Below are 57053 nucleotides of genomic sequence, written 5' to 3'. Positions count from 1 at the left end.
CCAATAATAATAAAGGCGGCGCTCTCCAAAATTGGGAGTGCCGCTTTCCTTTATCCAAAGCCGACATATAATAGACCCTATGTCGCTCTTCGATCACATCGGCTTTCAAAGCAGAAATCTCCACCGCAGCCTTTCTTTCTATGAAAGCTGTATGCCCAAGCTTGGGTTGGCCGTTATTGCCCATTCGGACAGCGGTTTCTTTGTCAGTGGTGGAGAGAGGGCACCTGTACCGTTTCTATGGATACATAGCGGCTCAAAACCGGGTGCTGACGAGCCTGGCGGCAAGCCGGGCAATCATCTGCATCTGATGTTCAATGCGAGCAGCCGTGACGATGTGGAAGCATTCCACCGTGCGGCTCTTCAGGGCGGCGGCAGTGAAAGCGGAGCGCCAGCTTATCAGGGGCCGGAAGAGATGGGCTATTATGCAGCCCTTGTCTTTGATCCAGACGGTAATACGTTGGAAGCGGGCTTTCGTCAGCGGGTAAGATAAGAGCGGCATTTGAGCCGCTCTGATTATTTGTTTTTAGGTATTATCCCGCTTTTCGGGATGCGCTTTAGGCTCTCGAACGCAGATTACGCTTGTCGAGACGGTTGACTAAACGATCACCGATCCACTGAACACCACAAACCATAATGATCAGAATGATCACAACTGCGATCATGATGGTGGTTTCGAAGCGCTGATACCCGTAGCGGATTGCAAGATCGCCGAGGCCGCCTGCACCAATTGCGCCAGCCATTGCGGAAGCGCCAACAAGTGTGATGATGGTGACGGTGAAGCCTGCAACGATTCCCGGCAGCGCTTCCGGCACCAGCACTTCGCGAACGATTGTCCAGCGGTTTGCGCCCATGGAGCGTGCAGCTTCAATAAGACCGTTATCCACTTCGCGCAGCGAAACTTCCGCAATACGCGCATAATAAGGAATAGCGGCAATCGACAGCGGCACGATGGATGCCCATGTGCCGATGGACGTGCCAACGATAAAGCGTGTGACCGGAATAAGCGCCACCAGCAGGATGATGAATGGTACTGAACGGAAACCGTTGATGATTGCACCCAGAATGGTGTTGAGCGTCAGGTTCTGCGCCAGTCCGCCACGTTCAGTCAGGATCATGATGAGCGCGAGCGGCAAGCCAACCACCAGAGAGATCAGGCTCGAAAAGCCTGTCATGATGATGGTTTCCCAGAAGGAGCGCCAAAGAAGATCAAGCATCGCCTGAGACATAACCAAGTACCTCCGTGGCGTCTGCGTGGGTTTTGATGTAGCTGATGGCGGCGTCGAGTTTTGCCTTGTCCAGTGCGGGCAGGGCAACGAAAAGTGTGCCAACCGGCTCACCCTGAATGGTATCCATACCACCGTGAATAAGGCGAGTCTCAAGACCCGTTGCGGCCGTGATCTCGTTGAAGAAGGCGCTTTTTGCCGCCTGGCCGGAAAGTCTGATTTTAATGACTGCCTGATCGCCTTTTTCACTGACCAGTTGTTCGCGCCAGGAGGCAGGCAGTTCCGGCGTCAGTACATGCAGCAGACTCTGTGTGACCGGTGCCTGCGGCCTTGCAAAAACCTGCCAGACCGGACCTTCCTCAGCAATTGCGCCGTGATCGAGGACGATCACGCGATCGGCGATACGGCGGATTACGTCCATTTCGTGGGTAATCAGCAGGATCGTGAGGCCGAGCTTTGTATTGATGTCTTTGAGCAAAGCCAGAATGGATTGTGTCGTTTCCGGATCAAGCGCAGACGTCGCTTCATCGGAAAGGAGTACTGCCGGTTCTGCCGCCAATGCGCGCGCGATACCGACGCGCTGCTTTTGGCCGCCTGAAAGCTGGGCCGGATAATGGTTGGCCTTGTCGGACAGGCCGACCAGTTCCAACAGTTCTGCAACACGTTTCACGCGTTGGGCTTTCGGCTGGCCTGCGATTTTCAACGGCAAAGCAATGTTCTGTGCAACGGTCTTTGCCGACAACAGATTGAAGTGCTGGAAAACCATGCCGATGCGGCGACGCACCGGCTGCAGGCTGTTTTCCGTGAGCGCAGTAATTTCGCGGCCTTCGATTTTGATTGAACCGACATCGGGCTTTTCAAGACCATTAATGCAGCGGATCAGCGTGGATTTACCAGCGCCGCTGCGACCGATGATGCCGAGGATCTCGCCGCGCGCAACCGAAAGAGAAACGCCGTTAATAGCTGGCGTTTCACCGAACATTCGGCGCACGTCTTTCATTTCGACGATGGGCGCTAAAGCGGCGGTTTGCGGTTGAGTGGTCACGATCGTATCTTCTGCTTCTTGTGCCGCGGAGAACCGCGACTTTCTAATCGGTAAGGCTTCAATGAAAATGATGCCAGAGGGGCTCATATGGGCAATGCCGCATTGTATGTGAGCCATCGCCGATGCTTTTGGGCAATTTTTTCACACACGTCAATAAAAGCCGCGCCGGAAATGCTTCCCGGCGCGGTCTTTCAAGCGTTAAAAGTGCGTTAGAGCATTTTAAGTTTCAACTGAATCATTAGAAATGCTCTTCTCTTTTTTACGCGCATCTTATTCTGAAAACCGTTTCACACTTTTCAGGATGCGCTTTAACGCCTTATTTCTATGCATGTATTAATTCCAAGCTGGAATGCCTGTGCCTTTGTAAACGCGGTCGAGTTCGGCCTTCACAGCGTCGTTCTGGAACGAAGCTACGAGATTCTTGACCCACTCAGCATTTTCATCTTCGGTACGGACCGCGATGAAGTTGTTGTATGGGTTGTTTTCCTTCGATTCCCAACCGATCGCTTCTTCCTTTTTGAGGCCGGCTTTGCCTGCCCAATCGTTGTTAACGATTGCCACATCAAGGTCATCAATCGAACGACCGACAACACCGGCGTCGAGTTCCTTGATTTCGATCTTCTTAGGATTTTCAATGACATCGATTGGCGTTGCAAGGATGCCTGCTTCCGGCTTCAGCTTGATGAGGCCACTTGCTTCGAGAACGCGGAGCGCACGGCCTTCGTTCGATGGATCGTTCGGAACGCCAACAACTGCGCCTTCTTTCAGTTCATCAAGGCTCTTGATCTTGCGTGAATAGATGCCGATTGGCCAGACTGCGGTGTAACCGGCAACGCCGATCTTGTAGCCGTGCTGCTTGATCTGTTCGTCGAGATAAGGCTTGTGCTGGAAAGCGTTCGCGTCGATTTCCTTGCGTTCCAGCGCTTCATTCGGCTGGTTATAATCATTGAAGGTCACGCGCTCGATATTAAGGCCATGCTTCTTGCCTTCTTCGGCAACAACCTTCCAGACGTCTTCGTCTTCGCCGCCCATGATGCCGACCTTGATGGTCTTATCTTCGGCGTGGCTTGGTGCGCTCGCAAAACCCACGGTGAGGGCTGCTGCGGTGAAGAGGGCAGCTTTCAGACCGGCACGGCGGGTCAATGAATAGCGGGAAAGGACTGACGACATTCTTATTTTCCTTGTCTAAAGTTTTTTGGAGAGCCGGTCCCGGAAAGCGATCATGTTAGATGATCTTTCTCCCCCTGCCCACCTTGATGCCGATAATTCCCGTTTGCACGGCAATAAACAAGGAAAATTATTTCAGTTTAATAAGATTCGACGATTGCGAAATTGCGTTCACAGAAGGGTGAGCGGATTGCCATTTCCGCTCATGGGGTTGATCAAAATCTGGTTCTAACGATTGTCCGAAATTATCATCTGGGCCGCCTTCTCTGCGATCATCAAAGTCGGTGAATTGGTATTGCCGGAAGTGATTCCCGGCATGATAGACGCATCTGCCACCCGCAGCCCCTGAATGCCGTTTACCCGCAAACGTGGATCAACCACAGCATCGGTATCCGATCCCATGCGACAGGTGCCGACAGGGTGGAAAATTGTTGTGCCGATATCGCCAGCCGCCTTTTCCAGCTGCTCCTGCGTTTCATAGCTCGGGCCTGGCTTGAATTCCTCAGGGCGATACTTTTGCAGAGGTGCCTGCGCCACGATATTGCGGGTCAGACGAATGGCATCAGCAGCAACGCGACGGTCGCTCTCAGTTGCCAGATAATTGGGTCTGATTGCGGGTTGCGAACGATGATCTGGTGATTTCAGATGTATCGATCCGCGACTGTCAGGGCGGAGATTGCAGACACTGGCAGTGAATGCCGGGAAGGGATGAACCGCATCGCCGAATTTTTCCAGACTCAGTGGCTGCACATGATATTGCAGATTGGCGGTTTCGTAGGACGGATCAGAACGCGTAAATACCCCAAGCTGGCTTGGCGCCATCGACATGGGCCCTGACCGGCGCAACAGATATTCCAGCCCGATCATCGCCTTGCCGGTAAGTTTGCTGGCTTTTTCGTTGAGCGTCGGAATACCTGTAACCTTATAAGCGCAACGCAATTGCAGATGATCCTGCAGGTTCTCGCCAACTTGCTTGCGTTCCAGAACAACCGGAATGTCTGCCTGCTGCAGGACGTCACCGCGTCCGATGCCCGACAATTCGAGGATTTGCGGTGATCCGACTGCGCCTGCAGCAAGGATGACTTCGCGTTTCGCTTTTACTGTCCGGGTGGTGCCGTTCTGATCAAAGGTGACACCGGTGGCGCGCAGCTCTTCGATCTCGACACGGCGCACATGCGCGCCAGTTTGGACGGTCAGGTTCTTGCGATCGAGTGCCGGGCGCAGAAAGGCCTTGGCCGTGTTCCAGCGGATGCCGCGCTTCTGGTTGACCTTGAAATAAGACACGCCTTCATTGTCGCCGCGATTAAAATCATCGGTCGCGGGGATGCCCGCAGCGACGGCGGCATCACGAAACGCATCGAGAATGTCCCAGTGCAGGCGAGCGGTCTCCACGCGCCATTCACCGCCTGCGCCATGCAGATCATCTGCGCCTGCATAATTATCCTCGGATTTTTTGAAGAGGGGCAGGACATCGTCCCAGCCCCAGCCGTAGCAACCCGCCTGCCGCCACAGATCGTAATCGCGCGCCTGTCCGCGCATGTAGATCATACCATTGATTGACGAGCAGCCGCCGAGCACCTTGCCGCGTGGATAGCCGAGCGAACGACCGTTCAGACCGGGCTCTGCTTCGGTTGTGAAACACCAGTCGGTGCGCGGATTGCCGATGCAATAGAGATAGCCGACGGGGATATGAATCCACGCGTAGTTGTCTTTGCCGCCTGCTTCGAGGAGGAGCACGGAGTGGTCCGGATCAGCCGAAAGGCGGTTCGCAAGGGCGCAGCCAGCCGTGCCCGCGCCAACCACGATGTAATCGTAGGTGTCGGTCATGATTTCATATCCAGTAAAAAGGTGGAGCCGCTATCGTATGAACATGCGGCTCCGTCGGTTATCCGAACAGTTTCTTTCCAAGCCGCGATGCATAGAACTCACCTACGATGCCTTTACGGAAGAGCAGAACGCAGGCCATGAAGATGACGCCAGTGACAATTGTCACGGGAAAGTCTGAGGTTGCAAGGTAGTTCTGCAGAGCTACCACAAAGGCTGCACCGACGATGGGGCCGATCAGTGTCCCGATGCCGCCGAGCAGAGTCATGAGGATCACTTCGCCCGACATCTGCCAGCCCACATCGGTCAAGGTTGCGAACTGGAAGACGAGCGCCTTCATGCCGCCCGCAAGCCCTGCAAGCGCCGCCGACATGACGAAGGCGGCAAGCTTGTAGTGATTGACGGAATAGCCCAGTGAAACGGCGCGGCTTTCATTTTCACGCACGGATTTGAGGATCATGCCGAAGGGCGAGTTGATAATGCGCCAGATCGCAAAGACCCCGATTACAAACACTGCCAGCACAAAATAATACATATTCATCGGCTGGTTGAGATCGATGATGCCAAAGAGATAGCCGCGCGGCACACCCTGAAGACCGTCTTCGCCATGGGTGAAAGCCGCTTGCAGACAGAAGAAGAAGAACATCTGTGCCAGCGCCAGCGTAATCATCGTCGAATAAATGCCCTGACGGCGAATGGCGAGATAGCCGATCACAAGGCCGAGTGCTGCAGCGGTTAACATGCCAAGCAGAATGCCAATTTCAGGCGTCACGCCCCATACCTTGACGGCATGGGCCGTCACATAGGCCGCACCGCCAAAGAAGGCTGCATGGCCAAAGGACAGAATGCCGGTATAGCCGAGCAGCAGGTTGAAGGCGGAGGCAAACAGCGCAAAGCACAGCATCTTCATCAGAAAGATCGGGTAGACCATGAAGGGCGCTGTGATTAATCCGATAACGGCGATGACGAGGATGACAGCAGAAAGGCTGTTGAGAGCAGGTGCCCTAGCTTCGTGCGGCACTGCGGTTGCTTTAAGAGCGGTATCAGACATATCAGGCCTCCTTCCCGAACAGTCCGGCGGGTCGCACCAGAAGGACGATAGCCATGATGACGAAGATGACGATGCTGGAAGCTTCCGGGTAGAAGACCTTGGTCAGACCTTCGGCCAGCCCCAGCACATAGCCGGTGATGATGGCGCCCAGGATTGACCCCATGCCGCCGACGACCACCACGGCAAAGACCACAATGATGATGTTGGACCCCATCAGCGGGCTGACCTGATAGATGGGCGCTGCCAGAATACCGGCAAAACCTGCAAGAGCTGCGCCCAGAGCATAGGTGAAGGTGAGGAGCAGTGGCACATTGATGCCGAAGGCTTTCACAAGGGTTGGGTTTTCCGTGGCAGCACGCAAGTAAGCGCCAAGCTTGGTCTTCTCGATCAGTAACCATGTGCCGATGCAGACGATGAGTGAGGCGACGACCACCCAGGCGCGATAGTTGGGCAGGAACATGAAACCGAGATTGCTGCCACCTGCAAGCGATGGCGGGACGGCATAAGGCTGACCGGCAGCGCCATAATAATAGCGGAACGTGCCTTCGATCACGAGTGCTAAGCCAAAGGTGAAGAGCAGGCCATAGAGCGGGTCGAGATTATAGAGCCTCGAAAGCGCTACGCGTTCGATGATCGCGCCGCCGAGGCCCACGATCAGCGGAGCGAGAATAAGGGCTGGCCAATAGCCGATGCCGAGCGTGCTCAACAACAGATAGCCGACAAAAGCGCCGAGCATATATTGTGCACCATGGGCAAAGTTGATGATGCGCAGAAGGCCGAAAATGATGGCAAGGCCAAGGCTCAACATGGCATAGAAAGAACCATTGATCAGGCCGACGAGCAATTGCCCGAGAAGCGCCTGCAAAGGGATGCCGAAAATCATTGTCATTGTTTCAGACCCCCAATGCTTCGTTCAGCTCTGCCATGCGGGCAGGCAGTTCAGTGGTTGGGAAGTTTTCCGTTACCACGCCATGATCCATCAGATAGAAGCGATCAGCGACCTTGGCGGCAAAGCGGAAATTCTGTTCGACAAGAAGCACGGTCATGCCGCGTTTTTTCAGCTCTACCAGCACATCACCGATACGCTGGATGATAACGGGCGCTAGGCCCTCAGTCGGTTCGTCAAGCAGTAGCACCTTGACCCCGGTGCGCAGGATACGGGCAATGGCCAGCATCTGCTGTTCGCCACCCGAAAGTTTGGTGCCGGGGCTGTTACGGCGCTCGTAGAGATTGGGGAAGAGTTCGTAAATCTCATTGAGCGACATTGCCCCACCACCTTTGGCAACAACCGGTGGAAGCAGCAGATTTTCATGCACATTGAGCGTCGCGAAGATACCGCGCTCTTCTGGCACAAAGCCAAGCCCTGTCCGGGCAATGCGATGTAGCGGCACGCGCAGAAGGTCTTTGCCGTCAAGCGTGATGGAACCGGTACGCTTGCGAATGATACCCATAATGGCGCGCAGAGTTGTGGTCTTGCCGACGCCATTGCGGCCAATCAGCGTGATTGTCTCGCCGGGCCAGATGTCGAGGTCGACGCCATGCAGGGCATGGCTTTCGCCATACCAGGCATTGAGCCCGCGCACGGATAGCAAGGGTTGGCCTCTATTCATGTTCGGTTCCCATATAAGCGGTGCGCACGCGCTCGTCTTTGGAGACGGTGGCATAATTGCCCGACGCGAGGATCTCGCCGCGTTGCAGCACCGTGACGTGATGGGCGATATCGGCCACCACTTTGAGATTGTGTTCGACCATCAGCACCGCACGATCCCTGGCCACATCGGTGATGAGGGCTGCAATGATGTGCACGTCTTCGTGCCCCATACCGGCCATCGGCTCATCAAGCAGCAGCACTTTTGGGTCGAGTGCCAGTGTGGTGGCAATTTCGAGCGCACGCTTGCGGCCATAAGACAGGTCAGCCGCCAGAGCATGACGGGCATCAGCCAGACCGACGCGCTCCAGAAGCTCAATCGCTTTTACGTCAAGCTGATCGAGTGCGGACAACGAACGCCAGAACTGCGTTGCAAGACCGCTGGGGCGTTGCAGGGCGACTTTCACATTTTCCAGCACCGTCAGATGGGGGAAGGTGGCCGAAATCTGAAATGAGCGCACCAGCCCCATGCGTGCAACCTTGGCCGGATCAGTTTTGGTGATGTTCTCACCAAGCAGTGTGATCTCGCCGCTTGTCGGCTGGAGAAATTTTGTAAGCAGGTTGAAGACGGTCGTCTTGCCCGCGCCATTGGGGCCAATCAGCGCATGAACCCGCGCATGATCCACATCAAGATCGACATTCTTTACCGCATGAAAGCCGCCAAATGATTTGCCGAGCCCACGTGCCGACAGAACCGTCTGCGTGCTTGTTTGCGCCACATCTGGCCCTGCTTCACGCAGGGCCGTAACGGTTTGAGTGTTATTCGCCATTAAATTACACCCTTACTGCGTGACCAGAGGGCAGCCGCTTTCTTCGGGCTTCATGTAAGCCTGATCGCCGGGGATGGTGGCCAGCACTTTGTAGTAATCCCAAGGCGCCTTGCTCTCGTCAGGCTTCTTCACTTCCATCAGATACATGTCATAGATCATGCGTCCGTTGGCGCCGACCTTACCGTGACGGGCAAAGACATCTTCGACAGGCATTTCATGCAGCTTCTTGGCAACCGCTTCTGTTTCGTCGGTTCCAGCTTCCTTGATCGCCTTCAGATACTGAAGAACCGCAGAGTAAGTGCCTGCCTGAACCATGTTCGGCATGCGGCCCGTCCGGTCGAAGAAACGCTTGCCGAATTCACGCGATTCATCGTCGCGATCCCAGTAGAAGCCTTCCGTCAGCGTCAGGCCCTGTGCGGCATCAAGGCCAAGGCCATGAACTTCTGCAAGCGTGAAGAGCAATGCTGCAAGACGCTGACCACCAGCCACGATACCGAATTCAGCGGCCTGTTTGATGGCGTTGGACGTATCAAGACCGGCATTGGCAAGGCCGACAACTTTGGCACCTGAAGACTGCGCCTGCAGCAAGAAGGATGAATAATCGGTCGTGCTCAAAGGATGACGAACGGAGCCGAGAACTTTACCGCCTTTTGATTCGACGAATTTCGAAGTCTGTTCTTCCAGCGAATAGCCGAAAGCATAGTCGGCGGTCAGGAAGTACCATGTGTCGCCGCCCTGTTCGACGAGCGAACCGCCGGTGCCGACAGCAAGGGCATGGGTATCATAAGCCCAATGGAAGCCGTAAGGCGTGCATTGCTTGCCCGTCAGTTCAGATGTTGCGGCACCAGTATTGATGGTGATTTTCTTCTTGTCTTTGGAGAGAGCCTGCACTGCCAAGCCGACAGAAGAACTGGTCAGTTCCATGATGGCATCGACCTGCTCTGTATCATACCACTGGCGTGCAATGTTCGAAGCCACGTCAGGCTTGTTCTGATGGTCGGCAGTGATAATCTCGATGGGTGCATCAAGCACCTTGCCGCCGAAATCTTCTGCAGCCATTTTTGCAGCTTCGAACGACCACTTGCCACCGAAGTCGGCATAGACGCCGGATTGGTCGTTCAGGATGCCGATCTTGACCTTACCGTCCGATATTTCTGCTGCAGATGAAATTGCGGTTGCAGCAAAAAGTGCAGCCGTTGCAAGTGCGAAAAGTTTCATTCAGTGCTCCTCCCAATAAGCCCATAAACCACCACGAAAAATCGGGCGGCAACCTCCAGTAAATATGCCTTTCGGATCGGGTCGATGGCTTTCCTCTAAGCCATTTCCCCCTCTGCTTCTGCCCGATCTGTTCCTCCACTCGGGCAATTAATTAGGACGGTAGCATTGACAAATGCGTACACGAACAACAATTTTTGAACACAGTCTGTACAAAAATGCACAGACAGAGGCAGGGAGGAACAGTTGCGCCAATTTACCTGGGATGACCTGCAATATTTTTTGGCTGTCGCACGGACAGGCCAGCTTTCGACCGCGGCGAGACAATTGCGGACAAGCCATGTCACGGTTCTGCGCCGGATTGATCGGCTGGAGCAATCGCTGGCGACCAAGCTCTTTGAGAGAAACCCGCGCGGCTATCTTTTGACGCCAGTCGGGGAGCGGCTTGTCGAGTCGGCGGAGGTCATGGAGCGCGAGGCCATGAAATTCCGAACAGAGGCGACCGGCAATCTTTCCGCGCTTTCGGGTGTGGTGCGGCTTTCCACACTTGAGGGGTTCGGCAACTTCTTTTTAGCCGACCGCCTGCCGGTGCTGGCGCAATCTTATCCCAGTCTGTCAGTCGAAGTGGTTACAATCCAGCAGATCATGTCGCTCTCGCGCCGCGAAGCGGAGTTATCCATTACATTGCATATGCCGCGTACCGGTCCCTATCACAGCGAACGGCTCACGCCTTATCGACTGTTCATCTATGGGCACCGTGATTATCTGAACGCCCATCCGCCGATCAAGTCGCGTGAAGATCTGACGGGGCATCCATTCATTGGCTATATCGATGATATGGTGTTCACACCCGGTCTCGATTACATGCGCGAAATATTGCCGGGGCAGCGCTGCAGTTATCAGAGTTCCAGTATTCATGCACAGCTGACAGCCACGCTGACTGGTTATGGGCTTTGTGTTCTGCCGTATTACATTGCCAGCCTGCACTCAGAACTGGCGCCAGTACTACCTAAAGAAATGCATCTTGAACGCGAATATTGGATGAATTGCCATGTTGATGTCATGGCCGCGCCGCGTATCAGAGTGATTAGCGATTTTATGCTTGGTGCGGTGCGCGAGGCCTCAGCAAGCTTTTTGGGTGAGGAGCTTCTTCGATCCTGATTATGAGTTCAGATCAATCCGCCGCCAATGGCGTAGATGCACGTTATGACAAGTGCGCTGAAGCCAAAACCAATGATGAATAGATTAAGTGTTCGCAATTTACCCTCCCATTTGCAACCCGGGCGGGTTATCTGCGACTTGCACGGGAATGTCTACCCTAAATTGTATTCGACTCAACTAAAGTTGTATTGGTCGGATTTGAGGCCATTTCACGCACGACATCGCGGTGAAACTCCATGATTTTAGGGAGATTCTCTAAATTTAAATGGATTGAAATCACCTCAAACGAGGAGCGCCGGGTTCTCACGAGGGTGAAAACCCGGCCTGAAGCAGAAAGTAAACAGAACCGTTAAACCGGCCCCCACTTTGGGAGACACGCTTTAGCGCTGCTTCGCCAGTCCCTGTTCGCGCATCTGGCTCAACGTCATTTTGGGTGAAAGCGCTTCCGGATCGATACGGATTTCAATGAGACCCGGTTTGCCAGATTGCTCGCACCGCTTGAAAGCTTCCGCAAAATCTGCGGTTTTTTCCACCGTTTCCCCATGCAGGCCATAGGCGCGGGCAAGTGCTGCAAAGTCAGGGTTTGCAAGGCCTGTGCCTGAAACACGGCCCGGATAAGTACGCTCCTGATGCATACGGATCGTGCCATACATACCGTTATTGACGACAATGAAAATCGCGTCGGCACCATATTGGGCAGCCGTTGCGAGTTCCTGACCGTTCATCAGGAAACAGCCGTCACCAGCGAAACAGACGACGGTTCGCTCCGGTGCCGTCAGCTTGGCAGAAACCGCTGCAGGCACACCATAGCCCATGGAGCCATTGGTTGGCGCTAACTGGCTGCGATAGGTGCGGTACTGATAGAAGCGGTGCGGCCATGCCGAATAATTGCCGGCACCATTGGTGATGATGGCATCATCAGGCAGATGTGCACGCAACCATTCCATGATCTCGCCCATCTGAACATTGCCGGGAATGGTGGGCGTTTTCAGATTGTCGCGATAGTCGGCATTGGCGCTTTCCGCCCATGTTTTCCAGCTTGGGTTGCTGATGGGAGAAAGTTCTGCCGCTGCTTTTGTGAAAGCGGGCATGCTGGCATTGATCGGAATATCTGCATGATAGACGCGACCAAGCTCTTCGGCTCCCGAATGGACGTGGATGAGCTTCTGCTTGGGGACCGGAATGTTGACCAGCTCATAGCCTTGTGTGGTCATTTCGCCAAGGCGTGCACCGACGACCAGCAAAAGGTCCGAGTCTTTGACACGGGCTGCAAGTTTCGGGCTGATCGATGTTCCCATTTCACCGGCATAGAGCGGGTGGGTATTGTCGAACATATCCTGACAGCGGAACGAGGCTGCAACAGGCAAGGACATGTTTTCCGCAAATCTTTGCAGGTCGCGAACCGCTTGCGCATTCCAGCCGCCGCCACCGACGATCATCAGTGGCCGCTCGGCCTTGTCGAGAAGCGACTTCATGTCTTGTAACTGCTCGCTTCCCGGATGCATCTCGACATGCTTGTATGCCGGTGTATCACTGACCGTTGCGTGTGATGTCAGCATATCTTCCGGCAGGGCGATGACCACAGGGCCGGGGCGTCCATTGACTGCGCGGTGGAAAGCCTGACTGACCAGTTCCGGGATACGGGCGGCATCATCGATCTGCACTACCCATTTAGCCATCTGGCCGAACATGCGACGGTAATCAACTTCCTGAAATGCCTCGCGTTCCACCTGATCGCTCGCGACCTGCCCGATGAACAGAAGCATCGGCGTGGAATCCTGAAAGGCTGTATGAACGCCTACGGAGGCGTTGGTTGCGCCGGGACCGCGCGTGACAAAGCAGATGCCGGGTTTTCCGGTCAGCTTGCCGTAGGCATCAGCCATGTAAGCTGCTCCACCTTCCTGACGGCAGACGATGAGGTCAATCTCGTCGCTGACATCGTGAAAGGCATCAAGTGCTGCAAGATAGCTTTCGCCAGGCACGCAGAAAACGCGGTCGACGCCGTGAATGCCAAGTGCATCCACCAATATCTGACCACCCGTCCGCATGTTGCTGTTGGTTGTGGATTTATGCATTTCCCTACTCTCAAAATGTCTGAAAGACTTTGGCGCATATGCGCTCTATTTCGGAGGCATACGCAGCGCACCATCGAGCCTTATGGTTTCGCCATTGAGCATGCTGTTTTCGATAATATGCAGTGCGAGCGCCGCATATTCGTCTGGCCGACCCAGACGTGGGGGGAAAGGAACCATTTTCCCAAGCGCATCCTGTGCCGGTTGCGGCAGGCCTTTGAGCATTGGGGTTTCAAAAATACCGGGTGCGATGGCGCACACGCGAATGCCGAGTGGCGCAAGTTCACGCGCAGCAGGCAGTGTCAGGCCGACAACCCCGCCTTTAGAAGCTGCATAGGCCGTCTGGCCAATCTGACCGTCAAAAGCCGCAACAGAGGCGGTATTGATCACAACGCCGCGCTCGCCGGTTGGCAGAGCTTCGCTTTTGGATGCGACATCTGCAAACAGCCGCAACAGATTAAATGAGCCGATGAGGTTGATTTCAACAGCACGGCGGAAATCATCGAGCGGCATAACGCTGCCATCGCGAGCGAGCATTTTCTTTGCCGGGGCAACGCCTGCGCAATTCACCAGAATATATGGTGTTCCAAGCTTTTCGCTGATGATCTGAAATGCCGCTTCAGCACTTGCCGCATCCGAGACGTCGCATTGAACGGCGATGCCACCAATCTCAGAAGCGACAGTATTGGCACCATCGATGTTGAAGTCGAGGAGCGCAATTTTTGCGCCTTTGGCAGCCAATGCCCGCGCTGTCGCAGCACCCAGACCCGATGCACCACCGCTGACGATGGCGATTTTTCCTTCAATATCCATAATGCCCCCTCAGATTGTCTCAACTGCAATGGCAGTTGCTTCGCCGCCACCGATACAGACTGAAGCCATGCCGCGTTTGAGATCGTTCTGCTTCATGGCATGAAGCAGCGTGACGATGATGCGCGCGCCAGAGCAGCCAATCGGATGGCCCATAGCGCAGGCACCACCATGGATATTCACCTTGTCGGCGGGAAGGTCGAGTTCCTGCATTGCAGCCATAACAACAACGGCGAAAGCTTCATTGATTTCAAACAAATCAACGTCGCGTGCATTCCAGCCGGTTTTCTCGAAGAGTTTCTTCATCGCAAAAATCGGTGCCGTGGTGAATAAAGCAGGCTGTTGCGCATGGCTTGCATGACCGCAAATAATGGCAAGCGGTTCTATGCCAAGCTTTTCAGCTTTGGACAGGCGCATCAGGGTGAGGGATGCGGCACCATCCGAAATCGAGGAAGAATTGGCAGCGGTGATAGTGCCGCCTTCACGGAAGGCAGGCTTGAGATTCGGTATCTTTTCAGGCTTGGCGCGGGTTGGCTGCTCATCGCGGTCAAGCTCTGCAACACTGACCAGCTCATTCGCGAAATAGCCTGCCTCGGTAGCTTTGAGTGCGCGCGACAGCGAGCGCAGAGCAAACTCGTCCTGCTGCTGACGCGTGAACTGGTAGTGGTCTGCGGTTTCTTCCGCGAATGTTCCCATGGCGCGGCCTTTGTCATAAGCGTCTTCAAGGCCGTCGAGGAACATGTGATCGTAGATTTTGCCGTGGCCCATGCGATAGCCACCGCGTGCTTTTTCAAGCAGATAAGGTGCATTGGTCATGCTTTCCATGCCACCAGCAACCACGATTTCCGCACTTCCTGCGGAAATGAGATCGGTGCCCAGCATGGCGGTCTTCATACCTGAACCGCAAACCTTGTTGATGGTCGAGCAGGGCACGTCCTGCGGGAGGCCAGCATGAATTGAGGCCTGACGTCCGGGTGCCTGTCCCAGCCCTGCGGGCAAGACACAGCCCATAAGCACTTCGTCAATTTGATCCGGGTTGAGCTTGGCGCGGCTGACTGCTTCCCTGATCGTAACAGCGCCCAGTGCTGTTGCAGCCTCTCCCTTGAGCGCCCCCTGAAAACTTCCGATCGGTGTTCGTACCGCACTGGCGATAACGATCGGATCTTTTGTTTCTGACATTTGTTTCCTCCTCACAAACGCATTAGAGATAACAGCATAGTGGACGATATGAATACAGCGTAAACATGATGAGCAACGCTCATGAACTCATGTCGGGGAGGTATGGAGAAAATGAGCCAGACAAATTCAGGCAAAATTCGTGTGGGTATTGGCGGCTGGGCTTTTGAGGAATGGGACAAGAGTTTCTATCCGGAAAAGCTCTCCAAAAAGCGCCAGCTCGAATACGCTTCAAGCAAGCTGACTTCTATCGAAATCAACAGCACCTATTATGGCCCGCAGAAACCTACGACTTTTGCCAAGTGGCATGACGAAACGCCGGATAATTTCGTTTTTTCGCTGAAAGCACCTCGCTTTTCGACCAATCGACGGGTGCTGGCCGAAGCAGGCGAGGGTATCGAGAAATTCGTGACCGGCGGTCTTCTTGAGCTGAAAGACAAGCTCGGCGTCATCAACTGGCAGTTCATGGGCACGAAGAAATTCGATCCGGTGGACTTTGAGGCTTTCCTCAAACTTTTGCCAAAACGTGTCGATGGGCGCGATCTGCGCCATGCTGTCGAAGTGCGTCACGACAGTTTCAACTCGCCAGATTTCATTGCACTGCTGTGGGAATATGGCGTTGCGGTGGTGATTGCGGGTGACAGCAAATTTGTCGAAATTGCCGACATGACAGCGCCTTTTGCCTATCTGCGCATCATGGGTACGCAGGAAGACAAGAAGCTCGGTTACAGTGAAGCTGAACTTGATCATTGGGCAGAGCGAGCCAGAGCGATTGCGGTAGGACACGTACCCGACAGTCTTAAAACAATTAAGCCGCCAATGCCTGATAATGTGGCCCGCGATGTCTATCTCTATGTTATCAGCGGCCATAAGGCGCAGAATCCGCACGCGGCTATGGCCTTGATAGATCGGGTAAAATGATGCGTGTTTAGGCATCATTTTTATCTGAGTCGCCTCGTGAATCTTGAGTAAATCATGTCCAAGCTTGATACGTCTGCCCTTGAAGCCTTCGTTCGCCAAATTCCGCAAAACTACAAAGGACCGGGCGGTGTCGTTGCCGTCGTCAAGGATGGCGAGGTTGTTCTGCGACACGCTTGGGGCTTTGCCGATCTTGCAACGCGGCAGGTGATGACCGCAGAAACGCGGATGCCGATTTGCTCGATCAGCAAGCAGTTCACTTGTGGCGTGTTGCTTGACGCTGTTGGTGAACCGGAATTGCTGGACGATGCTCTGGTAGCTTATCTCGACAAGTTCGAAGAAGAGCGCCCGAGCACTCGTGATCTTTGCAACAACCAGTCAGGTTTGCGCGATTATTGGGCGTTGACGGTTTTGTGCGGCGCGGATCCTGAAGCCGTGTTTTTGCCAGAACATGCGCAGAGTCTGCTGCGACGATTGAAAACCACGCATTTTGAACCGGGCTCGCACTATTCCTACTGCAATGGCAATTTCCGTATTCTGGCGGACCTCATCGAAGCCCATACCGGACGCACGCTGGTCGATCTTCTGTCCGAGCGTATTTTCAAGCCGGCGGGCATGAAGACAGCCGAGTTGATCCCGGATACAGCGCTTTTCAATGAATGCACCGGATATGAGGGCGATACTGTTCGCGGCTTTCTGCCCGCGATCAATCGTCTTCACTGGATGGGGGACGCAGGCATCTGTGCGTCCCTTGATGACATGATCGCCTGGGAGCAATTTATCGATGCAACGCGGGGCGATGAGACCGGCTTGTATCGCCGTTTGAGTGGGCCGCAAACATTCATCGATGGTGCGAATGCGCCTTATGGCTTCGGCCTCAAGTTTGAGGAAACAGGTGGTAAGAGGCTGACTGGCCATGGCGGCGCTCTTCGCGGTTGGCGTTGTCAGCGCTGGCATTGTGCTGATGAGCGGTTATCGACGATTGCCATGTTCAACTTCGAGGGCGGAGCTTCGGACGTTGCCTTCAAATTGATGAATATCGCGTTGGGCGTATCGACTTCTGAACCACAGCGCGCGGAAGCGGATACAGCCTGGTTCGGTTCATGGTTGTGTCAGGACACTGGTCTTGTTCTGAGCCTTGAAGATGCCGGTTGTGGCCGCTTGAAGGCACGTTTTGGCACAGGACCGGAAATGATGGATGTGGAGAGCGCGAATGAAGCGCGTTCGTCCATGACAACGATCCGGCGCGATGGCGATGTGATTGAGCTTTTGCGCGACGACGAGAACCTACGCCTCATGATGAACCGCATCAAGGGCGAGGCCAGGCAGGACATCATAGGCCGCTATCACAGTGACGAGCTCAATGCTGATCTTTTGCTCGTTTCTGAAGGCGGCGCGATCTATGGTGCTTTCGAAGGTTTCCTTGGCAAGAGCGATATGTATCCACTTTATAGTGCTGGCGCGGATGTCTGGCTGTTGCCGGTGCAACGCTCACTGGATGCGCCGTCGCCCGGTGAATGGAAACTTGTTTTCCGTCGCGACGACAGGGGGGTGATAACAGATGTGAGCGTTGGCTGCTGGCTTGCGCGCTGTGTCGAATACAGGAGAGTTCTGGCATGAGTGAGTTGAAGGTTAGAACCCGTGAAACCGGTGCAGTTGCGGACATGCCGCACGGCAAGCTTCCAACGATCACCACGCCGACAGGCGGCACGGTGGAGCTCGTGACGAGCGTCAGTCAGGCGGGCTTTAATCCGCTTGACCTGATCTATGCATCCGTTGCTGCCTGCATGGCGCTGAGTGCGCGCATTGCTGCCACCAAACTCGAATTGCGTGAAAAGCTCACCGATGTTCGGGTGGAAGTAAAAGGCGATAAGGCACATGAAGGCCCGTCACGCATCGAACGGTTCGATATAACGTTCCATTTTGATGGTGATCTCACAGCAGATGAAAAGCATCGTCTTGCGGAGATGGCCGAGGAAATCTGCACTGTCAGCAATACGTTACGCGGCGATCCGAAGTTTGATCTGAAGGTTTCGTAACAAGCTGATTATATCGCAACGCGGATGCGTTCGACGCCAAGAGTGATGACACTTTCCATGGCTGCGCGCGCTTTCTGGCGATCGCGTGACGCGATTGCGTGAGCAATGCGCAGGTGGTTGGCGGCGCACTCCGCAATGCCTTCAGGGGACGTTGCTGGTGAGGATAGCTGAAACGAGATGGCGAGAGCTGCCTCGATCAAGCTGCTGACTGAGCGCATGAATGGATTACCAGACATGCGCGCAATGGCGAGATGAAATTCGAGATCGACCTTGGCAATCGATTCCGGTGTATGTGTTGGGTCATCGAATTTTGCGGCCAAGGCATAGAGCTCAATGAGTTCATCGCTCGTTGCATGCACTGCGGCTGCGGCTGCGGCTGCAGGTTCGAGCGCCATACGCATTTCTGCAAGGTGATCGACAAAGACTTCATCAAAACCCGCCTCAAAGCGCCATGTCAGCACATCGGGATCAAAGAAGTTCCAGCTTGCGCGACCCAGAACGCGGGTGCCAACCTTGGCTTTAGCTTCAATTAGACGCTTTGCGGCAAGGGTCTTCATCGCTTCACGCAGAACAGTGCGGGAAACGCCAAAACGCAACGATAATTCGTTGTCGCCTGGCAGGATCGAACCTTCGGGGATGGTACCTGCGACGATGCCACGACCAAGCTCACCCACGACAACCGAGTGGCTGTTATGGCGTTTACGCCCCGTTATAGCCGTTTCCAGCAATCCCAATTCAGGCCTCCTTCATACGTTGGCGAGCTAGCCTCAAATCCGCAAACCAGACAAGTCCCCGCTGTAGCGCAATGAACAGGAACAGCAATATACCGATTGCGATTTTCGTCCACCAGGAAGACAGCGTGCCGTCGAAAACAATATAGGTCTGTATCAGACCCTGTATCAGAATGCCCACAAAAGTGCCTGCCACAAGTCCTGCGCCGCCGGTCAGAAGTGTTCCACCGATAACCACAGAAGCAATGGCATCAAGTTCTACGCCAACGGTTGCCAGCGAATAGCCAGAAGAAGTGTAGAGCGTATAGACAATGCCAGCGAGACCCGAAAGCACACCGGACATCGTATAGATGCCGATTGTTGTGCGACCGACGGGTACGCCCATCAGTTCTGCTGATTGCTGATTGCCGCCAAGTGCATAAATATTAGCACCAAAGCGAGTGCGATGCGCGATAATACCGCCGATGATAAAGATGACCAGCATCACCATTGCGATAAACGTCAGTCTGCCGCCGCCTGGAAGTCGGAAATAAAGCCCCTGAAGCGTATCGAGGAATGGGTGTGAGATCGGCACGGATTGTGTCGAGATGAGGAAGGCCGCGCCACGTGCTAAAAACATGCCTGCCAGCGTTGCCACGAATGGCGGGATTCCGAGGTAATGGATCATCATGCCCATCCACGCGCCAAAAAGTGCGGCAAGCACCAGAACAAGGCCGAAGGCCACAAGAGGATGTACGCCTAGCTGACCGACAAGGACCGCCACAAAAACGCTGGTGAAAGCGATAACTGATCCAACGGACAGGTCGATCCCACCCGAGATGATAACAAAAGTCATCCCAACCGCAGCAATGCCGAGAAAGGCGTTATCTGTCAGCAGATTTCCAATGACCCGCGTTGAAAGCATGTTTGGAAACTGGATGACACAGATCGCATAGGCGAGCAGAAAAATGCCGACTGTGGTCAGAAATGGAAGATTGCGAAGCACTCTCATTATTGTGCTCCCTGCTGGTTGTGATGTGTCGCTTTGGCGGTATTGCCTTTGCGTTCAGAACGCAGGAAAGCGATCAGGTTGACAATCGCCGGTGACTGGAATGTTAGCACGACAATGATGATGCCCGCCTTGATGATCAGGTTGAATTCCGGTGGGAAACCCGCCATCAGAATGCCGGTATTGATCGACTGGATGATGAGCGCGCCAAGCAGCGAGGCCATGATCGAGAAACGCCCGCCATTCAACGATGTGCCGCCGATGACGACAGCCAGAATGGCGTCGAGTTCAAGCCAGAGGCCTGCATTGTTGGCATCTGCGCCCCGAATATCGGCAGTTGCGATCAGACCTGCGAGTGCTGCACCGACGCCTGAAACAGCATAGACACTGAATAGAAGAAAACGCGCTTTTACTCCGGCGAGCATCGCTGCGCGGCGATTGATGCCGGTTGCCTCGATGAGAAATCCGAGGGCGCTCGAACGCACTGCTATACCGACGACGATGCCAGCAAGTAACCAGATCAGCACTGGAATAGGGACACCAAGCAGCGAGCCTGAACCGAGCGCCGCGAATGAATCATTATTGAAGGTGAGGATCGCACCTTCAGTGATGAGCTGCGCGATGCCGCGCCCTGCAACCATCAGAATGAGTGTCGCGATGATGGGTTGGATGTCGAAGACCGCTACCAGAAAACCGTTCCACAACCCGCATAGAAGGCCAACGCCGAGTGCTACGGGAATGACAATTGCGAGCGGATAGCCAGAGACGACGAGTGAAGCGGCACAGGCGCCGCTTATCGCCATCACTGCGCCCACGGATAGATCAATGCCACGCGTGGCGATCACCAGTGTCATGCCGATGGCGAGAATGGCAACAGGCGCTGCGCGTACCAGAATATCGATCAGGCTTCCATAGAGGCGCCCATTTTGAAATGAAATATCCAGAAATCCCGGCGAAATGATTGTGTTTATGGCAAGGATCACAGCAAGGGCCGCAAGCTGGGGCGCTAGTCTTTTGAGTTTTTTGAGCAGGCGAGCGATCATGCTGCAGCTTCCTTTTCGCTCACATGACCGGTCTCGGCAATCGCGCGAACGATATTGTCGGCGGTGATTTCTTCGCCTTTAAGTTCTGCGACATGGCGCCGGTCGGAAAGCACGATGACACGATTGGCGACGGCAGCCAGTTCTTCGAACTCCGAAGAGATGATGACAAGTGACATGCCTTCAATACAGAGTTCGCCAATCAGTTTCAGAATTTCCGCATGTGCGCCGATGTCGATGCCGCGCGTCGGCTCATCGAGGATCAACAGGCGTGGATCGGTTGCGAGCCAGCGCGCCAGAATGGCTTTCTGCTGGTTGCCGCCGGACAAAAATTTGATCGGCTTGTTGGGGTCAGGCGGTCGGATATCGAGCGCCTTGATATAGCGCTGGGCGAGGGCATCTTTTTCACGGGAGGAGATTGGCTTTGACCAGCCACGCTTTGCTTGTATGGCGAGCGCGATATTCTCCGCCACAGAAAAATCGCCGATGATGCCATCCGTTTTGCGCTCTTCAGGGCAAAATGCAAAGCGTTCAGCGATGGCTGCCACGGGTGTCGGCAGTTTTGTGTCTTGGCCGTCCACCGTCAGTCCGCCGCTGTCGGCTTGATCGACGCCGAACATCAGAAGTGCGGTTTCGGTGCGTCCAGAGCCGAGCAATCCGGCAATTCCGACGGCTTCGCCCGGTTTGATCGCAAGATCGAAAGGCGCAACGCTACCCTTTTTGCCAAAATCCGAAAAGCGAATGGGCGCAGTTGTGTCATCGTTTATTTCTTCAGTGAGCTGTCGGCGCACGGTCTCTTGCAGCTGATGGCCGAGCATCATCGAAATGAGATCGGTGCGCGGCAATTCCGACAAGTTGCGGCTGCCAACAAGCCGTCCGTTGCGCAATACGGTGGCGCAATCGGCAATAGCATAGACCTGATCCAGAAAGTGGGTGATGACGATAATGCCGAGGCCTTCGGCTTTCAATTGCCGCAACACTCCGAACAGCATTTCGACTTCCCGCGCGTCAAGGCTGGCGGTGGGTTCATCGAGTACCAGAACCTTGCCGGAAAGATCGACTGCGCGGGCGATCGCGATGATCTGGCGTATGGCGACAGAATAGGCTGAAAGCGGCGCGCTGACATCAATCGTCAGGCCGTAGCGTGCGAGAAGCGCACTTGAATCACGTTCCATCTGGCGGCGATCGACAAAGCCGAACCGGCTTTGCTGGCGACCGAGGAAAAGGTTTTCGGCGACCGTCAGGTTTTCGAGAAGATTGACTTCCTGATAGACCGTGCCAATGCCAAGTTTTTGCGCATCCGTAACGGAGGCTGGGGCAATCGACTGCCCTTCGAGCAGGATCGTACCGTCAAAATTATGATAAGCGCCGGTCAATATCTTGATCAGTGTCGATTTGCCTGCGCCGTTCTCGCCAAGCAAAGCGTGGATTTCACCATTCGCGAGGGCAAAGTCGACATGATCAAGCGCTGTGACGCCGAAAAATGATTTTGTTATTCCACGAGCTTCAAGCAGCGGTGTCGCCAGTGCCGACGCCGCGTTGGTATCAGAGCGAGCCATATTGTTTTCCGCCTGCTGATTTGCGAATTCTATCCGGGCTACGCCTCTGCGTAGCCCGGATCAGATGATGCGATCAGTAGCCGAGACCCTTCTTGGCCTCATACACAGCCTTCGGATCGTCAGCCTGCGTGTAAAGCTTGGATTCGGTCTGGATCCATTTTGGTGGAACGGTGCCCTTCTCCTTGAAAGCTTCGATGGCATCGAATGCCGGGCCTGCCATGTTTGGCGTCAGTTCGACGGTTGCGTTGGCTTCACCACTGGCCATTGCCTGGAAAATATCCGGCACTGAATCGATGGAGACAATCTTGATGTCGGTGCCTGGCTTGAGACCAGCTTCCTTGATTGCCTGAATTGCGCCTACAGCCATGTCGTCATTATGGGCGTAGACGGCGCAAATATCCTTGCCGCCGCCTTCGGCCTTGATAAAGCTTTCCATGACTTCCTTACCCTTGGTACGGGTGAAGTCACCGGTCTGCGACCGGGAAATCTTGATATTGTCGTGACCTGCAAGTGCTTCTTCGAAGCCCTTCTTGCGGTTGATTGCAGGGGACGAACCCGTGGTGCCCTGAAGCTCGACCACGTTGCACGGCTTGTCGCCCACATCTTTCACCAGCCACTCGCCAGCGACTTTGCCTTCATGGACCTGATCCGAGGTAACGGCGGTAAGATAAAGGTCTTCCGGCGCATCAATCTGACGATCGAGAAGCACGACAGGAATTTCAGCTTCCTTTGCTTCTTTCAGAACCGCATCCCAGCCGGTTGCGACAACGGGCGCGATCAGGATGGCGTCAACGCCCTGCGCGATGAAGCCACGAACGGCCTTGATCTGATTTTCCTGCTTCTGCTGTGCGTCGGCAAACTTGAGGGTGTGGCCACGCTTTTCAGCTTCCTGCTTTGTTACGCTTGTTTCGGCGGCGCGCCAGCCCGATTCCGAACCGATCTGCGAAAAGCCGACAGTCAATGAGGCTGCAGATACGCTTGAAATCAGGGCAAAAGAAAATGCGGCCGTCAGGGCCGTCAAACTGCGTTTCATAATAGTTCCTCCCAATAAAAGGCCCTCCCGGCCTTGGCGATTATGAAGCATATAATATTACTTTATGGCAAGCGCATTTCGGTTGTTCGCTGAAAATTGGGGGTGCGACAAACGTGCATATCCGTCAATTCCATATGTAAATCATAGGTTTAACTGTCCAGTGGGGGTAGCGTCTCTTGGAGGGTGATCTGAGCTGTGTTTCGCTTGCTTGACAAGTGGGTGTTTGACAAAATAGTCATATTAATAAGAAGGAACCGTTGATTGACACATCAGTGCTTTTCAACGGTTGGGAAGAATGTTCCGCGTGAGTTTCGCGGAAAATGGGAGGTTCAATGTTACGTCTGATACAGTTCCGCGATCTGCGCGGAGAAACACGTGTGGCTGCTTGCGATGATGAGGGTGCTGCACATGTCGTCAATGGCGTGACTACGACTTACGAACTGGCATGGGCTGCAATTTCGGCAGGCATCAGTCTCACCGAACAGGTAGAGCGCAATGGCAAGGGCGAGGCTGTCGATATTCATGCAGCACTTGCAGGCGGTCAGGTTGGCCTGCCGATTACGCATGAAGATCCAGCACATCTGATTGTTGCAGGCACGGGCCTCACACATCTTGGCTCTGCTGACGGTCGCGATAAGATGCACAAGGCAGCACAAGCTGCTGAAAAGCCGACTGACTCCATGCGTATGTTTCTGATGGGTGTTGAAGGCGGCAAGCCAAAGCCCGGCGAAACCGGCGTGCAGCCGGAATGGTTCTATAAGGGCGATGGTTCGGCGCTGGTTGAAACAGGTGGTGATCTTGTTTCGCCATCTTTTGCCGAAGATGGTGGTGAAGAGCCGGAACTCGCAGGCATTTATTTGATCGGCCCGGATGGTACGCCGTTCCGCCTTGGCTTCTGCCTTGCCAACGAGTTTTCCGATCATGTGACGGAAAAGCAGAATTATCTCTGGCTGGCGCATTCCAAGCTGCGTCAGGCATCGCTTGGTCCTGAGCTTTATGTGGGTGATCTACCGGATCATGTTGAAGGCGTTTCGCGTATTCGTCGCGGCGATCAGGTGATCTTTGAAAAGCCGTTTCTTTCAGGCGAAGCGAACATGTCGCACACGATCGCCAATCTGGAACATCATCATTTTAAATATGAACTGTTCCGTCGTCCGGGCGACATTCATGTGCATTTCTTTGGCACCGCGACACTGTCCTTCTCGGAAGGTGTGAAGACGGAAAATGGCGACCAGTTCGAAATTTCGGCAAAGCCTTTCCGTTATCCGCTGGTCAACAGGCTGGCGCAGGCGAAAGCCGCAGACATTGCCGTGAAGGCGCTCTGAAATGGCGACCGCATCCAATATCAATCTGGCAATTGTTGGTCTCGGCAAGATTGCCCGCGATCAGCATCTGCCATCGATTAAAGCTGTTGATGGCATTGAGCTCAAAGCCATTGCCAGCCGCAATGCTGGTCTTGATGGTGTGCCATCGTTTCACGATATCGACCAGCTGTTAGGGAGCGATGTCGCCATTGACGCGGTGTCGCTTTGCACCCCGCCGCAGGGGCGCTTCAACCAGGCTTATGCAGCCTTGAAGGCGCGTAAGCATGTGATGCTGGAGAAGCCTCCGGGAGCAACGATTTCGGAAGTGCAGGCGCTGAGGCGTTTTGCTGAAAAGCAGGGCGTTACGCTTTATGCGACCTGGCATTCACGCGAAGCTGCAGCCGTTGAACCTGCCCGCGAATTTCTGAAAGGCGCTGTAATCAAATCTGTTGCGGTGTCGTGGAAAGAGGATGTGCGCCATTGGCATCCCGGCCAGCAGTGGATCTGGGAGCCGGGTGGTCTTGGTGTATTCGACCCGGGCATCAATGCGCTGTCGATTGTCACGCATATTTTGCCGGAACGGTTTTTCCTGACGAAGTCCGATCTCTATTTCCCAGAAAATCGTGCGGCACCGATTGCAGCTGATCTCGCGTTTGAGACGGAAAGCGGTGTTCCGGTTTCCTTTGAACTCGACTGGCGCCAGACTGGTCCGCAGACATGGGATATTCGTGTCGAGACCGATAAAGGAATGCTGCTGTTGAGCCATGGCGGCAGCCGTCTGACCATTGCAGGCACGGAGAAAATGGCCGAGCCTGATCGTGAATATCAGCGTCTTTACCAGAATTTTGTGAAGCTGGTTGGCGAAGGGCAGAGCGATGTTGACCTGGCACCTCTGACCCATGTTGCCGATGTCTTCCTTCTGGGACAGCGGCATGTGGTTGAAGAATTTATAGACTAGGAATTGGGACCGCCCGGCGGTCTCTTACCCACGCAGGACAGTGAAATGAATAAGCCCGTTACTCCTCAGACGCCAAAGTTCCGTTCACGCGCATGGTTCGATAATCCGGACAATGTCGATATGACTGCGCTCTATCTTGAGCGCTACATGAATTACGGTCTCAGTCAGGAAGAGTTGCAATCCGGTCGACCGATCATCGGCATTGCGCAGACGGGCTCGGACCTCTCACCTTGCAACCGTCACCATCTGGAACTGGCCAATCGCGTGCGTGAAGGTGTGCGTGAAGCGGGCGGTATCGTGATCGAATTTCCGGTCCATCCAATTCAGGAAACCGGCAAACGTCCGACTGCGGGCCTTGACCGAAACCTCGCTTATCTCGGCCTTGTCGAAGTGCTTTATGGCTATCCGCTCGATGGCGTTGTGCTGACGATTGGTTGTGACAAGACCACGCCTGCCTGTCTTATGGCAGCAGCAACCGTCAATATTCCGGCGATTGCGCTGTCGGTTGGGCCGATGCTCAATGGCTGGTTCCGTGGCGAACGCACGGGTTCGGGCACCATCGTCTGGAAGGCGCGTGAACTGCTCGCCAAGGGCGAAATCGACTATGCGGGCTTTATCAAGCTGGTTGCGTCTTCCGCTCCGTCGACCGGCTATTGCAACACGATGGGTACGGCGACCACGATGAATTCGCTTGCCGAAGCACTCGGTATGCAGCTGCCGGGTTCGGCTGCAATTCCGGCACCTTACCGTGATCGTCAGGAAGTGTCTTATCTGACCGGTCGCCGTATTGTGGAAATGGTCTATGAAGATCTGAAGCCGACAGACATCATGACCAAGGAAGCCTTCATCAATGCAATTCGAGTCAATTCCGCGATTGGCGGCTCGACCAATGCGCCGATCCATCTGAATGCACTGGCGCGTCATGTGGGCGTCGATCTGACGATTGATGACTGGCAGAAATATGGTGAGGAAATTCCGCTTCTGGTCAATCTCCAGCCAGCGGGTGAATACCTTGGCGAAGATTATTATCATGCAGGCGGTGTGCCAGCGGTCGTTAATCAGCTGATGGGGCAGGGCCTCATTCATGAAGACGCGCTGACTGTTAACGGCAAAACCATCGGTGAAAACTGCAAGAACGCGACCATTGAAGACAGCAATGTCATTAAGACCTACGACCAGCCATTAAAGAGCCATGCCGGGTTCCGCGTGCTGCGCGGCAATCTGTTCTCGTCGGCGATTATGAAGCTGAGCGTTATTTCGGAAGAGTTCCGCAATCGCTATCTGACGGACGAAAAAGACCCGAATGCCTTTGAAGGCAAGGCAATCGTCTTTGATGGTCCGGAAGATTATCATCATCGCATCGACGATCCGTCGCTGGAAATCGATGAGCGTTCGGTGCTGTTCATGCGTGGTGCTGGCCCGATTGGTTATCCGGGTGCGGCGGAAGTGGTAAACATGCGCGCTCCTGATTACCTTCTCAAGAAGGGCATCAGCTCGCTGCCTTGCATTGGTGATGGGCGTCAGTCGGGTACGTCGGGTTCACCATCAATTCTCAATGCATCGCCGGAAGCTGCTGCTGGCGGCGGTCTGGCGTTGCTCAGAATGGGTGATCGCGTACGCATTGATCTTGGTCGCGGCACCGCCGATATTCTGATTTCCGATGAAGAACTGGCAGAGCGCCGCAAAGCTCTGGAAGCTGCTGGTGGATATAAATATCCTGAAAGCCAGACGCCGTGGCAGGAAATCCAGCGCGCGGTTGTTGGCCAGATGGAAACAGGTGCGGTTCTTGAAAATGCAGTCAAGTATCAGGACATTGCGCATACGCGTGGCCTGCCGCGAGATAACCATTGATGTCCGGCGCTCAGATACCATTTGCGGCAGTTGCGGACTGGGGAACAACCCGGTTCCGCCTCTGGACGTTAGATGCGGACGGCAATGTGCTTAATGAAAGCCGTGGTGACGATGGGCTGCTGCACGCAAAAGAAGCCGGCTTTGAGGTAACGCTTGAACGGCATCTTGCCTCCGTGGATGCGCCGAATGATCTGCCGGTTGTGATCTGTGGCATGGCGGGTTCGCGCACGGGCTGGATCGAAGCACCCTATATGAGCTTGCCTGCCGGGCTGACAAGTATCGTTGCTGCTGCGGTTCGCGTGCCTGCACGACGGCATGTCATCATGCTGCCGGGTGTTGCACGGCGCAGTGAGGACGCGCCTGATGTGATGCGCGGCGAGGAAACCAAGCTTCTTGGACTTGTGCATCGCGGAACACGGGATGCCGTAGTGGTGATGCCTGGCACTCATGCCAAATGGGTGCGAATCGCCGATGGCGGTCTCGCCGATTACCGAACCTTCATGACCGGCGAAATGTTCGCTCTTTTGAAGGACAAATCGGTGCTGGCGGGAGCGCTGGAAGGTGCAGCGGTGGTAGATCCGAATGGTGCGGCTTTTGCTGCCGGGGTCAGAGCTTCACTCGAAAACCCGGCGCTGATTTCCAATGCTCTTTTTTCCATTCGCGCGGGCTGGCTCGTCCATGATCGCAAGCCGACCGACCAGCTGGCTCGTTTGTCGGGCTTGTTGATCGGGCTGGAAGTCGCAGGCGGGCGTACGCTTTACGGCAAACCCGAAGAAGTACTGCTCCTCTCGGACGACACGATGGGCGCGCTCTATGCCAGCGCGCTTGAAATCGCCGGGCTAAAGGTCAGGCGCGTTGCAGCCGATGAGCTGGTGCGCGACGGCCTGTTCATGGCTGCAAAACACGCTTTCGGAGGAGCGGCACGATGAGCGACCGCATCGCATGGCCAAAGCTGCGTTATCCGTTGGTGGCAATCCTGCGCGGCATTCGGCCACAAGAAACGGAAGGCGTTGTCACCGCTCTGATCGAGGTGGGTTTTGAGGCGATTGAAATTCCGCTCAATTCGCCGGAGCCGTTTGTATCCATTGAAAAGGCTGCCAAGCTTGCGCCCGCCAATGTGCTGATTGGCGCTGGCACTGTGCTTTCGGTCGAGAATGTGGATCGGCTCAATGATGTTGGCGGCAGGCTTCTGGTCAGCCCCAATGTCGAGCCTGATGTCATTCGCCGTGCGACTAAGCATGGCATGGTGACGATGCCCGGCGTGTTTACACCGACCGAGGCTTTCAGCGCTATTCATGCTGGCGCATCGGCGCTCAAGTTTTTCCCGGCAAGCGTGCTGGGTGCTGACGGTATCAAGGCGATCTCCGCTGTGTTGCCGAAGGGTATTCCGGTAGGCGCCGTGGGTGGTGTGTCCGAGACTGATTTTGCAACTTATCGGGCAGCGGGAGTGAGCTGCTTCGGACTTGGTTCCAGTCTTTACAAGGCTGGATTGACTGTCGCTGACGTGCGCGAACGCGCGCAGCGTGCGGTTGAGGCATGGGACAAGATCGCAGGCTGAGGCTCATTAAGACTTTTGCTGGGCGACTTGTTTTTGGAGGAATTCCGCAGGGCCTAATGGCGGGGGCGGAAATTTTGGGAGAACGACAGGCAGAAAAGCCTGTCCCAATTTGGGAGTGAGACAATGGCAGGCATGAAATCATTAACACTGGCAGTCGCGATGGCCGCGCTCGCCTTTACCGGCTTTGCACAGGCAGAGGACAAAGGTCTTGTGGGTGTAGCAATGCCAACCAAGTCGTCGGCGCGCTGGATTGCAGACGGCGACAACATGGTAAAAGTGCTTCAGGAGCGCGGTTATCAAACCGATCTTCAATATGCTGAAGACGATGTACCGAACCAGCTGGCACAGATCGAAAACATGGTCACCAAGGGCGCCAAGGTTCTGGTTGTGGCATCTATCGACGGCACTACGCTTTCCGACGTTCTGGCCAAGGCCAATGAAGCAGGCATCAAGGTCATCGCCTATGATCGGCTGATCCGCGATACACCGAATGTGTCCTATTATGCGACCTTCGACAATTTCCAGGTGGGTGTGCTGCAAGCGCAGTCGATTGAAAAAGCGCTTGATCTTAAGAACAAGGAAGGCCCGTTCAATATCGAGCTCTTCGGCGGCTCGCCTGACGATAATAATGCCTATTTCTTCTACAATGGCGCAATGTCCGTTCTGCAGCCATATATTGATAGCGGTAAGGTCGTCGTTGCCAGTGGCCAGACTGGTATGGATAAGGTAGCAACCCTGCGCTGGGATGGTGCAACGGCTCAGGCGCGTATGGATTCGATCCTTTCGGCCTTCTATTCAGACAAGAAACTCGACGCCGTGCTTTCGCCTTATGACGGCATTTCCATCGGTATCCTGTCGTCGCTGAAGGGTGTAGGTTATGGCAGTGGTGACATGCCTATGCCGGCTGTTTCCGGTCAGGATGCGGAAGTGCCTTCGGTCAAGTCGATCCTTGCTGGTGAGCAGAACTCGACCATCTTCAAGGATACGCGCGAACTCGCCAAGGTCACGGTCGATATGGTCGATGCACTGATGACCGGAAAAGAACCAGAAGTGAACGACACCAAGACCTATGACAATGGCGTCAAGGTTGTGCCGTCCTATCTGCTCAAGCCGGTAATCGTCGACAAGTCGAACTGGAAAGAAGTTCTGGTCGATAGCGGTTACTACAAAGAAGACCAGATCCAGTAAATTTGTGCCCGGACGCGTGCTGAAAAGCGCGTCCGGAATGCCTGCTCATTGTCATCATCCCCGCCGCCCAGTTTTCGAACTGGGTTAGGCTAACAGATTGACAGCGTTGTCTTTTTGAGAGCTGAGGGTTCGCAGAATGGTGGCATGGCAGGCTTGTAATGGGAGCGAGCGATGAATGTAGCCAATCCTGTCCCGCTTGAGCAGAACAGCGGCCAGCCGGATATCACCGGTAAACCACTCCTGGAGATGCGCGGCATCAGCAAATCCTTCGGTGTTGTAAAAGCGCTGAGTGATGTCAATTTTACCGTGATGCCGGGCGAGATTCATGCCTTTGTCGGCGAAAATGGTGCGGGCAAATCCACGCTGATGAAAGTGCTGTCGGGTGTTTATCCCTCTGGCAGCTATGAAGGTTCGATCTTCTTCGACGGAGAAGAACGGCACTTCCGCGATATCAATGATTCCGAAGCGCTTGGCATTGTCATCATCCATCAGGAATTGGCGTTGGTACCGCTCATGACGATTGCCGAGAACATTTTTCTCGTCAATCCGCCGGCAAGCTATGGTGTTATTGACCGCAGCGAAGTGCATCAACGCACCAAGGCGCTTTTGAAGAAAGTCGGCCTGACGGAATCGCCGGATACGCTGGTGACGGATATTGGCGTCGGCAAGCAGCAGCTTGTGGAAATTGCGAAAGCACTTTCCAAGCGTGTGCGACTTCTGATCCTTGATGAGCCGACAGCCAGCCTCAACGAAACGGATAGTGCGGCCTTGCTGGCATTGCTGCGCGAGTTTCGCGCGCAGGGCATTACGTCGATCTTGATTTCGCACAAGCTCAATGAAATTCGCGAAGTGGCCGACAAGATCACTGTGCTACGTGACGGTAAGGCTGTGGCGACACTTGATTGCCATGCGGGCGAGGTGGAGGAAGACGATATCATCCGCAAGATGGTCGATCGTGATCTGGAAAGCCGCTATCCAAAGCGCGACCCGAAGATTGGTGATGTGATTTTCGAAGTCGATAACTGGTCCGTTTATCATCCGCTGCATCCGGAGCGCCACTCGGTCAAAAACGTTTCGTTTAAAGTACGAGCCGGTGAAATCGTCGGTATTGCCGGCCTGATGGGCGCTGGTCGCACCGAATTTGCCATGAGCCTGTTCGGGCGCTCATGGGGCACGAATATTTCCGGCGAAGCCCGTATGAACGGAACTCCGGTCGATATTTCCACGGTTGCCCGCGCCATCAAATCGGGACTCGCCTATGTGACTGAGGACCGTAAAAAGCTGGGCCTTGTTCTTGGCGAGAATATCTCTCGCAACATATCGCTTGCACATTTGCGCGGTGTCAGCCCCAAGGGCGTGATCGACAGTATTCGCGAAATGAAGGTTGCGAACAGCTATCGCGATCAGATGAGCATCCGCTGTCACAATGTCTATCAGGAAACCGGCACGCTTTCAGGCGGCAACCAGCAGAAGGTGGTGCTGTCGAAATGGCTCTTCACCGGGCCGGATGTACTCATCCTTGATGAACCGACGCGCGGCATCGATGTGGGCGCGAAATACGACATTTACACAATCATCAATTCACTGGCTGACAGCGGCAAGGGCGTGGTCGTCATTTCATCCGAAATGCCGGAACTGATCGGTATCTGCGACCGCATTGTCGTCATGCATGAGGGAGCTTTCGTTGGCGAGGTGGCTGGCGAAGGAGCGACGCAGGAGAACATCATGCGCGCCATCATGCGGAACAAGGGAAAACAATAATGAGCGAGAACGTAATTCAGAGCGGCCCGAAAGCGCCGAGCGGTGTGGGGCGTTATCTCAAAAACAATCTGCGTGAATCGGGAATGTTGCTCTCGCTCATCGCGATCATGATCTTTTTCCAGATCGTAACCGGCGGTGTGCTGATGAAGCCGCTGAACCTGACCAATCTCGTGTTGCAGAACAGCTATATCGTCATTATGGCGCTCGGCATGTTGCTGGTCATTGTGACGGGGCATATCGATCTGTCGGTCGGCTCTGTCTGTGGCTTCATCGGGGCGCTTGCAGCCGTGATGATGGTTAAATGGGGTATTCCGTTCCCGATTGCTGCCATTTTGTGCCTGCTAGCGGGTGGTATTATTGGTGCGATGCAGGGCTTCTGGGTCGCTTATTTCAACATTCCTTCTTTTATCGTTACGCTTGCAGGTATGCTGGTCTTCAAAGGCTTGATGCTGGCAGTGCTGGGCGGTCAGTCAGTTGGTCCGTTTCCGCAGGTCTTCCAGAAGCTTTCGTCCGGCTTCATTCCTGAATTTCTGGGAACAACGTCAGGCGGTATCTATCTCACATCGCTGATACTGGGCGTGATCATTGCGGCATTTCTTGTTTGGCAAAGTGCCAAATCGCGCGCCCGCCACATCGCGCATGAGGTGGAGACAGAGCCTTTCGGCCTTTTTGTCATCAAGAACATACTGTTCTTTGCAGGTATTGCTTATCTCGCGCTGCTGATTTCATCGCATCGGGGTATGCCGAATGTGCTGATCATTATGGCGGTATTGATTGCAGCTTACGCGTTTCTCACCAACCGCACGGTGATAGGACGCCAGATTTATGCGGTTGGCGGCAATCGTCACGCGGCCAAGCTTTCGGGTGTTAAAACCGAGCGGCTGACATTTCTTGTATTCGTGAATATGGGCGTGTTGGCTGCTCTTGCAGGTCTCGTTTTTGCAGCACGTCTTAATACTGCGACACCAAAGGCCGGCCTTGGCTTTGAGCTCGATGTGATTGCGGCCTGCTTTATCGGTGGCGCATCGGCTTATGGTGGCGTTGGGCGCGTAACAGGTGCTGTGATCGGTGCGCTCATCATGGGTGTAATGAACAACGGCATGTCGATTCTTGGCATCGGCATTGACTACCAGCAAGTGATCAAGGGGATTGTTCTGTTGGGTGCTGTCTGCATCGACGTCTATAATCAGCGCCGATGAAAGTTTGATTTTTCGCCTGGTGGGAGAGGCAGGCGAAAGCAATCGGGTCGGAACTTTGTTCCGGCCCGATTTGTATTTTTAGATGGCTGTGCGGCGGGCGTGGTCAAGATAAATCTGGCGCAAACGCGCTGCGACCGGACCGGGTTTGCCATCTGCGATCGGCTTACTGTCGATCACGGTGATCGGCGTCACAAAGGTGCCAGCACTGGTGAGGAAAGCCTCCTTTGCGGCATAAGCCTCATCGATGGTGAAAGCGCGTTCTTCAAGCTTGATGCCGGTCTCGGCGATCAGTTGCAGGAGCGACAGGCGCGTGCAGCCGGGCAGAATGGAATTGCTGTTGGGGCGCGTGACGATGACATCGTCCTGCGTCACGATGTAGGCAGTCGATGAGGCACCCTCGGTCACATAGCCGTCTTCAATCATCCATGCTTCTTCGCAGCCAGCATTTTTGGCGATTTCCTTGGCGAGCGCTTGCGGCAGGAGGCAGACGGTTTTGATGTCGCGACGCTTCCAACGCAGGTCTTCAAGCGAAAGCACGCGGGCACCGGTTTTCAGCGCAGGCTTGTCGAGAAGCGATACCGACTGTGTGAAAAGAACCACGGAAGGTTTCATGTCTTTTGAAGGAACAAAGTCACGGTCGCGACCATCGCCGCGTGTCACCTGAAGATAGACCAGCCCCTCTGTCAGATTGTTGCGGCGGATAAGCTCGCGCTCGATCGTGACGATTTCGTTTTCGCTCATCGGCATCGGAATACCGATTTCACCGGTCGAGCGGCGCAGGCGTCGCATATGTGGCTCGCTGTCGATAAGCTTGCCTTCAAGCACGGCGGTTACTTCGTAAATACCGTCGCCGAACAGGAAGCCACGGTCAAAGATGGAAATGCGCGCATCGCGGGCGGTGACATAGTCGCCATTGACATAGACGATGCGATTTTCAAGTTCTTCTGCTGAAACGGCCATGATGGGATAAGTCCTGAAATGAAAGGGCCGCGACAAAGGTCGCGGCCCTTTCATAATTCACTCGATATTCTCAAGGAACCATTAATTTCAGGCGGCCTGATTGGCCGCCGTGATTGCCTCACCGCGGATTTCCTCGGTCAGTTTCAGGCGGAGTTCGGAAAATTCCGGGCTGGCTTTGACCTGATAAGAACGCGGATGCTCGATATCGACCGGTGTGATCGATTTGATCTTGCCGGGACGTGCCGTCATCGTGACCACGCGTGTTGCCATGAAGATCGCTTCTTCAATGTCATGCGTGACGAAGATCACGGTCTTCTGCTCACGTTCCCATATGCCGAGCAAAAGCTCCTGCATCAGTCCGCGTGTCTGATTGTCGAGCGCGCCGAATGGTTCATCGAGAAGCAGAATTTTGGGATCGTTGGCGAGTGCGCGGGCAATCGCCGTGCGCTGCTGCATGCCGCCCGAAAGCTGCTTGGGCCAATGATTTTCAAAACCACGCAGGCCGACTTTGTCGATGTAATTATCGACGATTTCGCGCGCCTGCTTTTCCGGCACACCTTTTTCACGAAGCCCGAAGCCGACATTCTGCCGGATGGTGAGCCATGGAAAAAGTGTGTAGGACTGAAACACCATGCCGCGATCAGCACCGGGACCTTTGACTGATTGACCTTCGAGCGTCACCGTGCCGGTGCTTGGCTTGTCGAGGCCCGCAATGATGCGCAGAAGCGTGGACTTTCCACAGCCTGAAGGGCCCAGAATGGTGACGAAATCATTTTTTGGAATGATGAGATCGGTTGCCTGTAGCGCCAGTGTCGGCTTGCCACCATGTACGCCCGGGAATGTGCGGCTCACACCCGTGATAACGAGTTCCTGTTCGGTTTTCGTAACCATTACGCAAACCTCCATGCGAAGAGCCAGCGGTTGAAATATTTGAAGGCGAGATCAGAAATCAGGCCAATGACACCAATCACGATGATGCCGAAGATGATCTGGCCAGTGGCCATCAGCGCCTGCGAATTGATGATCATGTAGCCGATGCCGGACGATGCGCCGATGAGTTCTGCGACGATCACATAAGTCCAGGCCCAGCCGAGTACCAGACGTAGCGTTTCGGCGATATCTGGTGCACTTGCAGGCATCAATACGCGGCGAATGATACCGCTGTCTTTCGCACCGAGTGTGTACGCGGCCTCAACGAGATCGCGACGCGTATTGGATACAGTGACCGCGATCATGAGAATGATCTGGAAGACGGCACCAATGAAAATGACCAATAGTTTCTGAGTTTCTCCGATGCCGGACCAGAGGATCAACAGCGGAACGAAGGCGGATGCCGGCAGATAGCGGGCGAAAGAAACGAACGGCTCCAGCAGCGCTTCAATCGGCTTATATGCACCCATCGCAATGCCGAGCGGAATGGCGACGAGGCTCGCGAGAATAAAACCGCCGAGCACGCGCCAGACTGTCATTCCTATATCGGACATAAAGCCTTGATTGGCGATGAGATCCCATCCGTCTCTGACCATAGTGATCGGGTCTGCAAGGAAGGTGGACGAGACAAAGCCGCCAAGTGTGGCAACGCCCCAGAAGAGGAAGAAAAGCACGAAGAACAGAATTCCCAAAAAAATCCGGGCTCCGTTTCCGATGGGTTGCATAGGCTGCATAGACATATCCGTTCAGTCAGACGGTTGCCTCAAGGGGGAGGCGGAAATGAAACAGACCCGGAGCTAACTCCGAGTCTGCGTTGTGAGGTCATTTACTTGATAAAGCTGATATCAACAATCTCGTCGAGATTTGGCTTCGTCTTGATTACACCAGCGTCAAGCAGGAGCTTTGCAGCTTCTTCCGAAAACTCCTTGAACTCGCCTTCAAAGAACTTCTGGTTGGCGGCTTTGTCCTGCCAACGCAGATAGGCTGCCGATTTGCCAAATTCCTCACCCGACTGCTTCACGTCCTTGCCCATGATTTCATAGGATTTGGCTGGGTCAGCAGCGATCATTTCAAGCGCTTCAAAATAGCTGGTGGCGATTGCCTTTGCAGCTTCCGGGTTCTTTTCGAGGAAGTCTGGTGTGCAGCCAACCGTATCCATCACTGCCGGATATTCGAGCGTGGTGGCGAGAATTTTGCCTTTGTCTGGTGCTGCGCGAACTGTCGAAAGATATGGCTCGTAGGTCATGGCCGCATCGTTCTGGCCTGCAACGAAAGCCTGTGCTGCTGGTCCCGGCTCCATGTTGACGATCTTCACGTCCTTGGTCGTCATGCCGTTCTTGGCCAGCATATAGGCCAGGAAGAAATAGGGCGATGTGCCGGGGGCCGAAGCTGCGATCGTCTTGCCCTTGAGATCAGCGAAGGAATTCACATCGCCGCGCACGGCAATGCCGTCCGCGCCATAGGACTTGTCCATCTGGAAAATCTGCTTGGTTTTGACGCCAGCGGAGTTCCAGATAATCCATGTTTCAACGGTGGTCGCTGCACACTGAATGTCGCCGGACGCCAGCGCGAGATGGCGGCTTGCTTGCGGAATTTTATTGAGCGTGACGTCGAGGCCGTTCTTCTTGAAGATGCCTGCTTCTTTAGCAAGTGTCAGCGGACCAAAACCAGTCCAGCCCGAAAAGCCGATTGCGACTTTTGTTTCTGCCTGTGCGGCAGAAGCGAAGGTGAGAGCTGCGAGTGCTGCACCTGCCAGCCATGAAGTTTTCATATGTGAACCCCTTTTTTGTTTTAAGCATATACATATTCTTGCAGACAAATTAGCAGGACCATGATTTCTGTCCAGAGAGATATGCAAAGAAGCCTTTGCTTTGTCGTCTGGTAAAATACAACATAAGACGTTGATTATAGTTGTATAATCGAAATCTTATAGACGATCCCCTTACCAATAAGTTCTACAGAAAACTGAGCCTCTCCCGATAGGATCAGGCAGTCATGCTGGCCGAGATGTGCGATTCTGCTGTCGCTTTTTAGCTCAAAATTTCCTTCTGCACAGAAAACAAGCATAGTGCCGCGATCTGGTGCAATGATCGCCGAATCATTTGTGACAATACGTTCGACCTGATGCGTGAAGCGCCCGCGTCGTGTCATGACGTTGAGATCGGTGATTGTTCCGTCGATGAGGCGGGCACCAGAGCTGGCGTCGGCGGCAAAAGCAAAGGGTGCTGTCTCGCGGCTGAGAGTCGTTTCTAAACCTTCAACGTCGAGAACAATGCCGATGCCTTCCAGCACCGACAATGTGCGATCAATGTCGGGAAAGACCGAAAACGGGCCGTCATTGGCAACGGTTGCAGTGGAAATGCGCCAGTCGAAATTATCGACTGACGCATTGATCGGATGGATTGCGATTTCGACCGTGACACCGCCGCCGTTTTTCCACGGCATGCGGCGATGATCCTGCGCTTTAAGGACTTTGAATTCCATTAATTCAGCCAGCCGTTTGATACTGCCCAGAAAGCAACGGGTGCGGTGAGCAGAATGCTCAAAGCCGTGCGAATGTACCAGATGACGATCAAATCACGGAATTTGAGCGGTACTGATGTCGCCAGAACGCATGGGATAGAAGCGGACAGGAAGAGAACCTGACTGACCGAAACCACAGCAGCAACAAACTTCAAGGCGACGTCTGCATCTTTCAGAAGAATGGCGGGTAGGAACATTTCAGCAAGACCGGATGCCATGGATTTCGCAGCAAGCATTGGATCGGAAAACTGCGCGAGCCATGTGAACGGATAAAGCGCAAGGCCGAGGACGTCGAAAATCGGCGTATATTTTGCTGCAAGCAGGCCAAGAAGGCCGACGGCCATGATGCTTGGCAAAATCATCGATGCCATGCGCAGACCATCAAGGAAAGTTGCCCAGAGCAGAGGTAAAAGCTTTGGTGCGCTCTGTGCCTGAGTAATGCCCGCATCAATCGCAGTTTCAATGCGACCTTTGCCTGCTGGCAGCGGCACGTCGCGGTCTTCTGGATGATCCATACGGCTTAGCGGCCACAGGCGCGCTGCAATCGCTGAGACGATGAATGTGACGAAGAAGGTCGTCCAGAAATACAGATTCCATGACTCCATCAGACCAAGCGTCCGTGCGACGATAATCATGAAGGTTGCAGAAACTGTCGAAAATCCCGTTGCAACGATTGCAGCTTCTCGTGCTGTGTATTTGCCTTCTTTATAAACGCGGTCAGTGATCAGAAGTGCCAGCGAATAGCTTCCAACGAATGAAGCCACAGCATCAATTGCCGACCAGCCCGGTGTGCGCCAGATGGGGCGCATCACAGGTTGCACAATAACGCCGGTGAATTCGAGCAGGCCGTAACCGATCAGAAAAGCGAGCGCCAGTGCACCGATTGGCACAATCAGGCCGACGGAAAGCACCAGTTTGTCAAACAGGAAAGGCAGCATGTCTGGAGTGAACAGCAATGCCGGACCGACATTTGCCAGATACATGGCCGTTGCAACAAGTCCGAGCAAACGCAATACCGAGAAGATTTTTTCCGTCAGGTTTTTCTTCCATGTGCCCGTGACGAACGGTCCAAACGCACCATAAGCAATAAGCAGGCAGACAAACACCAGAGCGACAGGGCGTAGTTCTGTTGCCAGTGCCGTTGCGGCATGATCGAGCAGAATGGTGGATTTGCCGCCAATAGTAACAGGAACGAAGAAGAAAAAGATTCCTATGAAGCTGTATATCACCAGCTTTAGTGCCGCCGTTCCGCGTGAGGGTTCCTGGCCGCTAAGCGTTGTGTCCGTCATCGATATTCCCCGGTATTACGTGTATTTTTGAACATGAAAAAAAGGCGGCCCCATAAGGGCCGCCTTTGATTGGGTTCTTAGTTTCCAAGGATCGCCGGAAGGCGAAGACCCTGCTGCTTTGCCCAGTCGAGCGCTTCTTCATAGCCCGCATCGGCATGACGCATAACGCCGGTAGCCGGATCATTCCACAGCACGCGACCGATGCGCTGGTCGGCATCTTCCGAACCGTCGCAGCAGATGACCATGCCCGAATGTTGGGAGAAGCCCATGCCGACGCCGCCACCATGATGGAGCGATACCCATGTCGCACCCGATGCGGTGTTGAGCAACGCATTGAGCAGCGGCCAGTCGGAGACTGCGTCCGAGCCGTCTTTCATGGATTCGGTTTCACGGTTTGGCGAAGCGACGGAGCCGCTATCCAGATGATCGCGACCAATGACGATAGGTGCTTTCAACTCGCCGTTGCGAACCATTTCGTTGAAGGCAAGGCCGAGGCGGTGACGATCTCCAAGGCCAACCCAGCAGATGCGGGCTGGCAGGCCCTGAAATGCGATGCGTTCTTTCGCCATGTCGAGCCAGTTGTGCAGGTGCTTGTTGTCTGGCAGCAGCTCTTTCACCTTGGCATCGGTCTTTGCAATATCCTCTGGATCGCCGGAAAGCGCTGCCCAGCGGAAAGGTCCAATGCCGCGGCAGAACAATGGGCGGATATAGGCCGGAACGAAACCGGGGAAATCGAAGGCGTTTTCAAGACCTTCTTCGAGCGCCATCTGGCGGATATTGTTGCCGTAATCGACCGTTGGAATGCCCTGATTGTGGAAGTCGAGCATGGCCTGAACCTGCACCTTCATCGAAGCGCGGGCAGCTTTTGCGACAGCCTTCGGGTCGCTTTCCTGCTTGGCGCGCCATTCAGCGACGCTCCAGCCGATTGGCAGATAGCCATGCACCGGATCATGCGCCGAGGTCTGGTCCGTCACGATGTCAGGGCGCACGCCGCGCTTGACGAGTTCCGGGAAAATTTCGGCAGCATTGCCGATCAGCGCAATGGACTTGGCTTCGCCTGCCTTGGTCCATTCGTCGATCTTTGCCAGAGCTTCATCGAGGCTATGGGTCTTTTCATCGACATAGCGGGTGCGCAGGCGGAAATCAGCGCGGGTTTCGTCGCACTCGACTGCGAGGCAGCAAGCACCAGCCATGACGGCTGCGAGAGGCTGTGCTCCGCCCATGCCGCCAAGGCCACCGGTCAGAATCCATTTGCCCTTGAGGTTGCCGTCATAATGCTGGCGACCGGCTTCCACGAAGGTTTCATAGGTGCCCTGAACAATGCCCTGTGCACCGATGTAAATCCACGAACCGGCGGTCATCTGGCCATACATGGCGAGACCCTTCTTATCCAGCTCGTTGAAATGATCCCAGGTCGCCCAATGCGGCACGAGATTGGAATTGGCGATGAGAACGCGCGGTGCATCCTTGTGGGTGCGGAACACGCCCACCGGCTTGCCCGACTGCACCAGCAAGGTTTCGTCTTCATTGAGCGTCTTGAGGGTCGCGACAATCTTGTCGAAATCATCCCATGTGCGCGCAGCGCGGCCAATGCCGCCATAGACGACCAGCTCATGCGGGCGTTCGGCGACATCCGGGTCAAGGTTGTTCATCAACATGCGCAGGGGGGCTTCGGTGAGCCAGCTCTTGGCGTTGAGTTCGGTGCCGCGTGGAGCGCGTACATCGCGCTCATTATGACGTGGGTTGGACATGGTGTTCTCCTCAGGATTTCAGTTCTGCGGCTATTGTTTCCAGCCGCTGCAAAAGGGTTTTGAGATGTACGCGAAGCTTGTCCGCCTTGGCCTCGTCGTAGGCGAAGGGAACCGCTTCGGTCGCAAGATGAGTCGATTGCGCCAATTCCATCTGGATAGCGTGGACGCCGTTTTCGGGCTTGCCATAGTGGCGGGTCGTCCAGCCGCCTTTGAAACGTCCATTGAGAATGGATGTGTAGTCGGTGGCGTTTTGGGTCGCTTCCACGGCTGCTGCTTCGATTTCCGGTGCGCAGGTCTTGCCCAAATCTGTGCCGATGTTGAAGTCCGGCAGCTTGCCTTCAAACAGGAACGGGATATGCGAGCGGATCGAGTGGCAATCATAAAGGATCGCCACGCCATGGATCGCCTTCACGCGCTCGATTTCGGCTGTAAGTGCATCGTGATACGGCTTGTGAAAACGGGTGATGCGATCGGTGATGTCAGCTTCTTTCGGCGCTTCGCCGTCTTTCCAGATGGCAAGGCCGTCAAAGTCTGTGTCCGGGATCAACGTCGTTGTGTTCTGACCCGGATAGAGGCTGACGCCTGCCGGATCGCGATTGGCATCGATGCAATAGCGATGAAAGGTTGCGCGGACGGTCGTTACATTGTCCAGCAGCCCGTCATAGAGCTGATGGATGTGCCAGTCGGTGTCGGCGAGAATACGACCATTGTCATTGAGTCGTGACCAGATGTCATCGGGAACATCCGTGCCCGTGTGGGGAAGGCCGAGAATGACGGGCGACGTGCCCTGCCTGACTTCAAAGACGCTCATATCAGGCCTCCAGTGCAGGCAGGATATTGGCGCTGATGCTGCCGGTGAACGAGCCGTCGGCGATGATGGTGCTTGCGCTTGCCAAATCGTTGGCCATGTAGCGGTCGACATCCAGCGTCGAAACTTTGGCGCGCAGAACGGCGATGGCGCTTTTCAGTTCTGGACTGGTTTCAAGCGGGCCGCGCAGCTCGACGCCGAGCGCGCCGGTCAATGCTTCAATGCCGATGATTGCGTTAAGGTTTTCAGTCATCTGCAACAGGCGGCGCGCGCCATGGCAAGCCATGGAAACGTGATCTTCCTGATTGGCGGAGGTTGGTGTGGAATCAACCGATGCCGGATGCGCCATCTGCTTGTTTTCGCTCATGAGCGCAGCAGAGGTGACTTCCGCAATCATAAGGCCAGAGTTGAGGCCAGGTTTTTTTGCAAGGAAGGCTGGGAGGCCGAAGGAAAGCGCAGGATCAACCAGAAGTGCAATGCGGCGCTGGGCAATTGCGCCGATTTCGCAGACAGCAAGCGCGATCTGATCGGCTGCGAAAGCAACCGGTTCGGCATGGAAGTTGCCGCCGGAAACTACACTGTCATCGGAGAGGACGAGCGGATTGTCGGTGACGGCATTGGCTTCGATTTCAAGCGTTTGAGCTGCCTGACGCAGAATGTCGAGGCAGGCACCATCCACCTGTGGCTGACAACGGATGCAATAAGGGTCCTGCACGCGCTGATCTCCTTCAAGGTGGCTCTCGCGAATGACCGAACCAGACAGCAGATTGCGCAGTGCGGCAGCCGTATCGATCTGGCCCTGATGACCGCGCAATGTGTGAATATCGGGATGGAACGGGGCAGTTGAACCCATGGCCGCATCGGTCGAAAGTGCGCCGGTGATGAGGGCTGCCTGCAATGCGCGATGCGCGCGGAACAGGCCGGCCAATGCCAATGCAGTCGAGGTCTGTGTGCCGTTGATGAGTGCGAGACCTTCCTTCGCAGCCAGAACGACGGGCTTGAGACCTGCTTGATTGAGGGCTCTCGCAGATGGAAGGCGTTCGCCCTGATAGAAGGCTTCGCCTTCGCCGATCATGGCCGCTGCCATATGAGCGAGCGGTGCGAGATCGCCAGAAGCGCCAACCGAACCCTTGGCCGGGATCATCGGGATCACGCCTTTTTCGAGCATGGCTTCGATGAGGGTTATGAGTTCAAGCCGCACGCCTGACGCACCGCGGCCAAGCGAAATGAGCTTGAGCGCCATGATGAGGCGCACGATGTCTTCGCTCAGCGGTTCACCCACACCGCAGCAATGTGACAGGATCAGATTACGTTGAAGCGTTGCCACATCTTCGGGCGCGATACGGATTGAGGCGAGCTTACCAAAGCCGGTATTGATGCCATAAACCGGTGCATCGCCCGCGGCTATTTCGGCAATGCGTGCTGCTGCTTTTTCAATGCCTGCATGAAAGGACGGATCAATACGGACGGCGAGGTTTTCACGATAAATCTGTTTCAGCGTGCTCAGCGCAACGCTGCCGGGCTTCAATATGAGGGTCATGGAAAGCTCCATTGAGATATGAACTAAATGTGGCCTTTGAAAACCCGCTTCCAGAGCGGGTTGAAGCCAATACGGTAAACGAGCTCTGCCGGACGTTCGACGCTCCAGATGGCAAGGTCAGCATCCTTGCCCACTTCCAGCGTTCCAGTGTGGTCAAGCACGCCAAGGGCACGGGCTGCTTCGCGGGTGACGCCCGCAATGCATTCATCGACCGTCATGCGGAACAGGGTTGCGCCCATGTTCATGGTGAGCAGAAGCGAGGTCAGCGGCGAGGTGCCGGGATTGTTGTCGGTGGCCAGTGCCATCTTTGTGCCAGCCGCACGGAAAAGATCGACCGGCGGCTTTTGCGTTTCGCGGATGAAATAATAAGCGCCGGGAAGCAGAACCGCGACGGTTCCAGCTTTCGCCATAGCTGCCGCGCCGTCCGCATCGGTATATTCGAGATGATCGGCGGAAAGCGCATTGTAAGAAGCGGCAAGAGCTGCGCCATGCAGATTGGAAAGCTGGTCTGCGTGGAGTTTGACCTGAAGGCCGTGCGCCTTTGCAGCATCGAAAACGCGGGCGATTTCATCCGGCAGGAAGGCTATGCCTTCGCAAAAACCGTCAACCGCATCAGCCAGATTTTCAGCGGCGATAGCCGGAAGCATGTCGTTAATGACGCGGGCGATATAGGCGGCTTTATCGCCATTCATTTCCGGAGGTAGGGCGTGCGCGCCAAGGAAGGTGGTGCGAACGGCGACATCGCGTTCATGCCCAAGACGGCGAGCCGCACGTAACGACTTTGCTTCGCTTTCCGTATCAAGACCATAACCCGATTTGACTTCAACCGTCGTCACACCTTCAGCAATCAGCGCATCAAGGCGGGGCAGGGTTTCACGCACCAGATCATCTTCGCTGGCCGCACGCAGGTTTTTAACGGAGGAAACAATGCCGCCGCCTGCACGTGCCACTTCTTCGTAAGTGGCACCATTCAGGCGCAGCTCAAACTCATGCGCGCGATTGCCTGCGTGGACCAGATGCGTGTGACAGTCGATCAGGCCGGGCGTTATCAGGCGGTTTTCGCAGTCGATTTTCTCGAAGGATGCGTATTCGGCGGGGAGAGCATTTTCCGGACCGACATAAGCGATCTTGCCGTCTTTCACGGCGAGCGCTGCATTGTCGATGAGCCCCAGACCTTCGGCGTTTTCATCCAAGGTGGCGATGCGTGCCTGCGTTAAAACGAAGTTGGTTTTCTGTGTCATGAGCGTTTTCTCGCTTCCCCTGTTTTTCGATAATGTATATACATAATAGCGAAGTCGCCAAGAGAAAAAATGCATCCGATTGCGATCTGTTGAAAAGTGATGCAGCAAAATGGGCGGAAAGAGGAGCGGAACATAATGTCAGCCACGGTCGAAAAAACGCAATTTATCCATGCCGGACAGGCGCTTCTGCAAACGGGGTGGGCGGATGATGTGCGGCTTGGCATTGTCGATGGAAAAATCGCATCTGTGGAAACTGGCGCTAGCGCGCAGTCGGGCGACGAACATCATGCAGTGATTGTTTCTGGCATGCCAAATCTGCACAGCCATGCGTTCCAATATGGCATGGCGGGACTTGCCGAACGGCGTGGACCTTCCGCTGACAGCTTCTGGAGCTGGCGCGAGATCATGTATAAGTTCGCGCTGACCATGACGCCGGAACAGGCGGAAGCGGTCGCGTTGCGGCTTTATGTCGATATGCTGGAAGCCGGTTTCACGCGTGTCGGTGAGTTTCATTATCTGCATCATGATCGCGATGGCACGCCTTACAGCAATATCTCGGAAATGGCGGATCGTATTGTCTCGGCAGCGCAAACTGCTGGTATCGGGCTGACATTGTTGCCGGTGCTTTACGCACATTCGACATTCGGCGGTGCCGATCCGAATGAAGGCCAGCGCCGTTTCATCAATGATGAAGCAAGCTTTGCGCGCCTAATCGAAGGCTGCCAGAAGGCGCTTGCCGGTTTCGATGGTGCCGTACTTGGCGTGGCCCCGCACAGTCTGCGTGCTGTCACCCCGGATGAATTGACATTTGCGGCAAAGCTTTTGCCGGATGCGCCTGTGCATATTCACATTGCCGAACAGGTCAAGGAAGTGGAAGACTGCATTGCGTGGTCCGGACAGCGACCTGTTGAATGGCTGCTTGACCATCAGGAATTGTCGTCGCGCTGGTGCCTCATCCACGCGACCCATATGACCGACGCGGAAACCATGCGCATGGCTGAGACGGGCGCGATTGCTGGTCTTTGCCCGGTCACGGAAGCCAATCTGGGTGACGGAACCTTCAATGCTACGGTCTTTCACAAGGCAGGCGGCAAGTTCGGCGTTGGCTCGGATTCGAATGTGCTGATCGGTATCAGCGATGAGTTGCGCCAGTATGAATATTCGCAGCGTCTCCTGCACCGCGCGCGTAATGTTCTGGCCGAGAACGAGGGATCGACAGGCCGCGCACTTTTCGATGGCTCGGTGACCGGCGGCAATATCGCTATGGGACGCGCAGGCGATGGCTTGAAAGTGGGGGCTTCGGCCGATTTTGTATCGCTTGATGTTGAGCGTCTGCCCCATGCAAAAAGGGATGCGGCTCTCGATGGCTGGATTTTTGCCGGTCGTGCGCGTGCCTCTGATGTGTGGGTGCGTGGCGTGAAACAGGTGGAGGGTGGACATCACCGCTTGCGCGATGAAGCCGAGCGTGCTTTCCAGAAAGTGATCGGCGAATTGTTGGATTAAAAGGGGCGTATGATGCAGGACAATTCATCCAGAAATGGCGATCCGACCATATCGCTGCACCAGCGCATTCTGGATGATATCGAAACACGCATCATTTCCGGCGAATGGCAGCCGGGGCATCGCATCCCGTTTGAACATGAACTGACTGAGCACTATAATTGCTCACGTATGACCGTGAACAAGGCGCTGACGCAGCTGGCAAAGGCCGGTCTGATTGAGCGCAAGCGCCGTTCGGGCAGTTTCGTGTCTTTTCCGCAATCGCAGGCAGCGATCCTCGAAATCCACGATATTCGCGATGAAGTGGCAGCGCTTGGCGTTCCCTATCGCTATGAACTACTGACACGACGCGACCGTCTGAGTGGCCCAGCGGATGCCAAACATATCGATATGCCGCGCCATACGCCGTTAATCGAACTCGTCTGTCGACACTATGCAGGCAAGCGTGTGTTTGCGTTGGAAGAACGCTTCATCAGTCTCGATGCTGTGCCGAGTGCAGATACTACCAATTTTGCAGAGCAATCGCCTGGACCTTGGCTGGTTGCCTGCGTGCCATGGAGCAGTGCACAGCATTCGATTCGGGCAGTTGTGGCCACACAGGATAATGCTGCAACGCTCGGTGTCGCGGCTGGATCGCCCTGTCTTGTGGTCGAACGCCAGACATGGAATGCCGATCAACCGGTCACGCATGTGCGCTTCACCTATCCCGGTGACAGCCACGCGCTGGTGGCGAAGTTCACCCCTTCGCAGAGTTGATTTTTGCAATGTAACGTAACGTTATTACGCTTTTGGTTGCCTCGCGCTTAGTGGCCGCTAAAATGATAATGCGCAGAATCCTTTGCACGACATTCTAGATAATGCGATTCATAAAAAAGCCGCCGCAAGGGAAGAAGCGGCGGCCAAGTTGCGGCGTCTCTGGGTGGTGATCACGCCGCGCGTTTGAGAGCATCTCCGATCATGGAAACGATGGTGTCGATCTGTTCTTTTTCCACGATCAAAGGTGGCGAAAGAGCAATCACATCGCCAGTCACGCGGATCAGAAGGCCTTTCTTGAAGCAATCGGTAAACACGTCATAAGCGCGTGCGCCGACGGCGCCTTCGCGTGACGAAAGTTCGATTGCACCAACGAGGCCGAGGTTGCGGATGTCGATGACATTTGGTGCATCTTTGAGCGAATGAAGAGCATTCTGCCAATGCTCGGCCAGTTCAGCACCACGGGTCAGAAGCCCTTCTTCAGCGTAGATTTCAAGTGTTGCGAGACCGGCAGCGCAAGCGACCGGATGACCGGAATAGGTGTAGCCGTGGAAGAGCTCGATGGCGTTTTCCGGACCGGTCATCAGCGCGTCGTGCACTGCGCGGCTTGCAAAGACTGCACCCATCGGGATTGCGCCGTTGGTGAGGCCCTTGGCGGTTGTGACGAGGTCAGGTTTTACGCCGAAATAATCAACTGCGAATGGTGTTCCGAGACGACCGAAGCCGGTGATGACTTCGTCATAGATCACCAGAATGCCGTGCTTGTCAGCGGTTGCGCGGATGCGTTCGAGATAGCCCTTCGGCGGGAGAACGACACCGGCAGAACCGGACATTGGTTCGACTATGACGGCGGCAATCTTTTCTGCGCCGTGCAGCTGAACCAGACGTTCCAGATCATCAGCCAGTTCAATGCCGTGTGCTGGCAAGCCCTTGGAGAATGCATTGCGGCCAATATCAAGCGTATGACGCATATGGTCGGCAGGAATCTGCGGGAAAACGCGGCGGTTGTTGACGAGGCCACCGACAGAAATGCCGCCAAAGCCAACGCCGTGATAGCCTTTTTCACGGCCAATCACGAGGGTACGGGTGCCCTGACCGATTGCACGCTGATAAGCGATGGCGATCTTGAGCGCCGTATCGACCGATTCCGAACCGGAATTGGTGAAGAACACGCGGTCGAGTTTGGCATCCGGGCCGCCGGGCGCAATGGCTGCGAGCTTTTCTGCAAAGTCGAATGCAACATTGTGGCCCATCTGGAAGGTCGGCGCGAAGTCCATGGTCGAGATCTGGCGCTCAACAGCCTGTGTGATCTGTTTGCGGCCATGACCGGCATTACAGCACCAAAGACCAGCCGTGCCATCCAGAACCTGCTTGCCGTCGACATCGGTGTAATACATGCCCGAAGCGCTTGCGAGCAGGCGTGGAGCGGCCTTGAACTGGCGGTTCGCAGTGAACGGCATCCAGAAGTTATCAAGGCTTGGCGCGTTGGTGTTATTCAGCATTAGGACCTCCTATTTTGAGAACAGGAGGACACGCTTTGTCGAAGGCAACAAGTCCTTTTCTCTATAAATTTAACTCATTGAAATTACTTGGTTTAAAATTGTAGTTTGTGCTATATCGAACATCATAAACAGTAAGGGAACTGTCGATGAGCATCGATATTGGCGGCCGGCTTCGCTATGTGCGTATGCGGCAGAATCTGTCGCAGCGAGAGCTGGCAAAACGGGCTGGTGTGACCAACTCTACCATATCGCTGATCGAGGCCAACCAGTCCAATCCATCCGTTGGCGCATTAAAACGCATTCTTGACGGTATTCCTATTGGTATGGCCGAGTTTTTTGCGCTTGAGCCGGATGCGCCGCACAAGGTCTTCTATCAGGCGGACGAGCTGGTGGAGATAGGAAAGGGACCGATTTCCTATCGTCAGGTGGGCGATCATCTCTTTTCGCGCTCGTTGCAAATTCTCAAAGAGCGCTATGAGCCGGGTTCAGACACGGGCAAGGTTCTGCTCATGCATGAGGGCGAGGAGGGGGGCATCGTCATGTCTGGCCGCATTGAAGTGACGGTCGGAAGTGAGCGCCGGATCCTGGGGCCGGGGGATGCTTATTATTTCTCAAGCAAGCTGCCGCACCGTTTTCGCTGTGTCGGTCCGGTCGCCTGCGAAATTGTCAGCGCCTGTACCCCGCCAAGTTTCTAACCATTTGTTCTCACATATTATTTTAAGAAAATTTGGTTCCCGATTTTTCTGGAAATGCTCTATATCGGCACGACCCACGAGCGTTTGATCTGCTGCATTGGAATTTCGGATTTGATATTCCGAACGCCCTTTATCTTGCCGATATATTCCATCTGGAATTTTCTAAAGCCTTCAAGATCCGGTGTGATAACACGCAGCAGAAAGTCGCAATCGCCCGCCATCAGGTGGCATTCAACGATCTGTGGCAGCTTTTCAATTGCTTTGACGAAAGTCGTGACGGTTTCCTCATCCTGTCCCGTCAGCCATATGCGGACATAGACCGTAAACCCCATACCGAGCCTGGCTGCATCGACCAGTGCAACATAGCGTTCGATGAAGCCAGCATCTTCCAATTGCTTCACCCTGCGCAGACAAGGCGAAGGTGACAAGCCAACACGCTCGGCAAGCTCGGTGTTGTTAATCTTACCTTCCTGCTGGAGCACTCGGAGAATCGCACGGTCGATTGCGTCAATTGATATTGGCATTTTAATGCGCCTAGTTAACTATTGTTGGCATTATCCATCAATATACTGTGCATTAAGAGCGTAAAAGCAACAAAAATCTGTGTGGTTTGGCGTATTTTCCCGGTTCAGAATGAGCGACTTTGCCGCTCTTTCCAGAAGGAAATAATCGATGCGTAGTATGGATTTTGTCGAGGGACAGAGCGGAATCTCCCGGCAATCAGAGGCCTTGCGTGGCTTGCGGGAAGCCGTTCCTGTGTTTTTAAGTTTCGTTCCGTTTGCTTTGCTGCTCGGTGCGCAAGCAACCCAGAAGGGACTGAGCCCGGTTGAAGTGCCGATGATGACGGGCCTGAATTTTGGTGGTGGTTCCGAGTTTGCGGCCATTGGTTTGTGGACATCGCCGCCGCATATTCTGCTGATTGTTGCGATAACATTTCTGGTCAATAGCCGACATTTTCTGATGGGTGCAGCCCTTGCGCCTCTCATCAAGCATTTGCCGAAACGTAAGGCGTTTCTAACGCTGTTCTTCATGTGTGACGAGAGCTGGGCCATGGGGCTAGCCGATGCACGCAAGTCTGGTGGAAACTTCAGCATTCGTTATTATTTTGGCGCGGCCCTTGGCCTTTATGTGACGTGGATTTTCTTCACCACCGTCGGCGCACTCGTTGGCCCGGTATTGGGTGACGTCAAGCGCTTTGGCTTTGATATGGCGTTTCCTGCCGTCTTCATCGTGATCCTCGCCGGTATGTGGAAAGGGCCTGTTGCGGCACTTCCCTGGCTGGTCAGCCTCATTGTGGCAGGCATAACCTATCTCACTATTCCGGGCGCCTGGTATGTGCCAGCAGGTGTAATCGCTGGACTTATGGTTGCATGGCGGCAGGCGAAACCAGAATGATGATTGAACCTTCACACGCGATCACGATCCTGCTCATGGCTTCCGTGACCTATATGACGCGCATTGGCGGATATATTTTTCTACGCAATCGTACACTGAGCCCGCGGGCCCTGCTATTGCTGGAAAGTGCGCCGGGCTGTGTTCTGATCAGCGTTATTGCACCGGAGTTTTTCACCGGCAAGCCTGCTGATATGATTGCTCTCGCGCTGACGATTGCCGCTGCAACCCGGTTCCCCATGCTGGTAACTGTGGCCGTGGCCATCACTTCCGCTGGGTTGCTACGCCATCTCATCGGCTAGAAGCGAAGCGAAGCGGAGGGGTTTACTCCGCTTCCTCGACACCGTCGATTTATGCGTAACGCGCAATGCTGAGATCGTCTGCTTTGATATCTGGTGTGTTACCGGAGATGAGATCGGCCAGCAGCTTGCCCGACCCCGGACCCATGGTCCATCCAAGTGTGCCGTGGCCCGCATTGATAAACACATTGTCGAAGCGGGTCGCGCCGATGATCGGCGTTGAATCAGGCGTCATCGGGCGTAGGCCTGACCAGAAGGTTGCAGCCTTGAGATCACCGCCGGGGAACAGATCGCTCACCGAGAGATCGAGCGTTGCACGACGCGCTGCGGGCAGATCCTTGGTGAAACCTGAGACTTCGGCCATACCACCCACACGGATACGGTCGCCAAGGCGGGTGATAGCAATCTTGTAGCTTTCATCCAGCACGGTCGAGACTGGAGCCAGATCTTCATTGATGATTGGTGCGGTGATCGAATAGCCTTTGACCGGATAGATCGGCGCATTGAGGCCGAGCGACTTGACCAGAGCAGGTGTGTAGCTGCCGAGTGCGACGACATAGCGATCAGCCGTCAGAATGCCTTCCGAGGTTTCGACGCCGGAAACCTTGCCACCAGTCATCAACAGCGATTTGATGTCGACACCAAAGCGGAATTTTACGCCGAGTCCTTCGGCGATTTTTGCCAGTGCATTGGTGAATTTGAAGCAGTCGCCGGTTTCATCATGCGGCAGACGCAGGCCACCGACGAATTTATCTCTGGCGCGAGCAAGCGCAGGCTCAACGCGCACGCAATCTTCGCGGTCGAGAACTTCAAACGGCACGCCATCCTGACGCAGTACTTCAATATCTTTGCCAATACCGTCGAGCTGGTACTGCTCGCGGAACAGTTGCAAAGTGCCCTGCGTGCGCTGGTCATATTGAATGCCGGTTTCTTCGCGCAGGGCGACAAGGCAATCGCGGCTATATTCTGCCACCCGAACCATGCGGGTTTTATTGACCTTGTAGCGGCTCTCAGTGCAGTTCGCGAGCATCTGCAAGAGCCAGCTGTACTGCTTTGGATCGGACGTCAGGCGCAGAACCAGCGGCGCATGCTTCTGAAACAGCCATTTGGCGGCTTTCAGAGGCACACCGGGTGCAGCCCATGGCGATGCATAGCCAGGTGAAACTTGCCCTGCATTGGCGAAGCTTGTTTCCAGTGCAGGGCCTTCCTCGCGGTCAACCACAGTGACTTCATGGCCAAGCTTGGCCAGATAATACGCCGTGGTGACGCCGATAACGCCGCTGCCTAGGATGGTGATCTGCATGTTCGCCTCTTATAATTATGCTTGTTTGTCTGCCGCCAGACTATCCACGTAAACACGGGCATAGCGGTGGCCCAACGAAGTCAGGATTTCATAAGGAATGGTGTCGCAATCACGCGCCACATCTTCGAGCCGCTGATGCGGACCAATGAGTTCGACCAGACTGCCGAGCTTGAGTGTGCCTTCCGGCAGGGCTGTTACATCGAGCGTGATCGAATCCATTGAAACACGGCCGACAATCGGCAGACGCGTATCGCCGTAAAAGGCCGAGCCTTTGTTGCTCAAAGCGCGGAACCAGCCATCGGCATAACCGACTGCAATTGTTGCGACCCGCATTGGCTTGCTTGCAACGAATGTGCCGCCATAACCGACGGCCGCACCTTTATCGATGTCACGCACCTGAATGACGCGCGCGGATAGCTCCAGCACCGGCTTGATTGGGCTTTCAGTCCCTTCCGGACCGACGCCATAGAGAACAACGCCCGGACGTGCGAGATTGAAATGATAAGTATTGTCGAGGAAGCAACCACCGGAATTCGAAAAAGCCACCGGCATTTTTGGCAGACGTGCGAGCGCTGCATTCATGGCCGCAAGCTGGCGGGCATTGGCCGGATTTTTCGGTTCATCGCCGCTCGCCAGATGACTGATGACGAATTTTACATCGATATGGTCGAGCAGATGCTGGTTATCGACCAGTTGGTCGAGTTCTTTGGCTGACAGGCCAAGGCGTGACATGCCGGTATCGATCTGAAGCAGAGCGGGCAGCTTTTCATTCAGGCTTGTAGCAAGTGCCGACCAGTTTTCGATTTGTTCCAGCGAGTTGAGAACGGGCAGAATTTTTTCGCGTGCACAGGCAGCTTCCGTGCCGGGTTGCAGGCCGTTCAGCACGTAAAGTGTTGCATCAGGATTGAGAAAAGGGCGCAGAGAAATTGCTTCGCCAAGATGGGCGACGAAGAAATCGCGGCAGCCTGCTTCATAAAAAGCCGGTGCGACGCGGCTTGCACCCAAGCCATAGGAATCGGCTTTGACAACAGCGGCTGCGCGGGTCGGCGCAATGCGTTTTGCGATAGTTGAATAATTGTGGCGCAAAGCTGCCAGGTCGATGGTGAGCACGCCGCCTGCGGCGAGGTCACGTTCAGTTTGAGAAAAATGCATCGACATATCGGTCATTTCCGGCGCACTCGGTTTGTTCGTGGGAGTGACTGGACTCTAATCCGCTTCCTCCCAAAAGCACATTGCTCTGGTGGTGCGGATCACAATTCCTTGCCCCCAAAGCGTTAGACACAATGATAATCGAAGACTATTCGAATGTTTTTGCATTTTGTCGTAGATTATGCGAATTTTTGCATGATTTACGCACTTATTAGCTCATAATTCGAAGAATATTCATGGCGACACTGGATAGCATCGACCGCAATATCATCCGTTCCCTAAGGCGCGATGGCCGTATGACGAACAGTCAGCTTGCAGCGGAAGTCGGCCTTTCGCAGTCGGCCTGTCTGCGGCGTGTACAGATACTCGAAGAAAGCGGCGTTATTCGGGGGTATACAGCGATTGTCGGCTCATCCGGCGGGGATGAACGGCTGGTTGCGATCGTTCGCATCACGCTGGACCGACAGACGGAAGAATATCTCAACCGCTTTGAGGAAGCTGTGCGCAGGCACCCGGAAGTACAGGAGTGCTATCTGATGACCGGTGACGCGGACTATATTCTGCGGGTCGAGGCGGAGAATGCGGCTTCCTATGAAATTATTCATAAGGAAATTCTGTCGCGGCTGCCTGGCGTCGCGCGCATTCATTCGAGCTTTGCAATCCGCACCGTGCTTCTCTCAAAAGCACCGCCGCCACGCGCATAAAAAAGCCCGGCAGATGCCGGGCTTTTAGTTCATAGCAGGGCTGTTGCTTAGCGGAATTCGTAGCGAAGACCGGCACGAACAGTGTGGATGTTGAAACCGTTGTCTTTGGCTTGTGTTCCGGTTGCACCCGGACCTTCAGCGTTACCAAACGGGTTTGTGCTGCGATCTGCTGCATCGTAGCCATAGGCCTTGCCGCCATTGACCCGCAGATAGCGATAACCCAGGTCAAGCTTGAGCTGATCGGTCAGATCGTAGCTGACACCAGCCATCAGAGCCATGGCGAAGCGCCAGCTGTCGAGGCCATCCTTGTCACTGGTATAGGTGCATATCGAGCAGACTTCCTGAGTCTTCCACGTGTCGTACTTCACGTAAGCTGCACCCAATCCGGCGCCGAGATAAGGTGTCACCATACCCATTTTCGGCAGGTCGACATAGGCATTGGCCATTGCCGTCCAGACATTTGCCGTTGACGAGTCTTCATAATGGCAATTGTCTTCAACCGGGTTGAAGCCGAGCGAGGATTTTATATAGCTTGGGCAATCGGTCCTGCCCTTGATGCCAGCGCGGAAAAAGTCCAGCGTTGCGTCTGTGCGGAACATTTCATTGAAACGATAGCCGACACCCACGCCATAGGATGCACCGCCTTTGAGCTTGAAGTTGTCATAACGTAAGGTGTCGTCGATACCACGATACGGCGGATCAAACTGATTCCAGAAAGCCCAGTCGCCGTCTGTGTTCGACTTGAAATTATAGCCAATATCGCCTCGAATGTACCAGCCTGAGGCGAGAGGGACAGGTGCAACCGCGACCGGCTCTTCAAAAATAATGTCAGCTGCGTGCGCGCCATTTGCACCGATCAACATGCCACATGCCATGAGCGCAATCGCGGAAACATATTTCATCTACCCAACTCCAACCGAAAATGATCGCGGTTCCCGAACCGTTGGCTGAAGGTAGTAAATGAATATGCTTAAGCTATCGTTACTTCTTATTAGCGAGCACTAAACTTGCGGTAGTAATTTCGGGCAATAACGCCACGTTACAGGCAATGAAAAACCCGGCCTGAGCCGGGTTCTGCAATTCTTACTTGAAATCGACCGAGTGGATGATTGACTGGTCGATATCGTTAATATTGCGCTTGCCGCAAAGCGCCATGGTGATATCGAGTTCTTTGCGGATGATCTCCAGCGCCAGTGTCACGCCTTCCTTACCCATCGCACCAAGGCCGTAAAGGAATGGACGACCGATGAACACGCCCTGTGCACCAAGAGCACGGGCTTTCAGCACGTCCTGACCCGAACGGATGCCCCCATCCATATGCACTTCGATTTTGTCGCCAACAGCATCAACAATTGGCTTGAGCATCGAAATCGAAGAGACTGCACCATCAAGCTGACGGCCGCCATGGTTGGACACGATAATCGCATCGGCGCCGGATTTGGCTGCCATCCGGGCATCTTCTTCATCGAGAATGCCTTTGAGGATCAGCTTGCCGCCCCATTGTTCCTTGATCCACGCGACATCGTTCCAGTTGAGCTGAGGATCGAACTGTTCCGCTGTCCATGATGAGAGCGAAGAAAGGTCGGTTACATTTTTCGCGTGACCGGCAATGTTACGGAATGTGCGGCGCTGCGTACCCATCATACCCAGGCACCAGCCGGGACGGGTCGCCATTTGCCAGATATGCTTCGGTGTGAATTTTGGTGGGGCCGAAAGTCCGTTACGCAGATCCTTATGGCGCTGGCCCAGAATCTGAAGGTCAAGCGTGAGGACCAATGCCGAGCAACCCGCAGCTTTGGCGCGGCTGATCAGGTTTTTTACGAACTCACGGTCTTTCATCACGTAAAGCTGGAACCAGAATGGCTTCTTGGTCACTGATGCAACATCTTCAATGGAGCAGATGCTCATCGTCGAGAGCGTGAAGGGAACACCAAACGCCTCTGCGGCCTGGGCTGCGAGCATTTCACCGTCTGCATGCTGCATGCCGGTGAGCCCGGTCGGGGCGAGGGCAACTGGCATTGCGACCTTTTCGCCGATCATCGTTGTTTCAAGCGAACGATTGGTCATATCGACCAGCACGCGCTGACGCAATTTGATCTTGGCGAAGTCGGCTTCGTTTGCCCGATAAGTAGACTCAGTCCAAGCGCCGGAATCTGCATAATCGAAGAACATTTTCGGAACACGGCGTTGTGCAAGCCGTTTCAGATCGGCGATCTCAACGATGTTGGGCATTCTCCCACCCCTTGTGGTCAGTTTTCTTTACCAATCGCATGACGGATTGTGAGCCTGAAATCAAGTGCGAACCGATAGCGCAACTGCAATGTTTTGATTCAGTGGGCATCTCCCCGAAACCTGTTTCATGCTTTTGGGGGAGTGCTTTATTTAATTATTTGATTAATTCAACTATACTATAAACCGATTTCTATGGTTGGTATTTTCATATCATCAGGAGCGGGCAAAAGTATTTTTGCGACAGCGGTGGGCTAATTTTGGCGCATAGTGGACGCTGAAAGTGTGAAAAATATTGCATGGTTATGTAATGCTTGTTGAGCTTGAAAAGCTATGCAATTGAGGATGATAACATGAGCAAAGCTTCCGGAACCAAGTTCATCGGCAAGCGGTCAAGTGCCGCAGGCGGATGGGGCGCATTGAAGAGCTGCGGCAAGCAATTGCTGGCCAGCGGCGCACCGCTCACTGGTGCACGTGCTCTTCTCAAGGCTAACCAGCCCGACGGTTTTGATTGTCCCGGTTGCGCATGGGGTGACCCGGAGCATGGCTCATCGTTCGAGTTCTGCGAGAACGGTGTGAAGGCGGTGGCTTGGGAGGCAACCGAGCGACGCACAACGCCGAAGTTCTTCACGGAGCACACGGTTTCTGAACTACAGTCCTGGACCGATTATGCGCTGGAAAATACCGGGCGGCTAACGCATCCGATGCGTTACAACGCGTCAACCGACAAATATGAAGCGGTTGAGTGGGATGAAGCTTTTGGCGCTATTGGCGACATATTGAAGAGCTTCGATACGCCGGATCGTGTGGAGTTTTATACCTCGGGCCGCGCATCTAATGAAGCGGCATTTCTCTATCAGCTTTTCGTGCGCGCTTATGGCACGAACAATTTCCCTGACTGTTCGAACATGTGCCATGAGGCCAGCGGTGTGGCGCTCAAACAATCGGTAGGGGTTGGCAAGGGAACTGTTCTGCTTGAGGATTTCGAGCAGGCTGACGCGATTTTCGTCGTGGGGCAAAATCCTGGCACCAATCATCCCCGCATGTTGGGTGATTTACGTCGCGCTGCGGAACGCGGTGCCCAAATTGTTGTTTTCAACCCGGTCCGCGAACGCGGACTTGAGCGCTTCGCGGATCCTCAGAACAAGCTCGAAATGATGCATGGCGGCAGTGAAGCTATCGCCAGCGATTATTAT

Annotated in this window: 53 protein-coding genes (1 of these 53 cut by a window edge); 20 read left to right on the top strand and 33 right to left on the bottom strand. The window is 54.6% G+C overall.

The genetic code is table 11. The features are described from left to right. Positions 1-79: 79 nt before the first annotated feature. Complete coding sequence (locus ACSME1_RS04115) at positions 80-490, top strand: VOC family protein (RefSeq protein ID WP_024899291.1); 411 nt, start codon at positions 80-82, stop codon at positions 488-490. Positions 491-554: 64 nt separating this feature from the next. Here ACSME1_RS04115 and ACSME1_RS04110 read toward each other — a convergent pair whose 3' ends face one another. The 9 genes from ACSME1_RS04110 to ACSME1_RS04070 all read right to left on the bottom strand — a co-directional run bounded on the left by ACSME1_RS04110 (position 555) and on the right by ACSME1_RS04070 (position 9946). After that, positions 555-1226, bottom strand: coding sequence for a methionine ABC transporter permease (locus tag ACSME1_RS04110; protein ID WP_024899292.1), 672 nt, complete (start codon positions 1224-1226; stop codon positions 555-557). Beyond that, positions 1207-2223, bottom strand: a complete 1017-nt coding sequence (locus tag ACSME1_RS04105; RefSeq protein ID WP_105534566.1) for a methionine ABC transporter ATP-binding protein — start codon at positions 2221-2223, stop codon at positions 1207-1209. Before ACSME1_RS04105 ends, ACSME1_RS04110 begins: the two co-directional genes overlap by 20 nt. 378 nt (positions 2224-2601) lie before the next feature. Further along, entirely contained in the window at positions 2602-3438 is an 837-nt protein-coding gene (locus tag ACSME1_RS04100) for a MetQ/NlpA family ABC transporter substrate-binding protein (protein WP_024899294.1), read from the bottom strand. Positions 3439-3663: 225 nt separating this feature from the next. Continuing rightward, complete coding sequence (locus ACSME1_RS04095; RefSeq protein WP_105707953.1) at positions 3664-5262, bottom strand: GMC family oxidoreductase; 1599 nt, start codon at positions 5260-5262, stop codon at positions 3664-3666. Between the two features lie 58 nt (positions 5263-5320). Continuing rightward, the gene (locus ACSME1_RS04090) at positions 5321-6310 is read right to left on the bottom strand and encodes a branched-chain amino acid ABC transporter permease (protein ID WP_435654941.1); all 990 of its coding nucleotides are present in this window, start codon (positions 6308-6310) and stop codon (positions 5321-5323) included. A gap of 1 nt (position 6311) precedes the next feature. Next, complete coding sequence (locus ACSME1_RS04085) at positions 6312-7199, bottom strand: branched-chain amino acid ABC transporter permease (protein WP_024899297.1); 888 nt, start codon at positions 7197-7199, stop codon at positions 6312-6314. A 4-nt stretch (positions 7200-7203) separates the two neighbouring features. After that, on the bottom strand, positions 7204-7920 hold the full coding sequence (locus tag ACSME1_RS04080) for an ABC transporter ATP-binding protein (protein ID WP_024899298.1): 717 nt from the start codon (positions 7918-7920) through the stop codon (positions 7204-7206). Continuing rightward, positions 7913-8728 (bottom strand): ABC transporter ATP-binding protein, encoded by an 816-nt coding sequence (locus tag ACSME1_RS04075; RefSeq protein WP_024899299.1) that lies wholly within the window; start codon positions 8726-8728, stop codon positions 7913-7915. The genes ACSME1_RS04080 and ACSME1_RS04075 overlap by 8 nt, the downstream gene beginning before the upstream one ends. Before the next feature lie 12 nt (positions 8729-8740). Beyond that, positions 8741-9946, bottom strand: a complete 1206-nt coding sequence (locus tag ACSME1_RS04070) for an ABC transporter substrate-binding protein (protein WP_024899300.1) — start codon at positions 9944-9946, stop codon at positions 8741-8743. A 243-nt stretch (positions 9947-10189) separates the two neighbouring features. On the opposite strand from ACSME1_RS04070, the gene ACSME1_RS04065 reads away from it, so the two are divergent. Continuing rightward, positions 10190-11104 (top strand): LysR family transcriptional regulator, encoded by a 915-nt coding sequence (locus tag ACSME1_RS04065; RefSeq protein WP_024899301.1) that lies wholly within the window; start codon positions 10190-10192, stop codon positions 11102-11104. 380 nt (positions 11105-11484) lie between these two features. On the opposite strand, the gene ACSME1_RS04060 is transcribed toward ACSME1_RS04065, so the two are convergent. From ACSME1_RS04060 to ACSME1_RS04050, 3 genes are read right to left on the bottom strand one after another with little or no spacing between them, the layout of a single operon-like run. After that, entirely contained in the window at positions 11485-13179 is a 1695-nt protein-coding gene (locus tag ACSME1_RS04060) for a thiamine pyrophosphate-binding protein (protein WP_024899302.1), read from the bottom strand. 45 nt (positions 13180-13224) lie between these two features. Beyond that, complete coding sequence (locus ACSME1_RS04055) at positions 13225-13989, bottom strand: SDR family NAD(P)-dependent oxidoreductase (protein WP_024899303.1); 765 nt, start codon at positions 13987-13989, stop codon at positions 13225-13227. Between the two features lie 9 nt (positions 13990-13998). Next, a complete protein-coding gene (locus tag ACSME1_RS04050) occupies positions 13999-15165 on the bottom strand; it encodes an acetyl-CoA C-acyltransferase (protein WP_435654940.1) in 1167 nt (388 codons plus the stop codon). 111 nt (positions 15166-15276) lie between these two features. On the opposite strand from ACSME1_RS04050, the gene ACSME1_RS04045 reads away from it, so the two are divergent. Genes ACSME1_RS04045 through ACSME1_RS04035 form a run of 3 tightly spaced genes read left to right on the top strand, consistent with a single transcriptional unit; the run spans position 15277 to position 18119 of the window. Continuing rightward, positions 15277-16083, top strand: a complete 807-nt coding sequence (locus tag ACSME1_RS04045) for a DUF72 domain-containing protein (protein ID WP_024899305.1) — start codon at positions 15277-15279, stop codon at positions 16081-16083. A gap of 54 nt (positions 16084-16137) precedes the next feature. Beyond that, positions 16138-17700: a D-aminopeptidase gene (locus ACSME1_RS04040; RefSeq protein WP_024899306.1), complete on the top strand. Its 1563-nt coding sequence runs from the start codon at positions 16138-16140 to the stop codon at positions 17698-17700. Then, on the top strand, positions 17697-18119 hold the full coding sequence (locus tag ACSME1_RS04035; RefSeq protein ID WP_100558660.1) for an OsmC family protein: 423 nt from the start codon (positions 17697-17699) through the stop codon (positions 18117-18119). The genes ACSME1_RS04040 and ACSME1_RS04035 overlap by 4 nt, the downstream gene beginning before the upstream one ends. Before the next feature lie 8 nt (positions 18120-18127). Here the strand turns inward: ACSME1_RS04035 and ACSME1_RS04030 are convergent, their stop codons facing one another. The 5 genes from ACSME1_RS04030 to ytfQ all read right to left on the bottom strand — a co-directional run bounded on the left by ACSME1_RS04030 (position 18128) and on the right by ytfQ (position 23470). After that, a complete protein-coding gene (locus tag ACSME1_RS04030) occupies positions 18128-18853 on the bottom strand; it encodes a FadR/GntR family transcriptional regulator (protein ID WP_024899308.1) in 726 nt (241 codons plus the stop codon). A gap of 1 nt (position 18854) precedes the next feature. Further along, the gene (gene yjfF, locus ACSME1_RS04025) at positions 18855-19841 is read right to left on the bottom strand and encodes a galactofuranose ABC transporter, permease protein YjfF (RefSeq protein ID WP_105705673.1); all 987 of its coding nucleotides are present in this window, start codon (positions 19839-19841) and stop codon (positions 18855-18857) included. After that, positions 19841-20881: an ABC transporter permease gene (locus ACSME1_RS04020; protein ID WP_024899310.1), complete on the bottom strand. Its 1041-nt coding sequence runs from the start codon at positions 20879-20881 to the stop codon at positions 19841-19843. The genes yjfF and ACSME1_RS04020 overlap by 1 nt, the downstream gene beginning before the upstream one ends. Next, positions 20878-22437 carry a sugar ABC transporter ATP-binding protein gene (locus ACSME1_RS04015; RefSeq protein ID WP_105705675.1) on the bottom strand — a complete coding sequence of 520 codons (1560 nt, stop codon included), beginning with the start codon at positions 22435-22437 and terminating at the stop codon, positions 20878-20880. The genes ACSME1_RS04020 and ACSME1_RS04015 overlap by 4 nt, the downstream gene beginning before the upstream one ends. 73 nt (positions 22438-22510) lie before the next feature. Continuing rightward, positions 22511-23470: a galactofuranose ABC transporter, galactofuranose-binding protein YtfQ gene (gene ytfQ / locus ACSME1_RS04010; RefSeq protein WP_024899312.1), complete on the bottom strand. Its 960-nt coding sequence runs from the start codon at positions 23468-23470 to the stop codon at positions 22511-22513. Between the two features lie 332 nt (positions 23471-23802). Between ytfQ and araD1 the strand changes: the two genes are divergently transcribed. The 8 genes from araD1 to mmsB all read left to right on the top strand — a co-directional run bounded on the left by araD1 (position 23803) and on the right by mmsB (position 33289). Continuing rightward, positions 23803-24795 (top strand): AraD1 family protein, encoded by a 993-nt coding sequence (araD1, locus tag ACSME1_RS04005; RefSeq protein ID WP_024899313.1) that lies wholly within the window; start codon positions 23803-23805, stop codon positions 24793-24795. Between the two features lies 1 nt (position 24796). Then, positions 24797-25732: a Gfo/Idh/MocA family protein gene (locus tag ACSME1_RS04000; RefSeq protein WP_024899314.1), complete on the top strand. Its 936-nt coding sequence runs from the start codon at positions 24797-24799 to the stop codon at positions 25730-25732. Between the two features lie 45 nt (positions 25733-25777). Then, entirely contained in the window at positions 25778-27583 is a 1806-nt protein-coding gene (locus ACSME1_RS03995) for an IlvD/Edd family dehydratase (protein ID WP_024899315.1), read from the top strand. After that, positions 27583-28512, top strand: a complete 930-nt coding sequence (locus ACSME1_RS03990) for a 2-dehydro-3-deoxygalactonokinase (RefSeq protein ID WP_024899316.1) — start codon at positions 27583-27585, stop codon at positions 28510-28512. The genes ACSME1_RS03995 and ACSME1_RS03990 overlap by 1 nt, the downstream gene beginning before the upstream one ends. Beyond that, positions 28509-29141 (top strand): 2-dehydro-3-deoxy-6-phosphogalactonate aldolase, encoded by a 633-nt coding sequence (locus ACSME1_RS03985; RefSeq protein ID WP_435654939.1) that lies wholly within the window; start codon positions 28509-28511, stop codon positions 29139-29141. Before ACSME1_RS03990 ends, ACSME1_RS03985 begins: the two co-directional genes overlap by 4 nt. Positions 29142-29264: 123 nt before the next feature. After that, on the top strand, positions 29265-30329 hold the full coding sequence (gene chvE, locus ACSME1_RS03980) for a multiple monosaccharide ABC transporter substrate-binding protein (protein ID WP_024899318.1): 1065 nt from the start codon (positions 29265-29267) through the stop codon (positions 30327-30329). A gap of 171 nt (positions 30330-30500) precedes the next feature. Beyond that, positions 30501-32090 (top strand): multiple monosaccharide ABC transporter ATP-binding protein, encoded by a 1590-nt coding sequence (gene mmsA / locus ACSME1_RS03975; RefSeq protein ID WP_105705677.1) that lies wholly within the window; start codon positions 30501-30503, stop codon positions 32088-32090. Beyond that, the gene (gene mmsB, locus ACSME1_RS03970; RefSeq protein ID WP_024899320.1) at positions 32090-33289 is read left to right on the top strand and encodes a multiple monosaccharide ABC transporter permease; all 1200 of its coding nucleotides are present in this window, start codon (positions 32090-32092) and stop codon (positions 33287-33289) included. Before mmsA ends, mmsB begins: the two co-directional genes overlap by 1 nt. Before the next feature lie 78 nt (positions 33290-33367). Here mmsB and ACSME1_RS03965 read toward each other — a convergent pair whose 3' ends face one another. The 10 genes from ACSME1_RS03965 to hutI all read right to left on the bottom strand — a co-directional run bounded on the left by ACSME1_RS03965 (position 33368) and on the right by hutI (position 44331). Continuing rightward, a complete protein-coding gene (locus ACSME1_RS03965; protein WP_105705679.1) occupies positions 33368-34249 on the bottom strand; it encodes a D-amino-acid transaminase in 882 nt (293 codons plus the stop codon). An 87-nt stretch (positions 34250-34336) separates the two neighbouring features. Beyond that, on the bottom strand, positions 34337-35140 hold the full coding sequence (locus ACSME1_RS03960; protein WP_100558670.1) for an ABC transporter ATP-binding protein: 804 nt from the start codon (positions 35138-35140) through the stop codon (positions 34337-34339). Then, positions 35140-35913, bottom strand: coding sequence for an ABC transporter permease (locus ACSME1_RS03955; protein ID WP_024899323.1), 774 nt, complete (start codon positions 35911-35913; stop codon positions 35140-35142). Before ACSME1_RS03955 ends, ACSME1_RS03960 begins: the two co-directional genes overlap by 1 nt. 92 nt (positions 35914-36005) lie before the next feature. After that, entirely contained in the window at positions 36006-36950 is a 945-nt protein-coding gene (locus tag ACSME1_RS03950; RefSeq protein ID WP_105705681.1) for an ABC transporter substrate-binding protein, read from the bottom strand. A gap of 134 nt (positions 36951-37084) precedes the next feature. Further along, on the bottom strand, positions 37085-37663 hold the full coding sequence (locus tag ACSME1_RS03945) for a HutD/Ves family protein (RefSeq protein ID WP_024899325.1): 579 nt from the start codon (positions 37661-37663) through the stop codon (positions 37085-37087). Continuing rightward, positions 37663-38991 carry a YjiH family protein gene (locus tag ACSME1_RS03940; RefSeq protein WP_024899326.1) on the bottom strand — a complete coding sequence of 443 codons (1329 nt, stop codon included), beginning with the start codon at positions 38989-38991 and terminating at the stop codon, positions 37663-37665. Before ACSME1_RS03940 ends, ACSME1_RS03945 begins: the two co-directional genes overlap by 1 nt. Positions 38992-39068: 77 nt before the next feature. Beyond that, positions 39069-40742 carry a urocanate hydratase gene (gene hutU, locus ACSME1_RS03935; RefSeq protein WP_024899327.1) on the bottom strand — a complete coding sequence of 558 codons (1674 nt, stop codon included), beginning with the start codon at positions 40740-40742 and terminating at the stop codon, positions 39069-39071. 10 nt (positions 40743-40752) lie between these two features. Then, on the bottom strand, positions 40753-41553 hold the full coding sequence (gene hutG / locus ACSME1_RS03930) for an N-formylglutamate deformylase (RefSeq protein ID WP_024899328.1): 801 nt from the start codon (positions 41551-41553) through the stop codon (positions 40753-40755). Between the two features lies 1 nt (position 41554). Continuing rightward, positions 41555-43090, bottom strand: coding sequence for a histidine ammonia-lyase (gene hutH, locus ACSME1_RS03925; RefSeq protein WP_024899329.1), 1536 nt, complete (start codon positions 43088-43090; stop codon positions 41555-41557). A 23-nt stretch (positions 43091-43113) separates the two neighbouring features. Further along, positions 43114-44331: an imidazolonepropionase gene (hutI, locus tag ACSME1_RS03920; RefSeq protein WP_024899330.1), complete on the bottom strand. Its 1218-nt coding sequence runs from the start codon at positions 44329-44331 to the stop codon at positions 43114-43116. A 135-nt stretch (positions 44332-44466) separates the two neighbouring features. Here hutI and ACSME1_RS03915 point away from each other — a divergent pair, with 135 nt between their 5' ends. Both ACSME1_RS03915 and hutC read left to right on the top strand, forming a co-directional pair. Beyond that, positions 44467-45834 (top strand): formimidoylglutamate deiminase, encoded by a 1368-nt coding sequence (locus ACSME1_RS03915; RefSeq protein ID WP_024899331.1) that lies wholly within the window; start codon positions 44467-44469, stop codon positions 45832-45834. 12 nt (positions 45835-45846) lie between these two features. Next, positions 45847-46587, top strand: a complete 741-nt coding sequence (hutC, locus tag ACSME1_RS03910; protein ID WP_105534567.1) for a histidine utilization repressor — start codon at positions 45847-45849, stop codon at positions 46585-46587. Positions 46588-46757: 170 nt separating this feature from the next. On the opposite strand, the gene ACSME1_RS03905 is transcribed toward hutC, so the two are convergent. Next, on the bottom strand, positions 46758-48086 hold the full coding sequence (locus ACSME1_RS03905; protein ID WP_024899333.1) for an aspartate aminotransferase family protein: 1329 nt from the start codon (positions 48084-48086) through the stop codon (positions 46758-46760). A gap of 146 nt (positions 48087-48232) precedes the next feature. Between ACSME1_RS03905 and ACSME1_RS03900 the strand changes: the two genes are divergently transcribed. Beyond that, positions 48233-48781, top strand: a complete 549-nt coding sequence (locus ACSME1_RS03900) for a cupin domain-containing protein (protein ID WP_024899334.1) — start codon at positions 48233-48235, stop codon at positions 48779-48781. Between the two features lie 59 nt (positions 48782-48840). Here ACSME1_RS03900 and ACSME1_RS03895 read toward each other — a convergent pair whose 3' ends face one another. Next, positions 48841-49305: an Lrp/AsnC family transcriptional regulator gene (locus ACSME1_RS03895; RefSeq protein WP_024899335.1), complete on the bottom strand. Its 465-nt coding sequence runs from the start codon at positions 49303-49305 to the stop codon at positions 48841-48843. 157 nt (positions 49306-49462) lie between these two features. Here ACSME1_RS03895 and ACSME1_RS03890 point away from each other — a divergent pair, with 157 nt between their 5' ends. Together ACSME1_RS03890 and ACSME1_RS03885 are read left to right on the top strand one after the other, a co-directional pair. Continuing rightward, the gene (locus ACSME1_RS03890) at positions 49463-50176 is read left to right on the top strand and encodes an AzlC family ABC transporter permease (RefSeq protein WP_024899336.1); all 714 of its coding nucleotides are present in this window, start codon (positions 49463-49465) and stop codon (positions 50174-50176) included. Further along, entirely contained in the window at positions 50176-50475 is a 300-nt protein-coding gene (locus ACSME1_RS03885; protein ID WP_024899337.1) for an AzlD family protein, read from the top strand. The genes ACSME1_RS03890 and ACSME1_RS03885 overlap by 1 nt, the downstream gene beginning before the upstream one ends. Positions 50476-50524: 49 nt before the next feature. Here ACSME1_RS03885 and ACSME1_RS03880 read toward each other — a convergent pair whose 3' ends face one another. Continuing rightward, entirely contained in the window at positions 50525-51775 is a 1251-nt protein-coding gene (locus tag ACSME1_RS03880; protein WP_024899338.1) for a D-amino acid dehydrogenase, read from the bottom strand. Positions 51776-51790: 15 nt separating this feature from the next. Continuing rightward, the gene (alr, locus tag ACSME1_RS03875; RefSeq protein WP_024899339.1) at positions 51791-52942 is read right to left on the bottom strand and encodes an alanine racemase; all 1152 of its coding nucleotides are present in this window, start codon (positions 52940-52942) and stop codon (positions 51791-51793) included. A 218-nt stretch (positions 52943-53160) separates the two neighbouring features. On the opposite strand from alr, the gene ACSME1_RS03870 reads away from it, so the two are divergent. Beyond that, positions 53161-53628: an Lrp/AsnC family transcriptional regulator gene (locus tag ACSME1_RS03870; protein ID WP_024899340.1), complete on the top strand. Its 468-nt coding sequence runs from the start codon at positions 53161-53163 to the stop codon at positions 53626-53628. A gap of 47 nt (positions 53629-53675) precedes the next feature. On the opposite strand, the gene ACSME1_RS03865 is transcribed toward ACSME1_RS03870, so the two are convergent. Continuing rightward, positions 53676-54530, bottom strand: coding sequence for an outer membrane protein (locus ACSME1_RS03865; protein WP_024899341.1), 855 nt, complete (start codon positions 54528-54530; stop codon positions 53676-53678). Positions 54531-54711: 181 nt separating this feature from the next. After that, positions 54712-55860, bottom strand: coding sequence for an alpha-hydroxy acid oxidase (locus ACSME1_RS03860; protein ID WP_024899342.1), 1149 nt, complete (start codon positions 55858-55860; stop codon positions 54712-54714). A gap of 350 nt (positions 55861-56210) precedes the next feature. On the opposite strand from ACSME1_RS03860, the gene ACSME1_RS03855 reads away from it, so the two are divergent. Then, on the top strand, positions 56211-57053 hold the 5' end (the start) of the coding sequence (locus ACSME1_RS03855) for an FdhF/YdeP family oxidoreductase (RefSeq protein WP_024899343.1). The gene runs 1470 nt beyond the window's last position; the window shows 843 of its 2313 coding nt (coding positions 1-843); the start codon lies at positions 56211-56213; the stop codon falls past the right edge of the window.

The sequence above is a fragment of the Brucella pituitosa genome (assembly GCF_965577835.1).
GTDB classification, from domain to species: Bacteria; Pseudomonadota; Alphaproteobacteria; order Rhizobiales; family Rhizobiaceae; genus Brucella; species Brucella pituitosa.
This window is presented reverse-complemented; position numbering and strand designations above follow the sequence as displayed.

Excerpts from the sequence above, each read along its gene's own strand:
- ACSME1_RS04115 (WP_024899291.1), top strand. The coding sequence starts at position 80 with ATGTCGCTCTTCGATCACATCGGCTTTCAAAGCAGAAATCTCCACCGC.
- ACSME1_RS04110 (WP_024899292.1), bottom strand. The coding sequence starts at position 1,226 with ATGTCTCAGGCGATGCTTGATCTTCTTTGGCGCTCCTTCTGGGAAACC.
- ACSME1_RS04105 (WP_105534566.1), bottom strand. The coding sequence starts at position 2,223 with ATGAAAGACGTGCGCCGAATGTTCGGTGAAACGCCAGCTATTAACGGC.
- ACSME1_RS04100 (WP_024899294.1), bottom strand. The coding sequence starts at position 3,438 with ATGTCGTCAGTCCTTTCCCGCTATTCATTGACCCGCCGTGCCGGTCTG.
- ACSME1_RS04095 (WP_105707953.1), bottom strand. The coding sequence starts at position 5,262 with ATGACCGACACCTACGATTACATCGTGGTTGGCGCGGGCACGGCTGGC.
- ACSME1_RS04090 (WP_435654941.1), bottom strand. The coding sequence starts at position 6,310 with ATGTCTGATACCGCTCTTAAAGCAACCGCAGTGCCGCACGAAGCTAGG.
- ACSME1_RS04085 (WP_024899297.1), bottom strand. The coding sequence starts at position 7,199 with ATGACAATGATTTTCGGCATCCCTTTGCAGGCGCTTCTCGGGCAATTG.
- ACSME1_RS04080 (WP_024899298.1), bottom strand. The coding sequence starts at position 7,920 with ATGAATAGAGGCCAACCCTTGCTATCCGTGCGCGGGCTCAATGCCTGG.
- ACSME1_RS04075 (WP_024899299.1), bottom strand. The coding sequence starts at position 8,728 with ATGGCGAATAACACTCAAACCGTTACGGCCCTGCGTGAAGCAGGGCCA.
- ACSME1_RS04070 (WP_024899300.1), bottom strand. The coding sequence starts at position 9,946 with ATGAAACTTTTCGCACTTGCAACGGCTGCACTTTTTGCTGCAACCGCA.
- ACSME1_RS04060 (WP_024899302.1), bottom strand. The coding sequence starts at position 13,179 with ATGCATAAATCCACAACCAACAGCAACATGCGGACGGGTGGTCAGATA.
- ACSME1_RS04055 (WP_024899303.1), bottom strand. The coding sequence starts at position 13,989 with ATGGATATTGAAGGAAAAATCGCCATCGTCAGCGGTGGTGCATCGGGT.
- ACSME1_RS04050 (WP_435654940.1), bottom strand. The coding sequence starts at position 15,165 with ATGTCAGAAACAAAAGATCCGATCGTTATCGCCAGTGCGGTACGAACA.
- ACSME1_RS04045 (WP_024899305.1), top strand. The coding sequence starts at position 15,277 with ATGAGCCAGACAAATTCAGGCAAAATTCGTGTGGGTATTGGCGGCTGG.
- ACSME1_RS04040 (WP_024899306.1), top strand. The coding sequence starts at position 16,138 with ATGTCCAAGCTTGATACGTCTGCCCTTGAAGCCTTCGTTCGCCAAATT.
- ACSME1_RS04035 (WP_100558660.1), top strand. The coding sequence starts at position 17,697 with ATGAGTGAGTTGAAGGTTAGAACCCGTGAAACCGGTGCAGTTGCGGAC.
- yjfF (WP_105705673.1), bottom strand. The coding sequence starts at position 19,841 with ATGAGAGTGCTTCGCAATCTTCCATTTCTGACCACAGTCGGCATTTTT.
- ACSME1_RS04020 (WP_024899310.1), bottom strand. The coding sequence starts at position 20,881 with ATGATCGCTCGCCTGCTCAAAAAACTCAAAAGACTAGCGCCCCAGCTT.
- ACSME1_RS04015 (WP_105705675.1), bottom strand. The coding sequence starts at position 22,437 with ATGGCTCGCTCTGATACCAACGCGGCGTCGGCACTGGCGACACCGCTG.
- ytfQ (WP_024899312.1), bottom strand. The coding sequence starts at position 23,470 with ATGAAACGCAGTTTGACGGCCCTGACGGCCGCATTTTCTTTTGCCCTG.
- araD1 (WP_024899313.1), top strand. The coding sequence starts at position 23,803 with ATGTTACGTCTGATACAGTTCCGCGATCTGCGCGGAGAAACACGTGTG.
- ACSME1_RS04000 (WP_024899314.1), top strand. The coding sequence starts at position 24,797 with ATGGCGACCGCATCCAATATCAATCTGGCAATTGTTGGTCTCGGCAAG.
- ACSME1_RS03995 (WP_024899315.1), top strand. The coding sequence starts at position 25,778 with ATGAATAAGCCCGTTACTCCTCAGACGCCAAAGTTCCGTTCACGCGCA.
- ACSME1_RS03990 (WP_024899316.1), top strand. The coding sequence starts at position 27,583 with ATGTCCGGCGCTCAGATACCATTTGCGGCAGTTGCGGACTGGGGAACA.
- ACSME1_RS03985 (WP_435654939.1), top strand. The coding sequence starts at position 28,509 with ATGAGCGACCGCATCGCATGGCCAAAGCTGCGTTATCCGTTGGTGGCA.
- chvE (WP_024899318.1), top strand. The coding sequence starts at position 29,265 with ATGGCAGGCATGAAATCATTAACACTGGCAGTCGCGATGGCCGCGCTC.
- mmsA (WP_105705677.1), top strand. The coding sequence starts at position 30,501 with ATGAATGTAGCCAATCCTGTCCCGCTTGAGCAGAACAGCGGCCAGCCG.
- mmsB (WP_024899320.1), top strand. The coding sequence starts at position 32,090 with ATGAGCGAGAACGTAATTCAGAGCGGCCCGAAAGCGCCGAGCGGTGTG.
- ACSME1_RS03965 (WP_105705679.1), bottom strand. The coding sequence starts at position 34,249 with ATGGCCGTTTCAGCAGAAGAACTTGAAAATCGCATCGTCTATGTCAAT.
- ACSME1_RS03960 (WP_100558670.1), bottom strand. The coding sequence starts at position 35,140 with ATGGTTACGAAAACCGAACAGGAACTCGTTATCACGGGTGTGAGCCGC.
- ACSME1_RS03955 (WP_024899323.1), bottom strand. The coding sequence starts at position 35,913 with ATGCAGCCTATGCAACCCATCGGAAACGGAGCCCGGATTTTTTTGGGA.
- ACSME1_RS03950 (WP_105705681.1), bottom strand. The coding sequence starts at position 36,950 with ATGAAAACTTCATGGCTGGCAGGTGCAGCACTCGCAGCTCTCACCTTC.
- ACSME1_RS03945 (WP_024899325.1), bottom strand. The coding sequence starts at position 37,663 with ATGGAATTCAAAGTCCTTAAAGCGCAGGATCATCGCCGCATGCCGTGG.
- ACSME1_RS03940 (WP_024899326.1), bottom strand. The coding sequence starts at position 38,991 with ATGACGGACACAACGCTTAGCGGCCAGGAACCCTCACGCGGAACGGCG.
- hutU (WP_024899327.1), bottom strand. The coding sequence starts at position 40,742 with ATGTCCAACCCACGTCATAATGAGCGCGATGTACGCGCTCCACGCGGC.
- hutG (WP_024899328.1), bottom strand. The coding sequence starts at position 41,553 with ATGAGCGTCTTTGAAGTCAGGCAGGGCACGTCGCCCGTCATTCTCGGC.
- hutH (WP_024899329.1), bottom strand. The coding sequence starts at position 43,090 with ATGACCCTCATATTGAAGCCCGGCAGCGTTGCGCTGAGCACGCTGAAA.
- hutI (WP_024899330.1), bottom strand. The coding sequence starts at position 44,331 with ATGACACAGAAAACCAACTTCGTTTTAACGCAGGCACGCATCGCCACC.
- ACSME1_RS03915 (WP_024899331.1), top strand. The coding sequence starts at position 44,467 with ATGTCAGCCACGGTCGAAAAAACGCAATTTATCCATGCCGGACAGGCG.
- hutC (WP_105534567.1), top strand. The coding sequence starts at position 45,847 with ATGCAGGACAATTCATCCAGAAATGGCGATCCGACCATATCGCTGCAC.
- ACSME1_RS03905 (WP_024899333.1), bottom strand. The coding sequence starts at position 48,086 with ATGCTGAATAACACCAACGCGCCAAGCCTTGATAACTTCTGGATGCCG.
- ACSME1_RS03900 (WP_024899334.1), top strand. The coding sequence starts at position 48,233 with ATGAGCATCGATATTGGCGGCCGGCTTCGCTATGTGCGTATGCGGCAG.
- ACSME1_RS03895 (WP_024899335.1), bottom strand. The coding sequence starts at position 49,305 with ATGCCAATATCAATTGACGCAATCGACCGTGCGATTCTCCGAGTGCTC.
- ACSME1_RS03890 (WP_024899336.1), top strand. The coding sequence starts at position 49,463 with ATGGATTTTGTCGAGGGACAGAGCGGAATCTCCCGGCAATCAGAGGCC.
- ACSME1_RS03885 (WP_024899337.1), top strand. The coding sequence starts at position 50,176 with ATGATTGAACCTTCACACGCGATCACGATCCTGCTCATGGCTTCCGTG.
- ACSME1_RS03880 (WP_024899338.1), bottom strand. The coding sequence starts at position 51,775 with ATGCAGATCACCATCCTAGGCAGCGGCGTTATCGGCGTCACCACGGCG.
- alr (WP_024899339.1), bottom strand. The coding sequence starts at position 52,942 with ATGACCGATATGTCGATGCATTTTTCTCAAACTGAACGTGACCTCGCC.
- ACSME1_RS03870 (WP_024899340.1), top strand. The coding sequence starts at position 53,161 with ATGGCGACACTGGATAGCATCGACCGCAATATCATCCGTTCCCTAAGG.
- ACSME1_RS03865 (WP_024899341.1), bottom strand. The coding sequence starts at position 54,530 with ATGAAATATGTTTCCGCGATTGCGCTCATGGCATGTGGCATGTTGATC.
- ACSME1_RS03860 (WP_024899342.1), bottom strand. The coding sequence starts at position 55,860 with ATGCCCAACATCGTTGAGATCGCCGATCTGAAACGGCTTGCACAACGC.